Source organism: Pseudoalteromonas prydzensis, from assembly GCF_001661495.1.
Taxonomy (GTDB): Bacteria; Pseudomonadota; Gammaproteobacteria; order Enterobacterales; family Alteromonadaceae; genus Pseudoalteromonas; species Pseudoalteromonas prydzensis.
Genome location: NZ_BDDT01000004.1, coordinates 57,082 through 114,752 on the forward strand (window position 1 = coordinate 57,082; position 57,671 = coordinate 114,752).

Consider the following 57,671-nt stretch of genomic DNA (forward strand, 5'->3'; position numbering starts at 1 on the left):
GATAGCCAAGTCACCTATTTTGAACCTCAGTCTGAGCCTTATTCAATTGATACTGATTCTATTGCAGGCCCAATCCCAGAAGTATTGTTTAAAGATATTGAAAGGTTAAGCCAGCATTATGATTTTGTCTTAGGTGGCAAAGGTCGTATCGCAGGGCGAGCTGCACAACTTGTTCGTATCGAATCAAAAGACGAATATAAATTTAATTACTGGCTATGGCTAGATGCGGAATCATCACTATTACTTAAATCCGCATATGTTAATCAAGCCGGTGAGATGCTAGAGCAGTTACAACTTACTCATATTAGTGTTACTGAAGAGCCTGCCGCATTGTTACTTGAAATGCTTAATCGTGAATTTCCAACGCCATTACCGGCAGCGGCGACTTCTCAAAGTGAAGCAAATACAAGTAGCAATAATTGGCAAATCGGCTGGTTACCGAGTGGTTTTAGCCTGTTAAAATCAGACCGACATAAACTAGATTTGAACAATGAGCTTACTGATTATTACCTTTATTCAGACGGCTTTGTAGAAGTCTCTATTTTTGTACAACGTCCATTGCCAGGTCGTAGACCTAGTGGTGCTTTGTCATCAGGTGCGACGACAGTGTATGTGCATAATAGTGGTAGTTTTGATGTGTCGGTAGTCGGGAATATCCCTGCAACGACAGCGAAAGCGATTGCTGAATCGGTTGCAAGACCTTTGTAATATAAGCTAATAATGATAGAACAAACTCTTACAGTGGTGTCAATTGAAGGCGCCACTGCGCATTTAGAAGCCCAACAAAAACAAGCTTGTGCAGGTTGTAATGGTCGTTGTGGTTCACAAGTTTTTAGCAAGCTATTCGGCACGGCTAAAAAAACTTTCCCCTATCGATTTGAAGTTCCTGTGGTTATAGGGCAAAAAGTGACCTTGTCGCTTGATGACAGTCATATGGTTAAGCATGCTTTTGCTGTGTATATGTTGCCTCTGGTGTTAAGTTTAGCCTTTGCGTTAACGGCTGCGGAGGTTTTTTCTGCGCCCGAGTGGTTGCAAATCATTGTCGCTATAGGCGGTGGTTTTGCTGGCTTCGCGATTGCTAAGAGCCGAGTAAAAAGCCTTCGGCATGATGTAAAAGTAATAAAAATTCACCCAATTAGCCTTCCTTTAACTCAAATAGATGGTGATTGAAGCCAATTAAATGTAAAATTGCGGCTTTATACACTTAGTCCATTAAAATAGAAGTTTAGAATCCAGTTTATGAAGCATATCCGTAATTTTTCGATCATCGCCCATATTGACCACGGTAAATCGACCCTTTCAGATCGTTTGATCCAAGTTTGTGGTGGTTTAACCGACCGCGAAATGCAAAAGCAAGTATTGGATTCAATGGATATTGAGCGTGAGCGTGGTATCACCATTAAAGCGCAAAGTGTAACCCTAAATTATAAAGCTAACGATGGTGAAACCTACCAACTAAACTTTATCGACACACCAGGACACGTTGACTTTACCTATGAAGTTTCGCGTTCATTAGCAGCTTGTGAAGGTGCTTTATTAGTAGTTGATGCAGGCCAAGGTGTTGAAGCGCAGACATTAGCAAACTGCTACACCGCAATTGAAATGGATTTAGAAGTTATCCCGGTACTGAATAAAATCGATTTACCGCAAGCAGATCCACTTCGTGTAGCCGAAGAAATCGAAGACATTATTGGTATTGATGCCTTAGATGCAGTGCAATGTAGTGCTAAAACTGGTGTCGGTATTGCAGAAGTGCTGGAAATGATTGTTAAGGACGTGCCACCACCGGTAGGTGAGAAAGACCAGCCTCTACAAGCATTGATAATTGATTCGTGGTTTGACCCGTATCAAGGCGTTGTATCACTTGTGCGCATTAAGCACGGTGAACTTCGCTCTGGCGATAAAATAAAAATTATGTCGAACGAGCATATTCACACTGCTGATCAGGTGGGTATTTTCACGCCAAAACAAACCAACACTGGTATCTTAAGAACCGGTGAAGTAGGGTTTGTGATTGCTGGTATTAAAGAAATCCATGGTGCTCCAGTAGGAGACACTATCACCCATCAGAAAAACTCAGCACCAGAGCGCTTACCAGGCTTTCAAAAAATTAAGCCACAGGTTTATGCGGGTATGTTCCCAATCGCCTCGGATGAGTATGAATCATTCCGTGATGCACTGAATAAATTAAGCCTAAACGATGCGTCGTTATTCTTTGAGCCAGAGAATTCAACAGCGCTAGGTTTTGGTTTCCGTTGTGGTTTCTTAGGCATGCTACACATGGAAATCATTCAAGAACGTTTAGAGCGTGAATACGATATCGACTTAATTACCACCGCACCAACGGTAATTTACGAAGTAGTGACTAAAGCGGGCACGACACAAATTGATAACCCGTCTGATTTACCGCCAGTAAACGATATTCTAGAAATTCGTGAGCCTGTTGTAGAAGCTAATATTCTTGTGCCACAAGAGTATTTGGGCAGTGTTATTACTTTGTGCATTGAAAAACGTGGCATGCAAACCAAAATGAGTTACCACGGTAAGCAAGTCGCAGTGACTTACGAACTACCGATGGCTGAAGTGGTAATGGATTTCTTTGATAAGTTAAAATCAACTAGTCGTGGTTTTGCATCACTTGATTATAACTTTAAGCACTTCCAAACATCTGACATGGTTCGCGTAGACATTTTAATTAATGGTGAACGTGTTGATGCACTTGCGATTATTGTTCACAGAGACAGTGCGCAATCACGTGGTCGTCAATTAGCCGATGCATTGAAGGAATTAATTCCTCGTCAAATGTTCGATATTGCGATTCAAGCTGCAATTGGCCAGCATGTTATTGCCCGTACGACAGTAAAACAGCTACGTAAAAACGTAATCGCTAAGTGTTACGGTGGTGATGTGAGTCGTAAGAAAAAGCTTCTTCAAAAGCAAAAAGATGGTAAAAAACGAATGAAACAACTCGGAAACGTTGAAGTGCCTCAAGAAGCATTTTTAGCAATTCTTAAAGTTGGTAAATAAATTTCGTAATCCAATTACGTAAGATAAAGGATGTAATGCATGGCAGGTTATTTTTCAATATTTTTAGTGTTGCTAACGCTTGGCTCAGGCTTAATTTGGTTAATTGACCATTTTATGTTTGCGCCAAAAAGGCAGCAACGCTTAGCACTGGCGCAGAGTTCTGCAGGCGGTGAGCTAGATGAAGAAACTGCTGCATTGATCGCACCTGAGCCGGCTATCACGGAAACGGCTAAATCTATTTTTCCGATGATAGCGGCGATTACTATTTTTAGATCGTTTTTATTTGAACCGTTTCAGATCCCGTCAGGTTCAATGATGCCGACTTTATTAGTAGGTGACTTTATCTTAGTACAAAAATATTCGTACGGTGTCAAAGACCCCGTTTGGCGCTCACAATTAATCGATGTTGCAGAGCCTGAGCGTGGCGATATTGTGGTATTTAAATACCCTTTAGACGAGCGAGTAGATTACATTAAGCGTGCTATCGGTTTACCTGGTGATAAAATTGTTTACCGTGACAAGCGTTTATATATCCAACCAAATTGTGCAGAAGGAGAAGCACAACAAGGTGATTTACTATGTAATGAATTTAATAAAATTGATATGGAGATCATCAATCGTGATGAATTTAAACAAGGCTCTATGGATTTAGTGCGTTTAAATGAAAATTTAACTACGCTAAAGCATGATATTTTAATAAACCCAGAAGCGCTGGAAATGAAAGGGCGTTACTATCAACAACCGGGTACACGTTCTGATGAATGGGTAGTACCGGCTGATCATTATTTTATGATGGGTGACAACCGCGATAACAGCCAAGATAGTCGCGTATGGGGCTTTGTGCCAAAAGAAAACTTGGTGGGTAAAGCTGTCTTTATATGGATGAGTTTTGAATTTGAGAATGGCCCAGATGACATTTTACCAGGCTGGGTTCCAACTGGTGTTCGTTTTGAACGCCTAGGTAATATTCAGTAACAATGAAAAAGAATGTAACAGAGTTATATAGCAAAATAGGGTATACCTTTACTGATCAAGTATTGCTTGAGCAGGCGATGACGCATCGCAGTCATAAAGGCCAACACAATGAGCGCTTAGAGTTTTTAGGTGATTCAATTTTAAGTTTCGTGATAGCGAATGCTTTATACAGCAAATTCCCTAAAGCGCGTGAAGGTGATTTGAGCCGGATGCGCTCTACACTTGTGCGTGGGCAGACCTTAGCTGAGTTTGGCTTGGAATTTGGTTTAGGTGATTACTTGCGCTTAGGGCCAGGTGAGCTTAAAAGTGGTGGTTTCAGACGTGAGTCAACTTTAGCTGATGCAGTTGAAGCAATCATAGGTGCCGTATTTTTAGATGCAGGTATCGATGTGTGTGGAGAGTTAATTTTAGCTTGGTATGAAACGCGTTTAGACGCCATTTCACCTGGGCTGAATCAAAAAGATCCTAAAACACTATTGCAAGAGTATCTACAAGCCCGCAAATTACCTTTGCCAGGTTATACTGTAGTAGATACCAAAGGTCAGGCGCACAATCAAACGTTCACGGTAGAATGTATTGTTGAAGGTATGGATAGCATTATCTCAGTGGGCAGCTCTCGTCGTAAAGCTGAACAAAAAGCTGCTGAAAAAGCATTAAAGATACTTAAAAATGAATCTTGATACATTGATCCAACCTCACAACGGTGATGTTGATACCTTTTGCGGCATGATCGCTATTGTTGGCCGCCCAAATGTTGGTAAATCTACTCTGCTTAATGAAATTATTGAGCAGAAAGTTAGTATTACTTCACGTAAGCCACAAACAACGCGGCACCGTATTATGGGTATTCATACGGTCGGCAAACATCAAGCAGTATATGTTGATACTCCTGGTTTGCATGTTGAAGAAAAGCGCGCCATTAACCGTTTAATGAACCGTGCAGCGTCTAGTTCATTGGGTGATGTTGAGCTGGTTATTTTTGTCGTTGAAGGCACTCACTGGAATGCCGATGATGAAATGGTGCTCAATAAAGTAAAGCAAAATGGTAAGCCCGTTTTATTAGTGATCAATAAAATTGATCAAGTAAAAGACCGTGATTTAGTATTGCCACATATGAAGTGGTTAGGCGAGAAGTTTGACTTTGTGGGTATTATGCCAGTCTCGGCTACACAAGGTAAAAATATCGATCTTATCAAAGATGAAGTGACAAAACGCTTACCACCGTGTGAGTTTTACTTCCCTGAAGACTATGTTACTGACCGTTCAATGCGCTTTATGGCGGCTGAAGTTATTCGTGAAAAGCTAATGCGCTTTATGGGTGAAGAGCTACCATATTCTGTAACTGTTGAAATTGAGCAGTTCAAATGGCAAGACAATGGGATTTGGCATATCAATGGCCTGATTTTAGTTGAGCGCGAAACGCAAAAACGCATGGTGATTGGTAACAAAGGCGAAAAGCTTAAAGTGATAGGCCGAGAAGCCCGTAAAGATCTCGAAGAAATGCTTGATAACAAAGTATTCTTAGAGCTTTGGGTGAAGGTTAAATCTGGTTGGGCTGACGACGAGCGAGCACTACGCAGCTTAGGCTATGGTGAAGATTAATAGCTTAAGCAATATTTATGGATAGCGACTTCTACACAGCATATTTATTACACCGACGTCCTTTTAGTGACTCACAAGTAATGCTTGATATGCTAGTAGAGGGCGTTGGCCAGTTACGTATGTTAGCCCGCATTAGTGGCCGTCAAGCAACTAAGCATAAAGCCCAGTTACAACCTTTCCAAACGCTACTGGTTAATTACACCGGTAAGCATGATCTTAAATACATTCAGCGTTTTGAACTGCATGGTACACAATCGCCTTTAGTGGGAGATCAGCTTTATTGTGGCTTTTATCTCAATGAGCTAACCAATCGTATCGTGCCAATCAATGAGCCGATTGATCATGCTTATCAATTGTATAAAACTCATCTGCAACAACTTAACCAGCACCCTAATTTACAAGCTGTATTACGCTCATATGAATTTCAATTATTGGAACTATTAGGTTACGGCGTTGATTTTAGTTTTGATGCCGCAGGCGATCCAATTGTCCAACAGCAAACCTACAGCTATTTTGCTGAATATGGTTTTGTTGCTCAGGAGCAAATCGGTAGTGGTTTTTCTGGTGCCCAGTTAAATGCAATTGCAGCCCATGACTTTAGCGCGCCGGATGTGTTATATATGGCAAAACAATTAAGTCGTCATTTAATGAAGCCTTTACTAGGCAAAAAAGCATTAAAAAGTCGCGAGCTTTTTATATCCAAATAGTTTGGATATTCCCCCTAACTTTAGTGCGGTTTCAAACCGTTATTTTATAGGTAAAAAAATGAAAGATATTCTTTTGGGTATAAATGTTGATCATATTGCCACGCTTCGCCAAGCTCGTGGCACCAGCTACCCAGATCCAGCACATGCAGCAAGCGTTGCCGAGCATGCTGGTGCTGATGGCATCACCATTCATTTACGCGAAGATCGTCGTCATATTCAAGATCGTGATGTGTATGTGATGGCTAAAACAATCCAAACACGGATGAACCTTGAAATAGCTGTTACTGATGAAATGATTGATATTGCATTAGATGTAAAGCCTGCTTACGTTTGTTTAGTACCAGAAAAACGTGAAGAGTTGACCACCGAAGGCGGTTTAGATGTGGTAGGTAATCTAGATAAGATCAAAGCCGCGACAGCAAAATTAACTGACGCCGGGATTAAAGTGTCGTTATTTATCGATGCAGACAAAGCACAACTCGATGCGGCAAAAGCCTGTAATGCCCCTTATGTTGAAATACACACTGGCGCGTATGCTGACGCAGAAACCGATGCCGAACTTGAAAAACAACTTGAGCATATCCGTCAAGGTGTAAAGTATGCAGCCAGCTTAGGTTTAATAGTAAACGCAGGGCACGGTCTGCATTATCATAATGTTAAACCGATTGCGGCGATGGAAGAGATTTATGAACTTAATATTGGCCACGCAATTATAGCGCGCGCTGCGATTGATGGTTTAGATAAAGCCGTACGTGACATGAAGCGCTTAATGCTTGAAGCCAGAGCATAGGCCGTAGTAGTAATAGAAAAACGACTCAATCGAGTCGTTTTTTATTACTGGAAATATAAATATTAACAGTTAGTTTCTTCAGCGTTCACGCCTTCTTTAACTTCTTCACAGGCGTCTTCTACTTTGTTTTGCACATCAGTCACTGCTTCATCAATGCGTTCGCCTGCTTCTTCTGCGTGATTGTCTTCACAACCCATGATAAAAAAACTAGCGAAAAGGGCGATAACGGCTGTTTTTACTGTAGTCGATTTCATAATGTAATTCCTTGTAAAATGTAATGTTTTATTAATTTTGTTAGACCTTAATTAGGATCACTTAGGGACGTTGCCACGCAATGCGCCTGAAATAAGTGAAATAACTAACAATACTATAAAGATAAAAAAGATAATCTTAGCAATTCCTGCTGCGGCACCTGCGATGCCACCAAAACCTAACACTGCAGCAATAAGTGCAATAACTAAAAATGTAATTGTCCAGCGTAACATTGTCGTCTCCTTGGTTTTTCAAATTGTTCGAAGTAAGTAATGCCAGTTGCGTGCCAGAACATTAATTTCATTAATATCAGTGTGTTAGGTTTTTCGTGAGTGTTTCTCTTTTTTAGGTGTGGGAATTTTTTACTGCTTTACATGTAAGTTATTCCTGCCACTATAAAAATCAACATTGAGCAATTAAATTCTTGGTAAGACCATTTTAACCTTTGTCGTTCGAAGGCCAGCAAAATGATGGATAGCTGCTTATAATAAGTAGCTATTACCTAGTTTAGTAAACCTGTACTTATAATCTATAGCTATATTCACTATTTTTATCGTCTATATCTCGTAAAATTATAGCAAAATGTAGTGTGTTAACTTTGCTGAGGGTATGTTAGATTTATATTAATTGGTTTTACCAATTTACAAGGTGTTGGACTTGGTCTGTTTCTTTGTTATGATTGGTGCATAATTATTTAAATAAAGTGGTTTTTTACCTAGCAATGAGGTTGGGTAAAGAGAATCAAGGGGAGCAGCATGGATATAGGTCAGTTACTCGCTACAGCAGCAAACTTAATGATCACCGGTATGGTAGGCGTTTTCGTTTTTCTTTCGTTGTTGATATCAGCAATTACCATCATGTCTAAATTAGCGAGCCGTTTTGAACAGCCGGTTATAGCGCCTGCGCGCACACCGTCAATCAAAGCACCAGGTGTGCCAAGTGCGCACATTGCGGCGATCAGTGCAGCTATCGCTCAGTACAAAAATAAACAAAAACTATAAGGGGTGACTTGTGGCTAAATTAAAATTAACCGAATTAGTACTTAGAGACGCGCATCAATCATTATTAGCAACGCGTATGCGTTTAGATGACATGCTACCAATTGCCGAAAAACTAGATGAGGCAGGCTACTGGTCAATTGAGTCATGGGGTGGAGCGACGTTTGATTCATGTATTCGTTATTTAGGTGAAGATCCTTGGGAGCGTATTCGCGCTCTTAAAAAAGCCATGCCAAATACTAAACAACAAATGCTACTGCGTGGTCAAAACTTACTAGGCTATCGTCATTATGCTGATGACGTGGTGGAAAAATTTGTTGAGCGTGCCCATAAAAACGGTGTTGATGTATTTCGTATTTTTGATGCGATGAATGATGTTCGCAATCTTGAAACTGCCATTAAAGCGGCAATTAAAGTGGGCGCACACGCGCAAGGAACAATTTCATATACAGTAAGCCCAGTGCATACACTTGATATGTGGTTAACGCTTGCTAAACAACTTGAACAACTAGGTTGCCACTCCATTTGTATCAAGGACATGGCCGGTTTATTAAAACCCTATGATGCAGAAGAATTGATCAAGGCATTAAAAGAAACTGTCTCTATTCCAATTGCGATGCAGTGCCATGCAACTACAGGTTTAAGCACCGCGACATATCAAAAAGCAATTGACGCGGGCATTGATATGCTTGATACCGCAATTTCATCAATGAGTATGACGTATGGGCACAGTGCCACGGAAACAATTGTCTCGATTGTTGAAGGTACAGAGCGTGATACCGAACTTGATTTAAATCAGCTTGAAGAAATTGCTGCATATTTTCGTGATGTTCGTAAAAAATATGCCGCTTTTGAAGGCAGCCTAAAAGGTGTTGATGGCCGTATTTTATTAGCGCAAGTGCCTGGTGGCATGCTAACAAATATGGAAAACCAGCTAAAAGAGCAAGGCGCTGCGGATAAGTTGAATGAAGTACTGCTTGAGATCCCACGTGTTCGTGAAGACCTAGGCTTTCTACCTTTAGTTACACCAACATCACAAATTGTCGGCACTCAGGCTGTACTTAATGTATTAACTGGAGAACGCTATAAAACAATAACTAAAGAAACAGCTGGCGTACTAAAAGGCGAATATGGCCTAACACCAGCGCCAATGAACAAAGAATTGCAAGAACGAGTACTTGACGGCGCAGAGGTGATCACTTGTCGTCCTGCCGATCTATTAAAACCAGAACTTGAATCGTTACAAGCTGAGTTGTTAAAAGAAGCGCAAGAGCAAGGTCTAGAGCTTGCTGACGAACAAATTGATGATGTTTTAACCTATGCGCTATTCCCACAAATAGGTTTGAAGTTCATTAAAAACCGTAATAATCCGGATGCTTTCGAAGCTGCACCAAGTACCGAGTCAGCTAAGAAAGAGCAGCCTGTTAGCAATAAGCCAAGTAACAACAAAACTGTTAAAGCAGAGCAATACAGCGTAAAAGTTGACGGTAAAGTTTATGACGTTGTTGTAGCACAAGGGGGAGAGCTTAAAGAAGTAACACTTAAAGATAGCGAACTTATTCCGCAATCTGCGTCGGTTGCATCGGGTGAAACCCTCAACGCCCCACTTGCAGGTAACATCTTTAAAATTAAGGTCAAAGCAGGGCAAACTGTCAATGAAGGCGATGTTGTGATCATCATGGAAGCGATGAAAATGGAAACTGAAATCCGCGCCACTCACACAGGTTCCATCGCTGAAATCCTGGTTGCTGAAGGTGATTCAGTGGCAACGGGTGACGCTATGATTGCAATAGCTTAGGAGAGCAGAGGATGGATGCATTATTAAACCTCTGGCAAGCAACGGGTATTGCTAATTTTACATTTCCTGCGCTCATTATGATCGCAGTGGGCTGTTTATTGTTATATCTCGCAATTGCGCGTAGCTTTGAGCCATTATTATTATTACCGATTGGCTTTGGTGCAATCTTAACTAATATCCCCGTAGCGGGCTTATCAGACCCTGGTGGTTTGCTGTATTACGTTTATCATATCGGTATCGATACTGGAGTGTTTCCGCTGCTGATATTTATGGGCGTTGGTGCACTCACAGATTTTAGCGCCTTAATAGCAAACCCTCGGATGTTATTATTGGGTGCGGCGGCGCAATTTGGTATTTTTGCAACCTTGTTTGGCGCAATTTTACTCAACTATGTACCTGGTTTTGAATTTACCCTGCAAGACGCGTCAGCAATTGCGATTATAGGTGGGGCAGATGGCCCAACAGCAATATTCTTAGCATCTAAACTAGCCCCTGATTTATTGGGTGCCATCGCCGTAGCTGCATACTCATACATGGCGTTGGTGCCAATTATTCAACCACCGATCATGCGTGCGTTAACCACACCAGAAGAACGTAAAATTCAAATGCCACAGTTACGTACAGTATCTAAAAAGGAAAAAATCATTTTCCCGCTAATGGTACTTACATTAACGATGCTATTTTTACCCGCAGCGACACCGTTAGTAGGCATGTTTTGCTTAGGCAACTTAATGCGTGAATCGGGAGTGGTTGATCGCTTAAGTAACAGTGCGCAAAACGAGATCATTAATATCACCACTATCTTTTTAGGACTTGCTGTTGGCTCAAAGCTGGCTGCTGATAAGTTCTTAACGGTAGAGACGCTTGGTATTTTGGTACTCGGGGCTTTGGCTTTTGCAATCGGTACGGCTTCAGGCGTATTTATGGCAAAAGGTATGAACAAGTTCTCTAAATCCCCTATCAACCCGTTAGTAGGTGCTGCAGGTGTATCAGCTGTACCAATGGCTGCACGAGTAGTTAACAAAGTGGGTCTTGAAAGTAACCCGCATAACTTCTTGCTAATGCATGCAATGGGACCAAACGTTGCAGGTGTACTTGGTAGCGCTGTTGCTGCGGGTATTTTGTTAGCACTAGTAGGGTAAGCAAAGCATAAAACCATAATCAACGAGCTTGGGTATGGCGAGGTAACTTTTTACTTCCAACCGATTGGCGCAGTATTTACTGCGCTTTTTTTTGCCCGCTTTTTAGGTATACTCGCTAGATATTCAACAAATAAGGAATGGTATGAATATCTTCGTGATTTTAATTTCATTGTTTGTCGCACTTATAATTCTGGTGCCATTACTTGAAAAGTACCAGTCAAAAATGGGCTTAGACGGCGCAACAAAATACGCCAAATACATCTGGCCGCTGGTGATGATTTCATTGGTTGTGCAATTGATTTATGTGTTGGTGCGTTAGAGTATAGCCGTCAGCCGTCAGCCGTCAGCCGTCAGTTTTAAGGTTCAGGGCAGCTAGAAGCGGTAAGCTGTAAGTTTTAAGCTGCTCGGCGTTAAAATGGGCTGCGTAGGTTGTGGTTGAACACCGCGAAACCCAACGAAAAAGTACCCTCTCAGTCTACATCGATATAAAGTTCTTACTCCTTTGGTTTATTTGTATAAATGGCTTACAGATCCACAAAAAAACCGTTGCTATTTGCATAGCAACGGTTTTATATTTTCTGACCGCTGACCGCTGACCGCTGACCGCTGACCGCTGACCGCTGACCGCTGACCGCTGACCGCTGACCGCTGACCGCTTTATTTAAGCGCTAGCTGTAGTTCTCGATTACGCTCTAGCTGGGCTAAGAAGTTATCTGCGATTGGTTTAAACTTAGCAAGCTCATCGCGTGGTAACGGCTCAGATTTGGGTAGCTTAACGGTTTTCGGGTTACGGTGAACGCCGTTAACCAAAAACTCATAGTGTAAGTGAGCACCAGTTACTCGGCCTGTAGCGCCTACAGTACCAATCTTTTGGCCTTGTTTAACTTTTTGACCAGTTTTAACCGCACGTTTATTTAAGTGTAGGTACTTAGTTACGTACTGAGTGCCATGGCTAATAAATACGTAGTTACCGTTATACTTACTGTAACCTGATTTAATTACTTTACCATTACCCGATGCAACAACAGGCGTACCTGTGCGTGCAGCATAATCAATACCGTTATGTGGTTTTACAGTTTTAGTTACTGGGTGCAAGCGACGTGGGTTAAAGCTTGAGCTAATATATTTAAAGTTAACCGGAGCACGCAAGAATGCTTTTTTCATACTACGGCCTTCAGGGGTATAAAAGGTATCGTCGCTGTGGCGTATTGCCGCATAACGCTGGCCCTGATTTATAAACTCTGCAGCAATAATTTTACCTGTGCCAATAAATTCACCATCAACATAGTGTGACTCGTAAATTAAGCCAAACTGATCGCCTTTACGAATATCATTAGCAAAATCCACATCCCAACCAAAAATATCAGCAAAGTTCATTATTTGGCGTTCGCTTAAGCCTGCGGCAATACCTGAGGTCCAAAAGCTATTGGTGATTTCACCACCGGTTGATTTGGTGAGGGTTTCGATTTCTTTGCTATCGATTGATGTATCGTAGTTACCTTCGTCATTTAAGGTTACAAATAAGGTATCTGTTTTTGAGATCACATAACGTAATTGCGCCAAAGAGCCATCTTCAGCGGTAGCGAAACTAAGTACTTCACCAGGGTGAATTTTAGTTAGTTTACGGGTTTCTGCATTGGTGTTAAGTAGTTTATGAACGGTTTGCGCGTCAAAACCTGCGCGCTTGAAGATAAGTGCTAAATTGTCACCATTCTTTACTTCAAAATCGACGAGATCGTATTCTGGTAATTTTGCTGCATCTTCTTGCGAATTCAATTCAGTTAATTTCTCAACGTCATCAACTTTAATTTGCAATTCGTAGCGTTTGCCAATTTCTAGTGCATCGGCACTATTGTCTTTAGAGGCCGTTGCTTTTTCTGAAGGGATGAGTGTTAAAGCAGCAATAGCAGAAACCAAGCCTAGAATAAGCAATTTGTGTTTTTTCGGGAGTTTGTGCACAACGCGGACCATAACGTGCCTTTTCCTGCTGTCAAGATAATTAATCACTAATATTGCAGGATATACCTAATAAAGCGTTAATACCAGTGTTTTGTAGATTTAAACTGGCGCTGATTTACGCTAGAATCACCAGATTGACTGAATTTTTTGGAGTAATACACAGTGGATTTACAAACCGCTCTAGCAGAGATAAAACGCGGTGCCGAAGAAATACTAATTGAAGACGAGTTAGTTGAGAAACTAAAGTCTGGTAAAAAGCTAAAGATCAAGGCTGGTTTTGATCCAACTGCGCCGGATTTACACTTAGGCCATACAGTGTTAATTAATAAAATGAAAACCTTCCAAGACTTAGGTCATGAAGTGATTTTCTTAATTGGTGATTTCACAGGCATGATAGGTGACCCAACGGGCAAAAATGTAACCCGTAAACCACTAACTCGTGATGATGTATTAGCTAACGCTGAAACATATAAAGAACAAGTATTTAAAATTCTTGATCCGGCTAAAACTACCGTTGCCTTTAATTCTACGTGGATGGAAAATTTAGGTGCTGCAGGGATGATCAAGCTAGCAGCACGACAAACTGTTGCTCGTATGCTAGAACGTGATGATTTTAAAAAGCGTTATGCTGGCGGACAATCAATTGCGATTCATGAATTTTTGTATCCGTTAGTGCAAGGTTGGGACTCAGTGGCGCTTGAGGCAGACGTTGAGCTCGGTGGTACTGATCAACGTTTTAACCTATTAATGGGTCGTGAGCTGCAAAAAGACGAAGGACAAAAACCACAAACCGTATTAATGATGCCTTTATTAGAAGGTACAGACGGTGTGCAAAAAATGTCTAAGTCATTAGGTAACTACATTGGTATTACTGATGCACCGAACGATATGTTTGGCAAAATCATGTCGATTAGTGATGAATTAATGTGGCGTTATTATGATTTGCTAAGTAGCTTATCAATTGACGAAATTGCTGCGCTGAAAGATAAAGTAGCACAAGGTACTAACCCGCGTGATATTAAAATCGATTTAGCAAAAGAAATGATTGCTCGTTTTCACAGCGATGAAGCGGCGGCGGGTGCGCATGAAGATTTTATTAAACGTTTTCAAAAAAATGCCTTACCTGATGATATTCCAGATATGACAGTAACGATTGATGAAGATACCGTATTTATTACTAACTTGCTTAAAGAAGCAGGGTTAGTGGCAAGTACTTCAGAAGCGATGCGAATGATCAAACAAGGCGCAGTTAAAATCAATGGCGAAGAAAAGGTCACTGATACTAAGCTTGAAATTGCAAAGGGCACGACGGCTATTTATCAAGTCGGTAAGCGTAAGTTTGCAAATATTACCTGTGCTTAATAGGTAAAGAATGAAAATTCAGTTAGGTAGTTAAGTAATAAAAACCAGCTTCGGCTGGTTTTTTTTTATCTGTGATTCAGACAATTATTTTAACCAGCTCAACCCCCAAGATCACTAATAACCAAAAGCCACGGGCTTGATTGAGGCGATTTAGCAACACCGGTATATCATCAGCCTGCGGCAAACGCTCAGTGCCAATACGCATTTTATCAAAACGTATGCCTTGATACATGGCAGGGCCACCTAGTTGCACGCCAATAGAAGCTGAGCAGCAACTGAGTAACCAACCGCTGTTGGTTTGATAAAAATGTCGACCATAATGCTTGATGTAATGGATGCTTAACTTACTTGCTTTACTCGCTGCAATAGTCAGTGCTAACAGTCGGGTGGGCAGCCACTCAATAAAAAATAACACCCAACGAAGTGATTTTAAAAATGGGCTATTAGGCAACCTATCTCTGCGCCATGCTTGGTGGATCAAAGTCAGTAAGCGATAAGCTAGGGCGACCATTGGGCCAAAGAGTAGATAAAAGAAAATAACGCTAAAGTAATGACGGGCAACTCTGAGGATCAGCGTTTCCATAACAGCTTTGCAAATCCCAGGGCTGGATAAGTTATCAACTTGGCGAGCAAGTAGCGGTTTTAATAACTCTCGGGCTGTAGACTTTTGATTTTGTTTAACGAGTCGTGCAATGCGCTGTGCTTTGCTTTCTACACTTCGCCATTCAAGGCTTAAATAGAGGATTAATCCGGCTAACAGTTCTGGGTAATAGGCAAATTCAAGCAGTAAAATCACTAAGGTCATGATCACTAAAATGACTAAGCTGAAACACAGCGAAGAGGATAAATAGTGGTAACTGGCAGGTTCACTCTTGCGAAAAACGCGTTTGCCAAGTGCGCTAAATACCGCAGTTAAAAATGTATTTGGGTGATACCAGCTTACCAAAGGCAAAAAGCGCTCAGCAAAGAGCGCTAATATAAATACAATAAAGTCCACATGTTGCTGAACTAAATTGGGTAACACCTTATAATGTTACCGTTGTCAGCTTTTCTAGTAATGCGACCACCATTTTTGATGAATTAACTGAGGCGGTTTCTAGGTATTCTTCAAACGACTGTGGTGATTCTTTACCTGCAATATCAGACATTGAGCGGATCACTACAAACGGTGTCTCTAAAGTAAAGCAAGCTTGTGCAATCGCCGCGCCTTCCATTTCTACCGCTAACATAGTGGGAAAGTCAGCACGGGCTTTATCAATACGCACTGGGTCACACATAAATGAATCACCGGTACAAATTAAACCGACTAAGGTTTTAACATCGCCGATTTGGGCAATACTTTGTTCTGCGGCGTCAATTAATTTAGGGTGCGCAACAAAACCTGCAGGCATTTGTGGAACCTGGCCAATCTCATAACCAAATGCAGTTACATCAACATCGTGATGACGTACTTCTGATGAAATAACGACGTCACCAACGTTTAGTGATGGATCAAAACCACCTGCAGAGCCTGTGTTGATCACGCAATCAGGCTGAAAGTTATCAATTAGTAAAGTGGTAGCAATACTCGATGCTACTTTACCGATACCTGACTGCACTAAAGTCACTGTGTTACCAGCCAATTCACCCGTATAAAAAGTGAAACCAGCTTTAGTTAGAATTTGTGGATTTTGCATTGCTTCACGCAAAATTTTAACTTCTGGCTCCATAGCGCCAATAATACCAACATTCATAATTTTAAATTCCTCGAATTAGATGTTTAGATTATACGTGAAGTTAGCGATAAAAAACAAAAAATGCGAGCCTATAAAGCTCGCATTTTATCGTTTAAGAAAACTTATATTTCAGCTAAGGCTGTGGAATGTGCTTTAGCTTGAGAAGGTGACAGTACTGCCGGTTTTGTAACTCGGTTGCGGGTAGGGCGAATACTTGCCGCCGCAGGTTTACCAAGTTTAAACATAATCGCATCACGTACTTCTGATGGACGATAACCTGACTTCACTTTCATACGGATATGCGGGATGCCAGCAGCTTCTAATGCGCCATTAACAAACCAATCACGTTGTGCTTTATGGCCATCTTTGTTGGCGTTATTAACTAAATCAACGGCTGCCACAATGGTCATTTTTTCTTTGTCGATTAATACATAATCAAGCTGTTTGTTTTTGGCTTTTGCGATTGCTGCGCGTTTCGCTTTAGGAGATAAACCTTTTTTACAATCAATGACATCGATTAATTTCACGCGGCTAACAATTTTATACTGGTCGCCTACAGCACGCTCTAAAAGATTAAGGAAAGAACTTTCAACTTGCGTAAAAACACTGCTTTTACGCGTGAATGGGTAAGGATTTCCGCCATCGTCGGTAAACTTTGACGCAACAACAGATGCCCCAACTACTAATACTAAAATTGATAATAAAGCGAATTCCATACGGTAACTCCACAACAACAAATTGACACTTTAAATTAGATAGCAATTTACGTGCCCAGTTTTTGTGGAGTTACACTTTATTTAAGGCTGGTATCCGTCGTCAATTCCTTTAACGGCAATCGCCACGGCATCATGGGCATGCAGTGATTCATAATGGTTTATTTGCAACCAGTAATCAGCGTATTGAGCTTTTTCTAAGATGGCTTTGATTTTACGCGCCGCGTCTTCGCAGAACATTAAGTTTTGGCCATTTAAACGCGCAAATTCTTGCTCATCTTCGCGCTTAACCGCAGCTTGAACTGGGGTTTTAAGCTCGTTTTCCAATGTGTCGATCAAACTTAAAATATCAAATTCGTTGATATTACTCTCGAGCTTAACTTTTACATTAGCGATAGAGCGTTGTGAGTGAGGAGTCGCAACAATACCATCAGTGCTGCCAAGCCAGTTGAGTACTTGTTCATGATTAAGTGCTTGCTCATTAAACTTTTCAACAAAGGCTTGTTGAATAAGCTGACGGGCTAAAGCCGCTGAGCAAGGGCAAGTCGATGAATAAGTCACATCAAGGCTTAATTCAAAACTCAGTACACCGCGGTCAATTTTTGCCTCTATCGTTAACGGATAGCTTTTCCATCCTGCTTTGCCGCTTAAAAGTGACTTCCTACGCAGTGGTAACTCAAATTTGAACTCTATTTTAGCTTGATCAGATAATCCTTCATGACTGGAAATAAAAGTGTCTAGCGCTTGGGCAATCGTTTGCGGGTTAACTTGCTGCTCGGTTGATAAGGTATCGAGCGCTAAAAATAACCGTGACATATGAATGCCCTTGGCGTCTTCTTTATGTAAGTTCACAAAAGCACGGGCTTTAGCATTGACATGAATAGGTGCAAGATCACGAGATTCGAATATAAAAGGCAGTTCAATATCAGCCATACCAACCCAGTCTAATTTACCTGTTTGTAAGGCGGGAGCTGTATCTGCTATATCGGGCATGTTGCTTTGCATGAAAAATCTCGTAATTGGCAATTGTAAAGCGCGGTATTTTACACGAAATAATTTAAAAATACGTGGTAGATGAAAATTTTCTGTTTTCGTCGCGGAACATGAAAATAGTTAATACAAAAATGCTAAAATCATAGCACTAGTCGTTTTTTTGTAGCTGTGACATCAGCTGATTTTTTATATACTTAAATGTATCGTTAAGAGACAGATTTATATATGGTCGATTCCTCTTTGAGTCCGTGGGCTCGAATACTTTCTAGTTTAATTACTCGATTCGGTGAATTTAAAACCGCAACTATTTGTTATGCATTACTATTAGTGCTGGCATTGATATTATCATGCATGTTTTATTATGTTGCTGTGGGCACAGTGACGCTTGTAGATGTGCTTGCCGTGATGTTTTTTACTGCGGTTGTGTCACCTATCATTATCAGCGTACTGATCAACTCAATACGTCAACTAGATGCTTCCTACGCCTATTTAGATAGCGCCACCAAGCAAGAAAAGCTATTAAACCAAACATTAAAAGATAATATCAATCGATTAAATGTTGAAATTGATGAACGTAAAATGGCTTTTCATGCCAAACATCGTGCAATTGAAGAACTCAGACGAGAAATTGTTGAGCGTAAGAAAACCCAACAAGAACTCGCACAACAAGGTATGTTACTGCGCTCGATTGTCGATTCATCCCCTGATTTATTTTATTACCGTGATAATAACGGCGTATTTGCCGGTTGTAATAAAATGTTTGAAGAAGTCATTGGTAAGCCAAGTAGTGAGTTAATCGGTAAAACTGCAGAAGAAATTTATCCAACGCAATACTTACCAGAAGTGTTGTTAACGGATAACAAGGTCGAAAAAACTCATGCAGCATTAACACTTGATGTTGAATACCCGGTGGGTAATGAAAACCGTTGGTTTGAAATGCGTAAACTGCCGTTTATTAATGATGATGGCGAATACATTGGTTTACTGGCGTTTGGCCGTGATATTACTAGTCGTAAAGAAGCAGCCCAAGCACTTGAAACCGCCTATAAAGATAAAGGGAAATTTATTGCCACCTTGAGTCATGAATTACGCACTCCACTAAACGGTATCGTTGGTTTAACCCGAATGCTACTTGATACCGATCTTGATAAGCAGCAACGCAGCTGGTGTAACACTGTGTTCTCCAGTGCCGAGACATTAGGCAATATATTTAACGATATAATCGACTTAGATAAAATTGACCGTGAACAACTTGATATAGTCACTGACTCAATCAATGTATCTGACTTTATAAATGATGTGGTTAACTTTGCCGGATTGATTGCTGAACAAAAAGGCTTAGAGTTTGAAATTAAACGTAATGGTATGCTGGATATTTACGCACAATTAGATCCAACACGATTACGTCAAGTGGTATGGAATTTAATTAACAATGCCGTTAAATTTACCCAACAAGGCAAAGTGCAATTAGCATGTCGTCGCGAAAACCGGGCGGATGGTGCGTGGTTAGTTATGAAAGTTACCGATACCGGTCAGGGCATTCCACAAGAGCAATTACACCGTATTTTTGACATGTATTATAAAGCCCCCGATTTAAACGGCACTAACGCTATTGGCTCTGGTATTGGTTTAGCCGTTACAAAAGCGTTGGTCACTGCCATGAAAGGGCAATTACATGTCAGTAGTACAGAAGGTGAAGGCAGTTGTTTTGTGGTGGAAATACCGCTGGCGCTTTGTATTGCACCAGCTGAGCACAGCTATGTTGGCCGTAGTTTAAATATTTTGCTGGTTGAAGATGTGCCGCTAAATGCTGAAATCGCGACAAACTTACTTGAACAGCGTGGTCACGAAGTTATCTGGGCTGAAACCGGTGAAGATGCGTTGTCGTTTGTTGAAACTGAAGATGATCTAGACCTTGTATTACTTGATATGCAATTGCCAGATATTAATGGTGATGAAGTTGCGCGTCAGATCCGTGCAGATAGTCATTTCGACAAGTTACCTATTGTTGCACTGACGGCCAATGTGCGTAGCGCTGAAGAAGAACTGCAAGGGATCTCAATTCAAGGAGCGTTAGCTAAGCCAATTAATACCACTAAGCTTGATAAAATGTTGGCAGAACTGTTTGATATTAAGCAGCAACAACAATGCGATGAAACTCGTTTGACAGTTAGTAAAGAAGCCAGTGAAAATATCAATGTAGGGTTATTGGATGTTGAAACCATAGAAGATTTTGTCAACTCGATGGGTATCGTAATATTTAAACGCAGTAGCAGTTTATTTGAAAAACTTAACCCGCAATACCAACAAGAATTGGCGACTTCATTAGCGGATGGCGATCGTGAAGAATATAAATCAGTGGCGCACAAGCTTAAAGGGGCAGCAGGATCTGTTGGTTTAAATGATGTGCAGTTACATGCGAAAAAGATGGAGCATGGTGCGCTTGAAGAAAGTGATGAGGAACTACAGAACTGGTTAACAATATTGGCAGATAAAATAAATGAAGGGCAACAGGCCCTTCATTTATTCTTACAGCAATTAGCACGTTAATGCTGCAGGTGTTTGATAAAAAAGATATTAACTATCAATCTTACCAATGAAACGATAACCTTCACCATGGATGGTGCTGATAAGCTCAGATGTACTGTTATCACTTTCAAAATGCTTTCTAATACGACGGATCGTTACGTCAACAGTACGGTCATTTGCACGAAGTTCACGACCAGTCATGTGCTTGATCAGTTGCTCACGGCTGAAAATACGGCCCGGAGAGTCAAGCATTAAACGTAGTGCTCTGTATTCACCTTTCGGTAAACGTTTAGCATCACCATTTGGTGAAGTTAAACAGCGGCTATTTTCGTCAAGTTCCCAGCCATTGAATGTGATCACACCATTTGTTTCAAGGCTTGTTTCTTCACCGCCGAGAGCAGTGCGAGAAAGCAAGTTACGAGCACGAATAGTTAATTCACGAGGGTTGAACGGTTTAGTAATATAATCGTCCGCACCAATTTCTAGGCCTAAAATACGGTCTACATCATTATCACGACCGGTTAGGAAAATAAGTCCAACGTTACGCTTTTGACGTAATTCACGCGCTAAAATTAGCCCGTTTTTGCCTGGTAGGTTGATGTCCATAACTACAAGGTTCACATCATCATTATTTGTAAGCTTGTCATGCATGTCATCGCCATCAATGGCTTCAATAACTTTGTAACCTTCAGCTTCAAATAAACTAACGAGGTTTAGTCGAGTTACGTCTTCATCCTCTACAATCAGAATGACTGGCGTTTGCATTATTAATTAACCTTTTTCGGAATATTTTATTTACAATTAATTCGGTATTGTATTATAAAACCGAATACTAGTGATTATAGGAGTATATCCAATTGTTAACAAGTAAAATCAATTCGGATGAAATTTAGAAACAGCTAATAACCGAGATTGCACTTTAAAACTACAGCGCAACAACTGCTGCCTATTGATATACAGTCGGATTTTATTCCCTTCTTGGATCAAAGAAACAACGCCACCTTTTTCTAAAAAATTAATACTCTCACCAACTGTTAAGGTATTTAATGAAATGGTATCGATCCAAAGTGGAATTATATCATCTTCCATTGTTTCATCAATGTATGTGATATCACAAATGCGAGAAAGTTCAGAAATTTGCTGATTTTTATCAATTAACACAGTTTCAATCGGCATATTGTTAATTTCAAGGCTCGAATTATCCTTCAGTAACTCACCAATTCCATGTTCAATGTCATAAAAACAAAAAGTCACGGCCTGATCATTGTTAGCCTGAGGGAATTCGATGAACTTTGCAATCTGAAATAAAAATGCTGACTTAACTTGTTGCGGTGACTTAGCCTGTAAAACCCCAGGAAAAATGATTATCAGAGTAAACAATAAACTACTTAGCTTCATGGTTTACTTGCCTCTGTCAGCGGCAAGGTAATAATAAAACGCGTACCTATTGAATTTTGATCGTCAAAATAAACACTACCACCTAAGGCTTGTGTAACTAAGTTGTAAACTAAATGCATGCCCAAGCCACTGCCACCTTCGCCACGTTTAGTGGTAACGAAGGGATCAAAAATACGTTTTTTAATACTTTTATCAACGCCAATACCGTTATCATAGTAGGTCATGATCACGCTACTCTCGTTTCGCTCAACTGTGATTTCGATTTCATTATTTTGATTATTACTAAAGCCATGAATGACAGAGTTGCTCAATAATTGCTGCAGTACTTGCTGTAGCGGACCCACTTTAGTTTCAAACATCAATTGAGGTGAACAATGAATAACAACGTTAGGAGCTTTGACAAGTAAATCAGCACGCATTGATAACATTACATTGGTGATCAGTTCATGCATATTAACCAGTGAGTTTAGTTCACCATCTTGGTTAACTGCTACTCTCTTAAAACTGGAAACCAGCTCAGCAGCGCGATTTAAATTTCGATAGATAAGGTCTAAATTTTCTATGCCATTATCGATAAAGCGTTTCAGTTGACTTGAGGTCAAGGTTTTTTGCTCAAATCCTTGGCTTATTTCTGCCAGTTTATCGCGCAGTAGGGTAGAGCCGGTGATCCCTAAACCTATCGGTGTATTTACCTCATGCGCAACACCTGCAACCATTTGCCCTAACGAGGCCATTTTTTCACTTTCAACAATTTGGTTTTGGTATTGATGCATTCGTTCCAGTGTTGTTAGTAATTCTTGGTTGGCTTCTCTAAGTGCGATAGTACGTTGATTTACTTTTTCTTCTAAACTTTGGTTTAGCTGTTTAATTTCTTGCTTATCATTTTTATGTCGCTCGATTTGATTTTGCGTGCGTGTCAGCATGATGTTTAAACTATTGGCAAGCATATTTATTTCGGTGATACTTGTTTTTTCGGCTCGGGCGTTGTAATTGTGATTTTTTGAGACATCTTGCAGTAAAGTACTTAATTGGTCGATTGGATCGGCAATACGTTTTTGAATGCGCTTTGCCACAAAATAAACCAGTACTAAAACGAATAACGTTAAAAGAATATCGATAAGAATTTTTTTGTTTATATAAGCGTTTAGGCGCTCTAATCCGCCACGAATATAGACATAGCCTTTCACATTACCTTCATACATGATTGGCTTGATTAATTCTATGTAATCTTCAGTGATCCTAGGTTGTTTTAGTTGCTCTATACTATCCACGCGCAGTGGCACTGGTGGGGTTTTTTTTGCATTAAAACTGGTAAAAAATACGGGCTTATTAGATATTTCATCAATGGCGTAAATATGGATGTTTTTAACTAGCGGAATACCCTCGAACGATTTAAGTCGTTGCTCTTCGGTTTTTCTATCATCAAACAGTACAGTTACCTGTGCATTAAACGCTATGATTTCTGCGAGAATATTGAGTTTATCGACTATTAGATGCTTTTGCTCTTTAACATCAAGGTATGTAGATATAGAAATAGATAATGATAAACACAAGGCCGTAACAAACATTACTGCGCTGATCAGAGCTTTACGAATACTTGTTTGCGACGTTGATTTAGGCATTATTGTGATGAAGGCCGAATATATAATTTTGATAGAATTACCGTAAGTCTAGCAAAGACCTATCAAAGTAACTAAAAAATATCCTAAGTTTGTTGAAAAGCCGCCTATTTTATTTTTTGGCAGCTTTATTGAAGTGTTACAGTATCGAATTGGGGTCGCAGTTAGCTGCTATATACCGAAAACTTATTGGTTTTATGAACTGTTTGGTAAGTGCCAAACTGGGCCTCTAAAATAGGTGGGTATTTTAAGAAACAGTTTGCAACAATGGTTAATTTACCTTGCTTGGTTAAGTGCTGTTTAGCGCCACTTAAAAATTGTTCGGCAACAGTGTAATCAGTAGCAATACCAGTATGAAACGGTGGATTTGAAATAATTAATTCAAATTTACCTGTTACATTTGCTAATCCATCACTTAATAAGGCTTTACCGCTGACATTGTTAAGCGCGAGAGTTTGCTCGGTTGCATAGGCGGCAAGGGCACTTACATCTGTGCAAGTAAAGTTCAGTGCTGGGTTTTTTAAGCCTAAAAAAGTTGCAATTAAGCCCGCACCACAGCCAAAATCGAGCACATTCCCAGATTTAATTATAGGCGCATTCTCAAGCAGTATTTTAGTACCGCCATCAAGTTCACCATGATTAAAGACCCCAGGTACGCTGATCGCGCTAAAACTCATACCTGCTACATCTACACTAAATTGTTTGTGGTAGCGAGTGATAACAAACTCAGAGAGTTTAGCTATTTCTGTAAATAAATACAGAGCACAATGGCGGGCACTGTCAATTTTATTACTGTATTCGCAGTGACTGCTAAATTGCTTTTCAATTGATTTTACGCCGCTTTTATTTTCACCGACTACCAATAGTTCTGCATCTGGATTAATAACTGCACGGATATTATCTAGCGTCATTAGCGCTTCAGGCTTGGCTTTAGGATAATAATAGATAACTAAATCAAAATGTTTTGCAGTTATTTCGTGGCTTACGCAAACATCAATACCTTGGATGTTTTTGGCAAATTCGCCATTCGCATGGTTGTAGCTAAAAGCGCTAATTTTGCTGTTTGGATTTAGCTGTTGCAACTGTGACAAAAAGCCATCTTGGACAAAATTAACCACCAAAATAGAGTCTGCCTTGAGGTTTTCGCTATTACGAAGTAATAACGAACTAGGATTGGTTAATGCGCTCATAAATGGCTTGCCTTTGATTAATTAATTTAATTAGCTAATGCGTTCAAACATTAAATCCCAAACACCGTGACCTAAACGATGGCCGCGTTGTTCAAATTTAGTCAACGGACGTAAGTCAGGGCGTGGAACATAATCGTTCGTTTGTGATTGGTTAGTAAAATGCTTGGCAGTTTGCATTACTTCAAGCATATGCTCTGCGTAGTTTTCCCAATCAGTGGCCATATGAAACACACCACCAATTTTTAACTTACTGCGTAGACTTTCAACAAATGCTGGTTGCACAATACGGCGTTTATGATGACGCTTTTTATGCCACGGATCAGGGAAGAATAATTGCACCGTGGTAATGCTACCTTCGGCTATACAGTCAGCAAATACCTCAACAGCGTCATGTTCAAAAATACGTAAATTGGTGATGCCTGCTTCGTCGGCATCCATTAAACATGCGCCAACACCTGGGCGGTGAACTTCAATACCAATAAAGTTTAGGTGTGGAGCGTTTTTAGCCATTTCAACTAATGACTTACCCATACCAAAACCAATTTCTAATACAACATCGTTGTCATTGCCAAATACTTGCGCTAAATCAAGCATGCCATTTTTGTGCTCAAGGCCCATTGTTGGCCAGCATTTTTCAATTGCTGCAGCTTGTCCTTTGGTTAAACGACCTTCGCGTTTAACAAAGCTGCGAATTGTACGAATATATTTACCTTCTTGCTTTGCTTGCTCAAGGTTATCGTTACTTGAATCACTCATATATTTTGGCCTGATGAAAACAACATGTCTTAAAATGGTGGCGTATTATCCCTGACCAAGGCGTTGATCACAAGTACTTGACCTTTTTATTAACTGCAATAGACTGAGCGCCATCAAGGGTCGAGTCATAAAAGTAGTAATTTTGAAGTTAAATAACAGTGAAGCAAACTGGTTTTCTCAGCAAGTTGTCGATTGGTATCACCTACATGGACGTAAAACGTTACCTTGGCAGCTAAATAAAACACCATACAAAGTCTGGGTATCAGAAGTCATGTTGCAACAAACTCAAGTTGTGACTGTTATTCCATATTTTGAAAAGTTTATGGCAAGTTTTCCAGATATTATTGCTTTAGCAAATGCAGATGAAGATCAGGTACTGCATCATTGGACTGGGCTGGGTTATTACGCGCGTGCACGAAATTTACATAAAACAGCAAAAATTATTCGTGATAAATACAACGGGGTCTTTCCCACAACACTCGATGAAGTCGTTGCACTACCTGGAATAGGGCGCTCAACTGCTGGCGCTGTATTATCGTTATCACTTGGGCAACATCACCCAATCTTAGACGGTAATGTAAAGCGGGTATTGGCACGCTATTTTATGGTTGAGGGTTGGTATGGGGTTAAAAAAGTTGAAAACCAACTGTGGCAATTAACTGAGCAACTCACCCCAAAAGAGAATGTTACTGAGTTTAATCAAGCGATGATGGATTTAGGCGCAAGCCTGTGTTCACGAAGTAAATTTGACTGCCAAGCTTGCCCATTAAACGCGCGTTGCGAGGCATTTAATAGCGATCTGGTGAAACAGTTTCCTCACTCGAAACCTAAAAAAACAGTACCCAAAAAGGTGTGCCATCAATTGATAGTGCAATGTGATGAGCAAGTTTTGATGGAAAAAAGGCCTAACTCAGGTATTTGGGGTGGATTATTTAGCTTTTTTGAGTTTGAGCAAAAAGCCCAGTTAGATACATTTTTGGCTCAACAAGGTCTTGCACTGACAACTGATGCTCTGGAGCCTTTCACTCATGTATTTTCGCATTTTGAATTAACGATTAATCCTCATGTGTTAAAGCTAGCTAAAATACCAGATGTAGTTAATGAGCGGCAGCTGGTTTGGTACCCACTAGATCAGTCAATAGAAGTCGGTTTAGCCGCACCAACTAAAAAGCTAGTTAAACAAATCGCTTCAATAGTTTACACTAGCTAATATCGATTTTAAGTGAATAAGAGGTCTATCATGGCACGTACAGTATTTTGTCAAAAGTTACAAAAAGAAGCAGAAGGGTTAGGATTTCAACTTTACCCAGGTGAGCTTGGTGAAAAGATCTTCAATAATATTTCTAAAGAAGCGTGGGGTCAGTGGCAACACAAGCAGACTATGCTAATTAATGAAAAGCATTTAAATATGATGGATCCTGAGCATCGCACTTTTTTAGAGCAGCAGATGGTCGGATTTCTATTTGAAGGTAAAGAGGTAGAAATCGAAGGCTATCGTCCACCAGAAAAATGATTTTCTATAGTAAAAAAGGGCTGTTAAAGCCCTTTTTTATTGCTTAAATTAAATCGTATCATCTTGCACTTGAGCATTACGTACTTGCTCTTTTAAATATTGCGCAACACGTGAATATTCAATTTCTAAATTATCACGCAGTTCAATCAACTGATCACTGGTTAAATCTTGCTCTTTGCACTGACTTTCAAAATCAGCGGCAAGCTCTGCTACTTTCTCTGCACCGATAGTTTTTGATATTGATTTTAATTGATGACACGCCGAGATGATTATTTCCTTATCTGCGGTCATTACGCCGGTATTTATTTCTTTAGTTAAAGTATGACTTTGCTCTAAATACATTTTAAAGAAGCGCAATTGCTTTGCTTCATCATTATTGATGTACTTGGCAAGCATCTCCAAGTTTATGGGCGTTGTAGGTTTAGTTGGTTTAGCGGCGATAGGCCCTTGCTTGCTTATATCACTCCATCTATTGAGGGTTGCCTCTAGCGTGTTTAATTCAACCGGTTTAGTAATGAAGTCATTAATACCCGCGTTTAAACAGCGCTCTTTTTCACCTTTAAGCGCATTTGCGGTTACTGCGATAATATAAGGTTGGGCGTTAATATCCTCAAGCTGTGAGGCTTCGTCACGGATTTTTTCAACCATGTCATAACCAGACATTTTAGGCATGTGCAAATCGGTTAAAATTAATGGGTAATGACCGCTTTGCCACATTTTTAAACCTTCTTCACCGTTTTCAGCAACCTCTACACCAAAGCCTAATAAGTGCAATTGATCGGTGAGCACTTGCTGATTCAAAATATTGTCCTCAACGAGTAATACCAATTTGTTCTCATCGCGAGCTTGCTCAACACTTAAATAATTATTAAGGGTTTTAACCGGCTTAACTTGTTTTGGTGTGTGCAGCCCAGCTGCAACTAATAACGACATCATAAAGTTTGACTTACACAACGGCGCTGCATTTAGGTAAAAAATGTTCTGATGATTGATTGCCGTTTCGTCTAATTTACTCAGTACCACGACTTGCTGGTTATTATCTTCAAGGGTGTACAATAAACGGCGTAATAAATAATTAATATTATCCATTGCATCAACACCATCAAGTACCCAGATAATACCGGGCGTATCTTGATGTTGTTCAACTTCTTCAACGGTTTGTACCGTAATTGTTTTAGCACCCATAAATGATAGGTAACGATTTAGGGTTTGCTTTCTGGTTGGGTGCTCTGTAACAAGCACAACACGGTGATCTTTTAATGCATTTTTATGCGCGTACTTAATACTGTTTTCGGTGCTAAATGGCAGCTCCACGACAAAGTCACTACCAATTCCTACATTACTAGTGACATTAATTGAGCCCAGCATTAGCTCAGTTAAACTTTTACAAATTGATAAACCTAAACCGGTTCCGCCGTATTCTCGGGTAATAGATCCCTCGGCTTGGATAAATGGATTAAATATTTCTCGAAGCTGGGCTGGGTTCATGCCTTTACCGTTATCACTTACGGTAAAGCGCAAAGTGAAATGATCAGTGGTGTTTTGTGCCACTTCTACCGAAATTCTCACATAGCCTACACGGTCGTCATTACTGCTGGTAAATTTAATCGCGTTACTACATAAGTTATACAGCACTTGGCGCACACGAACTGTATCACCAATTAAGTTTATTGGGATATCAGGCGCAATGGCAAGTTCCAACTCTAATTGGCGTTTTTTAGCCACGGATGACAATACTCTGGCCACTTCCTCTATGGTATCTGATACAGAGAAAGGGATAGTATCTATGTGGAGCTTACCGGCTTCAATTTTGGAGAAATCTAAAATATCATCCAAAATCCCAAGCAGTGAGAATGCAGATTCACGAATAATTGTACTTAGGCGATGCTGGGCGCCATTTAGCTCGGTTTGCCTTAATAAATCAATTGTGCCGATAACGCCATTCATTGGCGTACGTATTTCATGGCTCATAGTTGCTAAGAAGGTTGTTTTTGCTTCGCTTGCTTGCTCAGCTCTTTGGCTTGCTTTTTCAAGCGCTAAAGTACGGTTTTGCACTTCTGTTTCAAGGCTACTTTGCAGGTTCTGTAAATCTTGCTGGGCGATATCATTGTTACTGATTGCATTTTGAACTTGCAGTAATAGTTGGTTGATATTTTTAGCAACAACGCCAAGGCCAATATCAAGCTGTTCATTAACCTGTGTATTGTAACGATTAGATTTAGTGATACTTTGTAATTCATGAGCAAGGGTGTCACTGCTTTTACGGATCCGTGTATTAAGGTAGGCGTTAAAAAATAATGCAAGCAAAACTAGGCAAACAGTAGCAACTCCAGCAAACACTATCGCAAGTACTATTGAATGTTGCGGTAATAAAACTGTTGAATTAGATTTTTGCTTAATGATCAATTCACCAACGGGTTGATCATTTAACTTTAATTGATGATGAATAACACCTTGCTCAGCTAAATATTGGTCAAGTTTAATCGCTTCAATTGCAGGCCTATTACTTGCAAATACTAATTGTGCTGGCGCAGTTGGTGTATACCTATATAAGTAGTAATCATATTGAGCATTCAGTGCGAGAGTTAAATCGAGTAGTTTGTTAGCGTTATCTTGCCCTGGACGCGTTAATGCATTTACTAAAGGGGTATCTAACTGCTCAGCCAGTTGCGCTAAGCTTAGTGAATCTTGCTCTACTTTAGTATCTTGAGTAGGGTAAAAAGAATATGCAACTACAGCGAGTGCGGTTATGGCTAGGTTTATAATTATAAAAAGGGGCAATAGGCCTTTTACAGGAGAAGAAAATTTACTCTGCATTTATTATCCAACTTATCTATTATCAACCGCAATCTAAACAGTCGCTTGTGTACTGGGAATCAATCCTATCATTTACCAGAAATAATTCACTACGTTTTTAGGACTGTTGTACACAAAACAGTTAAAATACCTATCCGATAGATAAATTAAAGAGTACTTGCTGTAAAAAACAGCGTACTTTACATTTATTAATCGCTTTGTTGAAAAACTGTGCAAACAGTTATAAAGAATAAAAAAAAAGTTGACTTAAAAGGGCAAAACCAGTTTAATACGCCGCACGCCCAGATAGCTAAGTCAGTAGAGCTAAGTGGGAAGTGTATAGATTAAAACTGAAATGCCCAGATAGCTCAGTCGGTAGAGCAGAGGATTGAAAATCCTCGTGTCCGTGGTTCGATTCCGCGTCTGGGCACCATTAATTAAGTAATAGTGTTTAAATCACATGATTAAAACATTATCACGCGTGCCTTAGCACACAGTTTAGTGTGCCGACTTAGCTCAGCTGGTAGAGCAACTGACTTGTAATCAGTAGGTCAACCGTTCGACTCGGTTAGTCGGCACCATTTATTTTAGATAATTTGAAAGAGCAACTGACTTGTAATCAGTAATTCATTTAAGTTATCCGTTCGACTCGGTTAGTCGGCACCATTTATTTAAATTAAATGTTTTAAAAACATTTAATTAGCACTGTTTAAGTGCCTCGATAGCTCAGTCGGTAGAGCAGAGGATTGAAAATCCTCGTGTCCGTGGTTCGATTCCGCGTCGAGGCACCATTTATTGTTTGATACTAAGTTGTATGCGTCATCGAACTACGTTCGATTACAAAATACATCCATGTATTTTGCCCTGCGGGCCATCCTTCGGATGTTAAAAATTGTTCCTGACAATTTTTTACCGCCTCAGTGCACCATTTATTAAAAGTTATCAATCTTTAAAATTGAAACGTGCCTTAGCACACAGTTTAGTGTGCCGACTTAGCTCAGCTGGTAGAGCAACTGACTTGTAATCAGTAGGTCAACCGTTCGACTCGGTTAGTCGGCACCATTTATTAAAGTAAAATGTCGAGTTTATAGTACGTTTTACAGCACAGTTGATGTGCCTCGATAGCTCAGTCGGTAGAGCAGAGGATTGAAAATCCTCGTGTCCGTGGTTCGATTCCGCGTCGAGGCACCATTTATTCTAGCCTAGCGCTAATATCTGAAATGCCTTTTCCTACTAAATCATAGTTTCCCTACAAAAACACCTAGTTTTCGTCATAACAGACGGAGGCGACTTTGTGAACGCCAGAAACCGCGATAAAGAAACACCTATGAGTTAAAGGCAAGATTTAAATCAGAGGTGACTTTTATGGTCAGTTACTTTATCAGTGCTATAGTTATTTAAAGTAGTGTATTTGGCAGTTAAATTGATGGTGGCTTTAAATAATAGGTTAAATAAATATAAATATTTGCAGTCTTAAAGTAAAAATGGGAACATAAAGCTACAGAAATCAAGGAAGAAAAATTGCATGAATTTAAAGCATGATGTTGCTGAAAATAAATATCAACAATACAGAGATAGAGCCTTAGAGCAGGCACGTAGGAATTTACCAATACAGATAAGGGATAAGGTTAAATTCAGAAATATTGACAATGAAGCACTGCTAATAGCTAAGGTATGGGAATCTTCACCATTAAGAAAAGAGCTTCCCTGGTCATTTGCACAGGGCTTTAAAAAATGGGCGTTTAGACACCCAAATCGCTTGGATCTAGCTGTTTGGTATGAAAATAATTTATGTAGTTTATCAATTGGCTTTCCCACAAAAACAGGGAAGTCTATGAGACTGGATGTTATCGAGAAAAACCCTTGTAATTATCCTTTAGATAAAAGTATTTTTGCGATAAACATAGTTGCTTTTGAAGAGTTCGCAGACTTGATTGGAGCAGATAAAATTAAAATAATGCGTCCTTTAAATGACAGGTTAATCAATTTTTATCGTTCTTACGGATTTATTTATCAAAAAAGTAAGGGTAGTGAACCAGAACATCTGTGGAAATATCTTTAACTGACAGGAGGTGTTTATTATGACTTCTAAAGCTAAATTAGTTTACGTAAATAAATCTAAAGTTAGACCTCCAGAGGGGACTCCTGAGTTTGATGCCTGGATAGAGGCAAGGTCAAAAGCGCGTGCGAAGTTTTATTTTGATGAAAGCAGAGATGTACCAGATTTAGCTGAAAATACTCAGTTTCTATGTGGTTCTTGGGATTTTTTGTCTCAAACAGATGATGAAATAGATGCTGAGAATGAGGCAATGGAAAAAGCTGAAGAATTACGTAAACGTGAAAACTTAAAAGTAATTAAGTAGCGACTTAGTTATACCAGTAAATGAAAAGTCTTAAATTAGAGATAAAACCTATAATTTTTGAAATCACCTTCAATGGTGAGTGAGCATGTATTTTGTTGTGTGAGTGAAATTGACTTCGAGCGCTTTGGTACTGTTTTGGCGTGTGGGTTGAAAATCCTCGTGTCCGTGGTTCGATTACAAAATACGTCCCAGTATTTTGCCCTTCGGGCCATCCTTCGGATGTTAAAAATTGTTCCAGACAATTTTTTGCCGCCTCAGTGCACCATTTATATTAAAGCCCTGCATGAAAATGCGGGGCTTTTTTGTTTTAAGAGAAAATTAGCACAAGTTAAGCTTGCCATGTACTCGGTTGAATTTTCTAATTCACCTTTCACCTTTCACCTTTCACCTTTCACCTTTTACCTTTTACCTTTAATCCCACAAAACCTACGCTTCATCGCTGTTTCCCTTAAGCATGTGTAATGTTATGTAAAGTCAGTTGAGCTATTGCTGTGCTGGTGCTTGAATTACACTCATAAATAGCAGTAATTCAGGTTTTTATATGATTTGGCAACTTAAGCCGAGTTTAGTGGCGGTGAGTGTGTTGCTGCTCAGTGCATGCAGCAATCAGCTCAATCCTACTGAACGTGCGCAAGATATCGCAAATACCCCAGAGCTTTGGCAACAAGCGACTACGTCTGCATTAAAGGTTGAAGATAATTGGCTGCAGCAGCTAGAAAACCCACAAGTTTTTTTTCTTGTTGAACAGGCATTAGCAAATAACCAGCAAATTTTGCAGTCCGGTTATGATGTTGCTATTAAACAGCAGCAGCTAATTGCCACTGGCGCGGCGTTGTGGCCGAGCTTGGATTTATCTACGCGGACGAATCGCAGCAAAGATAATCGCCCAGTTAGTTACAATAATGCCAGTTCGGCAAATTTAACCCTCAGCTACGAAATTGATCTATGGGGTAAGTTATCTGATGCGCAGCGTCAAGCTAACCTTGAATTTTTAGCAGAGCAAGCCAATTTTGAGCAAAGTAAACAGCGCTTAGTAGGCGATGTAGTCAGCGGCTGGTTTAATGTCATCACTGCGCAAAAGCTATTGGCACTGTATCAACAGCGTGAAAAAAACGCTGAGCAAAATTTGGCAATTATTGAATCGGGTTATCGCCAAGGTTTAAATGCTGCGTTAGATGTGTATTTAACGCGTAATGAACTAAATACTGAACGTTCGCGCATTGCAGGACAAAAAGCGACATTAAATCAAGCTATTCGAACACTTGAACGGCTAACTGGAGATTATCCAAAAGGCGCCTTAACTGTCGAGGCCGAGCTACCATTATTAGATAAACCTATTCCATTAGGTTTACCGTCAGAATTGATCACCCGTAAACCAAGTTTAATGGCCAGTTGGTATCAACTGTTAAGTACCGATGCTAATTTGGCCTATGCCCATAAACAACGTTTTCCCAGCTTAGATTTATCAGCAACGTTAGGTGATAGCACGGATCGAGTAAGCGACTTGTTTTCTCCGTCGAGCCTGGCATGGTCGTTGGTTGGTAGCATTTCTATGCCGCTGTTCGATGCCGGTAGACTAAAAGCAAACGAGGAAGCTGCGCGGTTAGCAGTGCTAAGCCAAGAGCAAAATTATTTAGCGAGTTTGTATGATGCATTTAATGATGTTGAACAAGCTATTTCGCAAGAGCAGTCATTACAACAGCGCTACCAGGCTACGCTTAAAGCGCAAGAAAATGCTATTGCAGCAGAGCAATTATCATTTGAGCAATATCAAAGTGGTTTAGTCACTTACACCACCGTATTAGATGCACAAGACCGCTCTTTTGATGCACAAAGCTCTGTCATCGAAATTAAAAACCAACTTATTATTAACCGTATAAATCTTCATATTGCCCTTGGTGGCGATTTTTCACAGCCAACCAACGCATCAACAGAGCAATAACTATGAACTTAAAAACCAGAAAAATATTGATCCCAGCCGTAGTGATTGCAGCAACCGCAGCAATCGTTATGTTTATTCAAGGTAACCCGCCGCAAGCTAATCGTTTTGCAGCGCCACCTAAAGCACAAATTAGTGTGGCAGTGCAGTTACTAACACCGCAATCATACCAAGTGATGATTGATAGTTTTGGCACCGTAAAACCACGCACGCAAAGTGGCTTAGTTGCTCAAGCATCGGGGCAAATCATTGCGGTTAGTGAGCAGTTTCGCGAAGGGGGCTTTTTTGAAAAAGGGGATGTGTTACTGCAACTTGATGATAGGGATCACCGCGCTGAAGTAAAAGCCGCACAAGCAAACTTATTAACTGCGCAACAGGGCTTACAAGAAGAGCAAGCGCGTGGACGTCAAGCTTTGGTTGACTGGCAGCGTTTAGGTAATGGTGCACAAGCGAGTAACTTAGTGTTGCGCGAACCACAATTAGCTGCAGCGCAAGCACAAGTGTTGTCAGCTCAAGCGCAACTTGAAAAAGCTGAACTTGATTTAGAGCGTACTAAAATTACAGCTCCTTATGCCGGTCGTGTACTCAGTCGCAGTGTTGATCTAGGCCAAGTAGTGTCTAATAATACTCAGCTTGCAACGATTTATGCCATTGATAGTGTGGAAATTCGTCTGCCAATCAAAAATAAAGATTTGCCATTTATAAACTTACCAGAGCAATATCGTGATGGGCAAAAAAATGCACTCGGATCTGCGGTGCATTTCACTTCAGACTTAGTCGGCAAGCAAAGTTGGCTTGGGCAAATTTCGCGTACCGAAGGAGCTATTGATGAAAGCGCCCAACAACTGTACGTGGTGGCACAAATTAATGATCCATACAAAGCAACAGCGCAAAACCAATATCCAATTAAGATAGGGCAATATATTAAAGCGCAGATCAGCGGCAAACAGGTAAACGATGTATTGGTTATTCCTAACAGCACCATTTATCAAGGCAGCTATGTGTATGTTGTTGAGCAAGGCGTACTTAAGCGTAAAGAGATTCGCTTAGCATGGCAAAACGCGACGCAAGGAATTATTGCCAGTGGTTTAACGGCTGGTGAACAGTTGGTACTCACACCGCTTGGTCAGGTGAGCTCAGGTACGCGAGTTAAAGTAATGGGTGAACCTGCAACCTCGACAGAACCTGTGAAAAAACAGAGCCCAAGTCGTGAGCAGCTCGAAGAGATGGCTAAAAAACAAGGTATTACTGTTGAGCAGTTAGTTGAAAAACGCCGTGCAGCAAGATCGCAAGGAGATAAACCATGATAGCTTGGTTTACCAAAAATCATGTTGCAGCTAATTTATTGCTGATCAGCATTGTATTTGCGGGTTTATTTAGTTTAACCACGCAAATACCGCTTGAAGTATTTCCTTCATTTGAAACCGATCGCATTAGCGTTAGCGTATCATTACGTGGCTCAACACCTGAAGATGTGGAGCAAGGGGTGACCATCCGTATTGAAGAATCAGTGCAAGATTTAGAAGGGATCAAACAGATCTCAAGTCGCTCCTCTGAAGGCTCCGCCTCGGTTAGTATTGAAGTTGAAAGTGGCTATGATCCGCGAGAGTTATTAGCTGATATAAAAAGCCGGGTCGATGCTATCAATACTTTTCCAGTTGATGCCGAAAAGCCCGTTGTAGCCCTTGCAGAGCGCAAGCGTGAAGTCATCGCGGTCACCGTTGCTAGTGATTATGGTGAAAAAGAAACCCGTGAATACGCCGAACAAGTTCGAGACCAATTACTGCGTTTACCAAGTGTTACGCAGGTTGAGTTAAGTGGCGTGCGCGATTACGAATTAGCCATTGAAGTCAGCCAAGATACGTTACGCCAATATAGTTTAAGTTTAAGTGATATTTCGCGGGCCATTAGCAATTCTAGCTCTGACATCTCCGCAGGGAATTTAAAAACCGAAGGCGGCGACGTACTCATTCGCTCTAAAGGGCAAGCTTATCGCAAAGACGAATTTGCCCAAGTAGTGGTAAAGCATCAAAGCGATGGCACTATTATTCGTTTAGGCGATATTGCTAAAATCAGCGATGACTTTGAAGAAACGCCAGTGCGTACCCGCTTTAACGGTAAGCAAGCTGCGTTTATTGACGTATACCGAATTGGCCCGCAAAGCGCTATTACTGTGGCAGATGAAGTTAAAGAGTTCATTGAAAACCAGCAAACAAATCTGCCGATGGGGTTTGAGCTGAGTTACTGGGATGATGATTCAGAACTGGTTAAAAGTCGTATTGCCACGCTTACCACTAATGCCTTACAAGGCGGCATTTTAGTGTTGGCTTTACTGACGTTATTTTTACGACCGGCCATCGCATTCTGGGTGTTCATTGGTATTCCAGTATCGTTTATGGGCGCTTTTTTAGCCATGCCATTGTTTGGTGTAACACTGAACATTATGAGTTTATTTGGTTTTATTTTAGTTCTGGGAATTGTTGTTGATGATGCCATTGTTACTGGTGAAAATGTTTATACCCATTTAAAAACGGCGGAATCAGGTGAACAAGCGGCTATTCGCGGTACTCAAGAAGTGGCAACGCCGGTAACGTTTGGCGTATTAACGACAGTTGCGGCCTTTTTACCTTTGGCGTTTATTGAAGGTGGCCGTGGCGCGTTATTTGCGCAAATTCCAGTGGTGGTGATCCCCGTGCTATTATTCTCGTTAATTGAGTCTAAGTTCGTGTTACCCGCGCATTTAAAATACATAAAATTACGTCATCAAAAAGGCGAGCCCTCAAAATTTGATAAGTTCCAACAACGTTTTGCCGATGGTTTTGAGCATGCAATCTTAAAATACTATCAGCCCATTTTAAACCTCGCTTTACGCCATAAACTTGCAACGGTGAGTTTGTTTGTTGGTATTTTCTTGATCATTTTAACTATGATCACCAGTGGCTGGACTAAGTTTATTTTCTTCCCACGTATTCCAAGTGAAACAGTGCGGGTTAACTTAACCTTACCAACGGGTACGCCGTTTGAAGTGACTAATAAATATGTCATTGATATGTCGGATAAAGCTCGCCAATTACAAGATAAGTACCGCGATGAAGAGACGGGTGAAAGTGTTATTTTAAATATACTTGCTACTACCGGCGGGCGCGGTGGTGCGTCTAACTCTGGCAGTGTTCGTTTTGAAATAACACCCGCTGAAAGCCGCGACTCAGATATTGGCTCGCGCGAGCTTGCCAGCGAATGGCGCGATTTAATTGGTATTATACCTGGCGCTGAAAGCTTAACTTTTAGAGCCGAAATTGGCCGTAGTTCCGATCCGATTGACGTACAGTTAACGGCAACCTCACTGACAACATTGCAAGAAGTGGCTGATCATGTCAAAGCGCGGTTAGCGACATACCCAACGGTATTTGATATTGCTGATAGTATGTCTGATGGCAAAGAAGAGCTACAAATAGAGCTAACAGAGCAAGGCCTAGCACTGGGGTTGAATCGTGTTGATGTATCGCAACAAGTGCGTAATTCATTTTTTGGAGCGCAAGCTCAGCGTATTCAACGTGGCCGCGATGATGTGCGAGTAATGGTGCGTTTACCAATCGAAGAGCGCCGCTCAGTGGCGGATCTAAAAGATATTTTAATCAATCTACCCGATGGCGGCACTGTGCCTTTATCGCATGTAGCTAAGCTGGTGCCAGGGCAAAGTCCTTCGTCGATAAATCGCATTGATCGCTACCGTACTTTGAATGTTACCGCTGATATTGAAAAACAAAACACCAATATGACGGTACTCCAAGCTGACTTAAAAATTTACCTAGATGAGCTTGTACAACAATACCCTGGTGTAAGTCACTCACTCGAAGGCGAAGCTAAAGAGCAGCGAGAGTCATTTGGTTCACTTGCATGGGCATTGGTTTTTGTGTTTTTTATTATCTACGGCTTATTAGCAATTCCATTTAAATCCTACTTGCAGCCATTAATCGTTATGAGTGTGATCCCATTTGGCATGATAGGCGCGGTAATAGGGCATTGGATCATGGGCATGGAACTGACCATTATGAGCTTACTTGGCATGCTAGCCTTAATTGGTGTAGTGGTGAACGATTCACTCGTTTTGGTTGATTTTATTAATAAAAAACGCAGTGAAGGGGGGGATTTACTGGAGGCGGTAAAAATGGCGGGCGCATCACGTTTTCGTCCTGTGATGCTAACCAGCTTAACGACCTTTATAGGCTTAATGCCGCTACTGTTTGAGAAGGCAACACAAGCGCAATTTTTGATCCCGATGGCGGTGAGTCTTGGTTTTGGAATTATTTTTGCGACCTTTATTACCTTGTTGCTAGTGCCAGTTAACTACTTGTTGATGGAGCGCCTGCAAGGCTGGTTTAAATAAAAAGTTATTCTCCACAATCTATTAGGTTGTGGGGAATACACGCAAAATTTCTCAAACTATTTTTTCAAGCTGAGGTAAACTAATCACAAAGTAGTTAAATTCAAAGGCTTCAACATGATTGAATACCCGATTGATCAACTCCCACAGCTTATCGATGAGCTTCTGCAATGCGATACCACAGAACGTAAAAACAAGCTGTTAGCCGACGCTAAAGAAATTCTCTCAACTGAGCATTTGTCGTTATTGTTTGAAGCATTGCCAAAAGAGCAACGTTTAGATATTTGGCAGTTGTTAGATGAAGACACCCAGCACGAAATATTTATTAATTTAGGCGCGGATAGCTGTCGTTGGTTATTACAATCACTAGATGAAGCGGATGGCTTTAAGCTACTTGATGAAGTGAGTGTTGAAGAGTTACTAGAACTCGAAGAGATAATTCCGGAGCGCTTTGTTGAATACGCGCGCCATCAATTGGATGAAGTACAAACTAAGCAGTACGAGCTTGCACAGCAATACAACCCAGAGCAATTAGGTCACTGGTTGGATTTTGACGCTATTAAAGTATCTGAAAAGCTAACCGTTGCAGGTGCTCGCAAAATCTTGCAAAAAGGTTTACCTCAGTACAGTGAAGTGATTTATTTAGTTAGCCGTAAAGGCACTTTAATTGGTGAAGTGCCAGTTAATGCATTATTTAAAGCTAACGACTCTGATACTTTGCTGAGTTTTGCAGTGCATGATGTTGCCTCTTTACATGCCGATGATGACTTATACGAAGCGGCTGAAGTGGTGATCCATAGCGAAAGAATGGCTATGCCAGTGGTCAATGCAGATAACAAGCTGTTAGGGCGTTTAAAAGTCACTTCAGCCTACGAGTTGCGCCAAGAGGTAACCGATGAAGCCGCAGCTAAAGCGGGTGGTTTACGAGAAGACGAAGACCTATTTGCCAGCGTTCGTAAAAGTGCTAAGAACCGTGGAATTTGGCTAGGAATTAATTTAGCGACCGCTTTTTTAGCGTCATGGTTTATTGGTTTGTTTGGCGCCACCATTGAGCAAGTTGTTGCATTGGCGGTATTGATGCCTGTGGTGGCTTCCATGGGCGGGATTGCCGGTAGTCAAACACTTACCGTTATCGTGCGGGGGTTAGCACTTGGTCAGGTAACAGATTCAAACCGCAAAGCACTACTCAAAAAAGAGCTTAGAGTTGGTGCTGTAAATGGTTGTGTATGGGCTATGGTTATAGGTGTGCTCACTTATGTGTGGTTTAGTGATGTGATGCTCAGTATAACTATCACCGTGGCTATTTTACTTAATTTGATAGCTGCGTCTTTATCGGGGGTGGTGATCCCATCGATTTTAGATAAAATGAAAATCGATCCTGCCTTATCAGGCTCAGTAATTTTAACCACAGTGACTGATATTGTTGGCTTTGTGACTTTCTTAGGATTAGGTAGTCTATTATTACTTTAATCAATTGGTTTATTTTAAATAAAGGGAAACAGGATGACTATAAAATTAACGGCAGGACTGATAGTAGTAATAGCAAGTTACAGCGCTGTAGCAAAGGATAATAAACTTTCTGAAGATCCCACCAAAGTAGTTACTCAGCTTGGGGCAAGTTATTCCGATGAAATTAAAGTCAGTGGTTCACTGAGCTTAGATGCAGTCAGAAAATTAAATGCAAGCATTAGCCTTGAAAGTGAAGAGTGGCGATTTGGTGGTTCTTGGCTGTTTGATATCGGTATCGTTAATTTTAATTTTGGTAAACAATCGTTCGATCGTGGAGCAGAAAAAACCAGTTATAGCGTAGGCACATTTATGCCGTTGAGCTATTTTGATATTGCTCCTATGGGCTGGCAAATTTTTGCTATGGGTGGTTACAGCCATACCGAGGGTGATATAGCCTGTGAGCTTGATAGTAACGCATGTCCAATTATTGATATGCCATCAACCGATGGCTGGGTGCTGGTACCAAATGCAACTAATGGCGGCTATTTAGGCGCGTTTGCCTTAAAGCCACTGGCTGGGGATTGGACACTGATCACCGCAGCTGCCTATTCCATGGGGTCAGATGATTACTCTGGTTACTTTGCTGCATTAGGTGCAAGTTATCAAATAGATAAACAACAAAAAGTTAAGCTGTTTGGTGCGACTCAAAATAGTGATTATGGCTCTGATCAAAATTTAGGCGTAGGCTATACTTATCAACTTAATTGATTGCAGTTTTATTTCTGTGTGATGAATTTTTGATGAAGAAGTGGTTGTGCGCTATTTTACAATAGTTTTTTGTAATACTGTGTTGTTCCACAAGACGTTATTATTTAAATTACAAGGAAACATCATGCCAAAGAAACCAGAAAAAGCAAAAAACAAAGAAGCAAAATCAATTAAAAAAGAAATTATCGTACGAAAAGAAAAAGTCGCTAAGCAGAAAACAAAAATTGCCAAGTTAAAAAAAGCATTAAAAAAGGCTGCCTAATTTAGACCCTCGTATATAAAACACCTCTTATTGCTCGGGCAATTATGATGCAAATTCATAATTGCCCAGTCCCACATTTTTACTAACCTAACCAAAACTTCGTTAACTTGGTAATACTTGTTAATATTTTTATGCAAATATGTTTTAATCTAGGCTTGTCTTTACTGCATTAAGTGTTTTCTTAGACTCTATGATCAAAATTTTTAGTGTACTCACTATTTTTATGTGGGCTTGTCCCGCTAGTGTATTTGCATCTGAGCACTTTAGTGATCACGAACAGTTTTGCCTGCAACAACCAGATAAGCAATGTTTAGCCTATATTAATGAACATATAGCGGATTCGGAGCTAAATTCAACACAGTGGTATAAGGGGCAGTCTTATTTATTTGATTATTACTATGATAAGAATGACTTTGAAACCTTGAAAGCGATTGTTGAGCCTTTTGCAGATCGTGATGATTTACCTAAAGTATTTAAAGTGCAAACTTACTTTTATTACGCCAAAGCGTTACGTTATTACAACAATGACAAGCAGGCAAAAATATACGCAACGAAGGCATTTGATAATATACAGCAAATGTATGAGTCATTTTCTGATCCAATGCGGATACTAGAGTTGGCAAATTTACAGTATGTATTTGGTAATAAAGAAACCGCATTTCAAATGCTTTTAAAAGCAGAGCGAAAGTTTGGTAAAAGTAAAGATCCCATTTTTAACTTTGAATTACATTCAAATAAAGCAAATGTTTATCATGGTCTTGGTGATCTAGAAAATGCGAAAACGAGCCGAAAGAAAGCACTCGACTGGATTTATCCAACCCAACATCAAAACAAAATTATTATTGCGCAAGGTAATTTAGCGCGCACTTATCAACTGCTCGCTGAGTATAAACAGGCTAATAAATACTACGTTGCAGCGTTAGGTAATATGGTGTCTCCTAGCGATGACTTACTTAAAGCAACCTATAAATTAAGATTGGCAGAAATTAGCTGGCAAGCCAAAAAACCACAGCAAGCAAGTGCATGGTTACAAAAAGTGGATGAAAGCCAATTATTATCAAACACCCATAAAGCGCTTTATGCACGATTAAAAGCCGCGCTGTAAATAAACGGTGAAAGCGTTGCCCTCACCGCTGCATTTTATTAAAAATTATAGGTTATATTACCATAGATAAAACGGCCATCTAGGCTATATGGTGTAAAGGAACTGTAGGTAAATATCTGATTAAAATCGCTATAACCTATGTTGCTCACGGTATCTTGCGGGTATTGGTCAAATAAGTTGTTAGCTCCTAAAGCCAGTTTCCATTGCTCAGTTGGACGATACGCCACTTCTAAATCAGTGATCCATTTAGCCGCAATCACTTCATCACCCTCTACTGTGCTAGCGGCATCAACCACTTCACCATAGCGAGTCGCACGTAGGGTAGTTTGAAATTTATCAATATCCCATGTTGCTGACAAATTCCACTTATCATTTGGTGTGCCTTTTTCAAAACGGGTGATTTCACGGCGCGCAAAATACTGGTAATCACCACCTAGCGCTTCAAGCTCTGGCGGGTTTTCTTTGACATTAGTAACTTCAGTGTCGTTAAAATTAACGGCAGCGCTTAAGCGTAAATCACCATAGCTTTGTAAGCCTAATGAATAGGTCGCAACGATATCGACACCTTGAGTACGAGAATCAATGGCATTGGTAAAGTAACGCACACTTTGGGTATTAAGCTCGCCAGCTTGAACTAAAATAGCCTCAACTTCGGGCCCTTGCAGGTTTTCAGATAATACAATGCGGTCATCAATTTCAATACGATAGGCATCAAGCGTTAGGCTAAAGTTACCTTCAGTAAAGATAAAGCCTGCCGTCATATTTACTGACTCTTCCGCATCAAGCTCACGAGCGCCCAACGCTTGTGCTGCAGGTTCATCCACAGGGAATAAGCCAACTTCACTAGGTACGCCGTTTTCAAATACTGTACTGACTGATTTATATGAAGTTTGCGCAAGCGAAGGGGCTCTAAAACCGCTGCTAATAGCGCCGCGTAACGATAATGACTCGTTAATACTCAAGCGAGACGCAAGTTTTGCGGTAAAAGTGCTGCCAAAGTCACTGTAATCTTCAAAACGCCCAGCAAGAACCACATTCCAATCTTCAGTTAAATACGTGTCAAACTCAGCAAATAACGCTACATTGTGGCGGCTTTTATCGGTCGCACTGTCCGGTGAAAATCCCGCTAATACTTGTGCGCCGCCTGCTGCAACAGGAACACCATTTTCATCAAGTACAGTGATGTAAGAAGCTTCTTCACCGGCTTTGATTTGATAGTTCTCATGGCGATATTCAGCGCCAACAGTCACAAACACATCATCAGGTAAGCCAAAGTCAAAACTGTTGCTTGCATCCATGTTTACTAGGTATTGTTCGTAAACGAGTGAACCGTTATCAAACTCAGTCGGGCTGTCTATACCCATAGAGGTGTTTAAGCTATTACTAACACCTAGACCAAAATCATTCAGCCCGTAGTTTGTGCTGATATCCCATGTCCAGTCGTTAGTTTCGCCATTGAGGCCAAGTGCAAACGAGTAGTCATCTACATCCGTGTCTATTTGTGGCAAAAAGCCATCGGGGTAAACTTCGGTTAAATTACGCGAATCTTTCGCACGACGATAAAAGCCGCCAGAGTTACCTTTACGATTTGAATAGCTGGCAAATGAGTAAAGTGCTAGCGTGTCATTAAAGTCATAACCTAGGTTATAAAACACTGCAATGTCTTCAATATCTGCTTTACCAAAGCGGTGATTGTAACGGTCAAAGTCAAACTCGCGTGAGTCTAACGCGCCATTCACATCGCGGTTATATTGTTCGCGTTCATCAATACCTGAGCGATTGGTTGGTTCATTATTACGTGATTCAATCGAAATATTTAAAAAGCCGTTATCAGCAAACGAAAAGCCGGCATTCGCGCTGGCTGTGCGTGAAATACCGTCGTTTAATTTACGGTCACTGCCTTTAGCAAAGCTTAGATTACCAGAGTCATCAGCTGTGGTGCTGAGTAATTGCGGCGAGCCGGCCATTTGTGTTTGGTACTCACCATAGGTGTAGCTAACTGTACCACCGTCATCGGCATCTTTAAGGATGATGTTGATCACTCCAGCAATAGCGTCAGAGCCATATTGTGCAGCTGCACCGTCACGCAGTACTTCAACACGTTTAATTGCAGAGGTAGGAATATTATTTAAATCAACGGCGGTAGAGCCGCGGCCCACTGTGCCGCCTAAATTTAATAATGCACCAGAGTGACGGCGCTTACCGTTTACCAGTACTAAGGTGTGATCGGGTGCTAGGCCTCTCAATACCGCAGGCTTAGCATGATCTGTTCCATCAGCAAGCGTGGCACTTGGGTAGTTAAAGCTGGGTAATTGCGCCGCAAGCACTTGGCTTATTTCAAGCTGGCCGGTGGTGGCTAAGTCGCGGCTTGTTAATAAATCAACAGGGACTGTGCTTTGGGCGATACTACGTAAACTGCGTCTGGTTCCGGTAACGGAAATTACTTCGATGTCTTTTGCTGTATTTACAGCATTTTGCTCAACAGCGATTGCAGTCACTGAGGTAGCCAATGTACTTGCGATAGCAAGTTGCAAGGGTAGTTTGTTAAATAGTTTCATTGTTGATCCCGTGTTGTTGTCATACGCTGCACAGTGTATAAAGCGTAATGGGAACAAACAAATAACATTAAAGTATAGTATATGTGTAATTAAAGGTATTTGTTAATATTGGTGGAGCCTTGTTAGTAAAGTGTTTATTTGTACTTATGCGCTTACACTGATTTTATTTCTGCCATCAGTTTTTGCTCTGTATAGTGCCGTATCAGCTGCGCATATAAGTGCTTCACAAGTACGATATTGATTATTAAATTCACAGGCAATACCTTGGCTAACACTAATCTTAACTTCTGGCGGTAAGCCAATATCTGTAAATGTCATGGCATTAATTTGTTGTTGAATATGTTTAGCAACAACGCTGGCACTGTCACGATTACAACGCGGTAATATAACCGCAAATTCTTCACCGCCATAGCGAGCGGCTAAACAATCTCTTGAGGGTATACATTGTAAAATCACTTTAGCTATTTTTTGCAAACATTTATCGCCTTTAATATGACCATAGGTATCATTAAACTTTTTAAAGTGATCAACATCAATGAGTATACTACTCAATGGCTGGTGGCTTTGAATGCTTTCTGACCAGTATTTATTTAATGATTCATCCAATGTGAAACGATTAGCAAGCCCAGTTAAATGATCTGTAGATGCTTGTACTTTTAATTTGTTATATGTCGCTTTGTGAATACTTAAATCATGCAGTATGCATACATAAAGTTTTTGTGCAGACGCAATACTTGCTGGCATATTAGAAATAGATAAATCGGCTTCCAGTATATTGCCATCCGCTTTATTTATTTTTACTTCATTAGGACCAAAGTTAAGGCGAGTATCTTTTATATCTAACCAGTTTAGTAGCGTATACATGTATTTGTCGCGATCAGCTTCGTGTAAAAACTGTAGCAAGCTTTGCCCAATCAATGACTGCTGAGAGTCACCTAAAAATTGTGCCGCCATCGGATTAACAAACTCAAACGTACCTTGTTCATCGATGATAAAAATACCTTCACTGGTGCCGTTGAATAATTCAATTAAAGCACCAAACTGTAAGTGAGAAAGGCAAGTTGAAAGGCTTTTACCAGTCGTTACTGACTGTTTAATGGCACTAAGTATTTGGTTATTGTTGGTTGTTTGCTTAGACACGATTATTCCTTTACGCTTTCGTATACGTTTTTGGTGTCTATAAATTTACTTAAAAAAGTGCAAATAAACCTTCTGGTAACCTTCTGGTTTTAAAGTGCTGATTTTTATTGTTTTATTTTTTAATTTACACAGGTTTTAACTAACCTGTGCAAAGTGTTCAGGCGTTCTTAGCCTGTTTTAGTGAGGTTTTTTGTTATTTTCAACTTGCAGGTCGGCGCTTAAGCCTAACTCACGCAGGTCAAACCTTGCTTGTTTTACTGTTGGCTGTTGCACTCGTTGCTGAAGATCATCAACGGCAGTTGTTACAACAATATCGCCTACGTGGTGTTTTAGCTGCAAGTCATAACGTGTTGCCAGGTTGGTAAAAGAAGTTCTTCCCTATATAACGTTATTTAGTAATGAGTGGCGTTAAGGTGTCTGGTTTATAAAAAATTGCACAGGAGTAAATTAGCCCTGTGCAATTTGGAAAGTAAAATCAAATGTTGTTAATAGTTATTTTTCTATATTTTTAATTTGCGGGTCGGCGCTTTCATAGGCTTTACCATTGCACTCAACATTAAATATTAAACACGCAGTGCCAAGGTTTTCATCGGTGTCTGTAACGGTGATTGATTGGCCATTATCATTGACTTCTGTTGTAAAATCGTTGGCACAGCTGCCTTCTTTGTCGGTGATAGTGGCTCCGGTGAATAAAAAACCTTTAGCAAGTGTTGCTTCATTTAAGCTATAAATACCTGCGGTTTCAGTTCTGACAACGCCACCGCCAGTAACTTCTTTGTTATCTCTAAAGTATGTAAAATTGGCGTTGTTGCTACTGTCTAGTTCAATATTGACAGTAAAGTTAATGTGCTCTTGGGTGTTATTCATATTATTTCCTTTGTATTTATGGTTATAGTTTAAAGTTTGTAATACCTAGTTTTACTAGGCTTGCTTTTATTTCTGGTATTTCGTTTGCTCGATTTAAGCAAGTGTACGCCTGTACCAGCGGGTACGTTATGTGGACGCTTTGGTTTATTTTTACTGTTTGAGTAATTGTTTTAAACGCATTTAAGCAAAACGGTTCTCGTTGTAAACTTGTTGCAGCTAATTTAGCTTTAAGTAGATTTATATTTGTTAGAGTTACGTAATCTCCAGTCTTCATTTGCTTAGCTATGTACTGTTTATAGTCGTCGTTATTATCGAGTGCCGTTAATAACTCATGCGCTTCGTTTGGTGACTGTCTATCAATAAAGTACTGTATAAGGCTCAATTGAGTATTAATTGTGAGGTTATTTATAAAGCCTTGAATTTGCAAAAAGTTGATAATATCCTTAACTCGGTTATCAATTTTTTTGTCTACTGAAAGTGTTAGCTGGTGGGCTAAAAAGCGATAATAAGCACGTTGAAATTCTTTACTTTTTGGATCTTGTAATTGAGCATTATTAATTGTGTTAGTCGCTTGTTTAGCATAATTGTAGGCGGTTTGTTTATTCGGTAGATAACTAAAAAGGTAGCTTTGCTGTATAAAAGTGTTTGCTAAATCAGATAATAAACTTGCATCAGCTGGGTATTCCAATAGCATATTTGACAATTCACTTGAGGCATTTGCATACATGTTTAGCGCGGCATTAAAGTTACCTAACCTTTCTTCGGTTTTTGCAAGCCAGCTAATTGTGTCTGCTTTATCACGTAATAAGTTTTTATTGCTGGGTTTAAGCTCAAGTGCTTTGTTTTTAAGAGTAAGCGACTCTGTGAAGTTTTGTTTCGCGGCAGTGTAGTTAAATTGCTTTAAATACAAAGACCCCAATGAGTTATGTGAATACGATAACTCCATAATAGAGTTAAAATCATTGGGTGCTAGGGAGTGCATTTTTTCGCTATAAGCGTGGTATTTTTTAAACATTGGCTCAGTGGCAGCGTAATCATTTTTATCATAACTTAGCTGGCCTAACCAAAAGGCATTGGCACCAGCAAGCGTTAGCAGCTCTAAATTATTAGGCTGTATTTTTAAAAGTGCCTCAAGGCGAGTGCGGGCGTTTTCAAACGCGGTATAGGCTTCACTGGTTTTGCCGCGGGAATAGGCCACTTCCCCCATAGCCTCAAGAGTTTGTGCGTACTGAAAGCGGTTGTTAAATTCGGCTTTTTGGTCTGTAAAGCTAAAGAGAGAGTTGCCCTCATCAGCTTGATTGGTAAAGTATTCCAGCGCTTTATTGCTTATGCCATCCAGCAAATCCATACGTTTAACGCTACGCAGTTTATCGGCAAATTCCCCCACCATAAAGCCAAGTAGGCTTTCGGCTTCGAGTCGTTTTTGCTGCGCGATTTGCTCGGCGTGGTAACTGCGCACGCCCATAAAACTGGCAATAAAACTGAGTAAGACAAGGGCAACCGCAGTGGCTTGTAACACGCGCTTTTTACGCTTTGCCCGGCGGTTTGATGCTTTAATTAAACTCAGCTCAGCAGCGCTTAAGCTAAACATCGGATTATTTACAAGGCTTTGCGCTTCTTGCAGTGGTTTACCTTGGGCTAATAAAAGGTCGCTGTGCTTTTGCTCGTTTAACCAACGTTCGGTGGCAATTTGCAAACGGCTTTTAATAGCTAAACTTTGTTGATGTTGGTTTATCCAGTTTATGGCGCGTTGCCAATGACGCAGCAGCGCCTCATGGGCCAAACTAAAACAGGCTTGCTCATTTTTAAGGTGCGATACAAATAAACGGCTTTCAACCATCGCTTGTGCCAGCTGTGTTTGTGCAGGGTCGGTGAGTTCATCCCAACGTGCTGCGCGGCTGGTGAGGGTTTCACCATCAGCGTGCAGGGTAATGAGCTTTGATAATACCAAGCTCAGCTGGGCTTGTTGTTGCTTGGGCAGTTGTGTAAATACTTGCTCAGCTTTTTGGCCAATCGCGCCTTCAATACCGCCCAATGCTTGATATTCAGAGACTAATAGCTCATCGTTTTCGCTGCGTTGTAAGTACAGTTGTTGCAAAGTGTATTGCAACATTGGCAGGGCATCGGGGTTATTGGCGGTGTCGTTACAGAGAATTTCATCCAGTGGGGTTTGATGCTCAGGATCAAGCTGCCAACTAAGCCCCGCGGCTAAGGCTGGTAAGCGGATCATTTGCTTTAATTCAGCGCGCGTTGGCGGCAATAAGTCAAAATGGGCGCCATTGGCTTTACCAGCCATTAAACTTGGTTGATTGACCACTTGCGGGTAAAAGTCATTACGACAGGCGCTAAAAATAATCATGCAATTACTGGTGGCCAATAATTCTATAATCGTTAAAAAGTGACTGCGCTCTTGCTCACTAAATACTGGCGATGAAAGTAATACTTCTAACCGGTCGATAAATAAAAATAAATACGGTTTAACGTGGCTGCTTTGCTGTTGGCTTAAAGCTGTTTGGCTGAACTCAATGACTTGCTCAGGCGCGTTTTGTAATAACTCGCTTAAGGTATCGGCACTCAGGTCGGTGAAAACAGGGGCGTCGTTGATTTCTAAATCAAGCAGGGTAGAGGCTAAATCGAGTAATAGCCGATTTTTACTTATATCAGCAAAATCAAGTTGGCAGTATGACTCGACCCGAAAGCCATCAAAGCCCGACTCACTCATTAATGCCGGCAATATACCTGCATTGATCAAGGATGACTTACCCGAGCCGCTAGAGCCAAGTAATAAGCTAAAAGCACGGCCATAATTTATTTGCGCCGATACTCGTTGTAGTAAGGTGTTTATTTGTTTGGTTCGGCCAAAAAATACATCTGCTTCATTGGGGGTGAACGCGCTTAAGCCAACAAAAGGTGAACTGCCTTGCCATTTTGTGTGGCTTGCTTTTTGTTCTTCATTTAATGGGAAATCTATCTTGGCAATAACGCGGTAGCCACGTTTGCGGATTGTCTCTATGTATTGCGGATCATTGGCTTTGTCATCAAAGACTTTACGTAATTGCGTAATGACTTTGTGTAAGGGGTTATCTCCCACTGCAACAGTGGGCCAGCAGTGATTAATGATCTCTTCACTGCTAACTAACTCTCCTTGTTTTTCGCATAATAACAATAAAACATCCATCGCTTTTGGCTCAAGTTGTTTGACTTGCGCGCCTCGTAGTAAGCTATTGGTGGCAGGTGTTACTTGCCATTCACCGACAAAGAAAACAGGTTTACTCATGCAGGGCTCATCATTGTTATTTTTAAAATTGAGATTACTTCAACAGGTTTTTTTATCCTACTGCAAGCAATAAATTAATACAATATTCTGAGTTAAATGTTAAAAAGCTTCATTAAACAGTTACAGTACGAGAGGTGTCTTATTTACGTTACTTTATGTAAAGTTTGCTTGACTTTGATGTGGGCCTCAATAATACTTAGTCAAGTTTACTTGACTAAAAAGGCGAGAGCATGAAACAACAAACAGGATTAACATTCAAACAACGCAATAAACTAAACACAGTGCATTTAGCAAAGTGGACTTTGGCATGGGTTTTAACTCTGGCGCTTGCGTCATTCGGGCCATTATTGCTGTGGGGCGAGCAGAATACGCTACTTAGTATAGTGGCGGTTATGATCAATATTAGTGCGGGTATCATGATGATTTTGGCAAATAAACGTCATTTAGCTGGCTTAGATGAATTGCTGCAACGGTTACATTTAAATGCAATGGCAATTACCTTAGGAGGGAGTTTAGTATTTGGTTTAGCATACTCGGTATTACAAACGAGCGGGGTAGTTTCGCTGCGACAAGGGATTTCTCATTTAATGATGTTTATGGGGATAACTTATTTAGTGTGTGTCGTAGTGATGAATAAACAACTTGGCGCTGAGGACGAAGAATGAAAAACCGCCTTAAAGTACTGCGCGCGGAGCATAACCTAACTCAGGCAAAATTAGCTGAGCTACTTGATGTATCAAGGCAAACGGTGAATGCCATTGAAAAAGGCAAGTTTGATCCTAGCTTACCTTTAGCGTTTAAAGCCGCTCGGTTATTTAAATTAAAAATTGAAGATATCTTTCAAGATGAAGAGCTATAAAGTCTATACTCTGCGTGCTTAAAGTACGCAGAGTATAGTGCTGTTTATGGGGCAACTAGTTGAGCTTTTTGTTTACCCATTTGCAATGCACTCAGTAACCACATAATAAATCCACCAGCAAATAAGATTGCGGCGACATAGCCGGTTTGATTCGGTTGCGCGCCTTGTGCAATCGCTAAGCCACCAACCCAAGGGCCTATTGCATTTGCAGTATTGAATGCGCATTGCACAAGTGCGCCAATCATTGCATGGCCATGTGGAGATACGTCCATCAACATAGTTTGGATAACGGTGCCAAGTCCGACACTAAAGCCGATAAAAAATATAACCGCATAAAGTAGCCAAATGTTATGGCTTGCCATTACATAAGTTGCAGCAAAAATCACTGCGCCAATAAGTGCTATACCCGTGGTTTTAAGCGGTGCATGATCGGCAGCTTTACCTAAAACGTAGTTTCCTAGCGTACAACCAATGCCGAACATAACCATCGCAATTGAGATGGTATAAGCCGGTGTGTGGGTGATCACTAAAATGGTATCGGCAATATAGGTATAAATACAAAACACGCCACCAAAGCCAACAATAATGATGCCTAAGATTGACCAAACCAGCTTATTTTTTAATACGCTTAATTCACTTAATAACGACGAGGTAGCTGCATTTTTTGTATTAGGGATATATTTCACAATGAGAATTAGTGCAACCAGTGCTAGCACTGCGGTGCCTGCTAAACAATAACGCCAACTAAAGTTTTGTCCTATTAAGGTGACCATAGGCACACCAACAATCGTTGCTATGGTAAGTCCCATAAATACTTTAGACATAAAGCTGGCGCGTTTATTGGCAGGTGCTATATCTGCAGCTAATAAAATGGCAACAGCAAAATAAGCGCCGTGGGGTAAACCACTTAAAAAGCGAAATAATATAAGCTGCTCTAACGAATTAGCAAAGGCGCTTAAGCCGTTAAATATAAACATCATCGACACAAATAATAGCAAAGCATTACGCTTGCGCATGTTTGCTGTGGTGATCATAAAAAACGGTGCACCGATCACCACGCCAATCGCATAGGCGCTAATGGTATAACCGCTTTGTGCTGGTGTTGAGGCAAATGTTTCGCTGAACAATGGCAGCATCGGCATCATCGAAAATTCCGATAATCCTAAAATAAAAGTACCCAGTGCAAGTACTAACAAAATAGCGGTAGTGCTTAGCGTATTGTTCACGACGCTAGGTTCAGGTGACATAGATAACCCTTGTAAAAAGACTGACGACAAAATATGAATGATTTATTTAATAAAAAGCAGGAAACTGCAATTTTGAAGAATGAATTAAACCGCAATTGTATGATAAAAATAAGTCAGCGTCTTGCACTAAAAGCAGTGTATTTAGGGCAGAAAATACAATTTTAGCTTGCAGCGTTTTTGGCTGAATAGGAACGTTCTAATTTTCAATGACTTGATATGAACACTTTGGTTATTAAGCGATATGCTGATGAAAAATAAATTTGCAGTGGTCGTGGCTATTTTGTGTTTTTAGTGTTTTAACAGCCTCTTAAAAGTTATAAGCGTATTTAAGATAAGGGCAATAAACATCGAGTAAGGGCTTGGGGTGCGACAATTTGTCGCGTGTTCAGTGCTGTCGTCAAGTTATATACTTTGCTCATCTTAAACCTGTTGTAATTAAAGAATAAAATGAGCAACCACAATTCAGTTATCAATTCACGTTATGCACTTTCTCCGTTAGCACTTTGCATAGCGAGTTTAGTCTCTCCTTATGTACTTGCTGATGATTCAATTGAAGTGATTGAAGTTCAAGGCCAAAACGTTAACAGTCATGCAAATTTAGGTTCTGCTGAACAGCTTTTAACTGAGTTGGGGGTCGATTTTTCTGCGGCAGGTGGCGTCTCTAGTTTACCTATATTAAATGGCATGATGGGCGATAGAGTTAAAGTACTGGTCGATGGTGCAGATATTACCGCGGCCTGTGGCAATCAGATGAATCCGCCTTTGTCGTATATTTCAGCTAATCAGGTATCCTCTTATCAAGTGGTTGCAGGAGTTTCACCAGTAAGCGCTGGTGGCGATAACATTGCAGGCGTCATTCAAGTAAATACTATTGCTCCGCAATATGGTGAAAATGATACGCTTAGCTGGCATTCAGGCTACCTATCAGCACAATATCGCAGTACCAATAATGCCCAAGCGGTAGGTGTTGGGGCGCGTTTAGCCAGTGATACGTTTAGCTTAAATTATCAAGGTTCATTTGAAGATGCGGATAGCTATGAAGATGGTAACGGTGATTTAGTGCTAGATACACTTTATCGCTTACAAAATCATGCACTAACGGCTGCACTGCGAGATGATAAACAGCAGCTAGTGGTTAAATTAACCCGTCAAAAAATACCGTTTCAGGGCTTTCCTAATCAATATATGGATATGACTGATAACACCAGTTACGGTTTGATCGCCCAATATAAACGCACAGTCGACAGTGGAGAGTTTCAAGCCCAAGTTAACTATAACGATGTAAAGCACGAAATGGGTTTTTTCACTGATGAAAAAACCGGCATGATGCCAATGAATACTGATGCACAAGATTTCAGTTATCAATTAAATTGGCGTTTAAATCTTGATGCTGACACGACATTACTGCTCGGCCAAGAATGCTATGGCTATCGTATTGATGACTGGTGGCCGGCTATCGAAGGCTCAATGATGATGGGGCCTAACGACTATGTAAATATTAATGACGGTGAACGCGACCGCTACACCGGTTTTGTTGAGCTGCAAAAGCAGCTAAATAAAAAGTGGTGGGTCTCTGCTGGTACGCGTATTGAATATGTGCAAACTAATGCAGGCGAAGTGCAGCCATATTCAGACATGACCATGGGCGATGGCATGAATAGCATGTCAGGTATGGGAAATATGCCAAGAATGAATATGGCCGATCCAAACCAAGATGCGGCAAAAGAATTTAATGTCATGGATCGCGCGCGCAGTAACACGCTGGTGGATGCTAGCCTATTGTTACGCTATCAAATTAGTAACGAAGATGAACTACAATTTGGCTTAGCACGTAAAAATCGCGCGCCTAATTTATATGAACGTTATAGCTGGGGTGTCAGCAGCATGTCGACCAGTATGATCGGTTGGTTTGGTGATGGTAACGGTTATATTGGTAATCCTGATTTAGACCCTGAAACCGCGCATACCCTCAGTACTACTTATACTAAATCAGCACAAGACGGTACATGGCAACTTACTGGCAATGCGTGGTACACAAAAGTAAATGATTATATTGATGTTACTGTTGTTGGCAGCACTAACCGCACAGATATGGTATTAACTAAGCGTAATACTCTGCAATTTACCAATTTAGATGCCACACTTTACGGTGCAAAACTTGAAGGTATTATGCGTGTTGTTGATAGTAAAACTGCAGGTACATGGGATTTAACCGCCGCGCTTACTAGCACCCGTGGTGAGCGTGATGACAGTGATGATCCGTTATATCAAATAATGCCACTGCACAGCAAAGTAGCTCTTGAGCAACAACTCGGTAAATGGCAAAACTCATTAAGTTGGCAGTGGGTCGATAGCAAAACGCGTGTTGATCCACGTCGTTTAGAAAACCAAACCGACAGTTATAGCTTAGTGAATTTAGCAACCAAGGCGACATGGGATAAGCTAACCATTAGGTTGGCAATTACTAACTTACTTGATCAGTACTATCAACAGCCGTTAGGCGGAGTCAGTATTGCTGATTTTAAAACAGATATGAGCCAAGGCTTCAGCCAATTAGCAGGACAAGGGCGATCGGTTAATGCCGGTATCAGCTATGCGTTTTAATAAATCTAGAAGCCATGACAAGTGAGCGTCATGGCTTTATTTTTATTTTAACGGCAAGTAAATGTCAGTTATTAAATCGCACTCATCCACTTCATGAATAAGATTTAAATAATGAAAAAAGCACGGAAAATCTCTGACTTCTTCAGTGCTACTTGGCAACCACTGACGGTATAGGTAATAAACCGTGTCGCTGATAGTGTCATGACTGCCAAAGTGTCTAACTACCGCGCAGCGACCTGCCGGGATCTCACCATTTTTTACGCCGTATTGGTTATCGCTAATTGGCTGTTTGACGCTGCCTGCGAAGTCAAAGCGAAAATCGTTGTCTTCGCAGGCAGCAGGATCACTATAAGGAATGCCATAAGTATTACTGGTTTTTACCGGTGATAGGCCTGACTCTTTTCGCCATTTAATAAACTGTGTGGCTGTTTCCATAAGCTTAGTGGCCGAACCGTTGTGGGTAAGCAACGCAACAGCTTGCGGTGCAAAGTGAACAATTTCTATTTTCATAGTACTTACCTTTAATTCAGGTATTTTAAAATCAAACTGAGCATGCCAATGCGGCCAGTCTGGCGAGCTTCTGAATTGGCTTGGGGATTGAGCAAAAACACGTTTGAAAGCACGACTAAAAGCTTCAGGACTTTCAAAGCTTGCCTCTAATGCAATATCAGTGATGCGTTTATGGTGTTCAAAAGCAAGCCGATAAGAGGCGCGCTTTAAGCGAGCAAATTGCGTGTATTTAGTAACGCTTATCCCCGTTATCGAGATAAATAAACGATGAAAATGAAATTTAGAACAACAGGCAACCGCACTTAAACTATCTAATGTAAGTGGTTCATCAATATGTTGGTTTATATACTTACAAACATGATGGATGCGTTGTAGGTGCATGTTTTTCATTGCGACTCGTTGCTTTATTCAGAAGTGGCGTTAGTGTGACAAAGTAAAAGGATGTCTGCCTGATTGAAATTGCTCAAGTTGCTTTTTATTTTATTGGCTAATAAATAAGAGCCCAAAGGGCTCTTATTTGAGGAGTTATTAACCAAAGTTTAGGTTAATAAGGGTTGTTGGGAGAGTAGAAGCTGTTGTTGTTACCATTAATACTCACGTCTAGTTGCACACCATTATGAGCGTGGCTAACAACGTTGTAGTAATCGCCAGAAAGGAGTTTTATTCTATTAACATTTTGATAGTTAACTGGGCTACCACATTGCAATGTTACTCTTTGTGTATTAGCCGTTTCTTTAAAGATGTAAACTTCATTACTGCCGTCGACAACACCTGCACCAGTGGCATCAATAAAGAGTGAAGTTGCCTCACTAGCTGCAATAGAAAAGTACTGATTGCTGTGATGGCCTAAAGACACGATGGCGCGGCCCATTCTGTCACGTTCTTGAAAGTGCGTATCAGTTAAGCTGTTATCTAATACAGGGATATTGATAAAGCGACCGCTGAAGTTAAGTGTTTCGTGGCAAAAATCAGTGACGACTTCATCGGATACTGCACCAGCAACACCATCCGGGTCGTACACGCTGTTAGCCATCAATGCCATGCCAGCAGACGTCCCACCAACGACACCGCCTTTATCAAAAACATGCTGCACAGCTGTTTGTACTTTTGTACCTTGCCATTGATTGAGGTAATCTGATTGGTCACCGCCTGCAATCCAGACGAATTCGGCACTACGGATAGCCCAATCAACATAGTCATCATTTGCTTTGTTGCGTGTATCAATGATCAGAGTTTCTACTGAATCAGCGTCCATTAAATTCAGTAAATAATCATTATAGGCATCAGTACCAGAGGTTCTAAGCACAACAACATCGGCGCCGTTGCCAACATGATTGGCTACGCGATTACTGAATGCTTGATCAACATCACTGCCGCCGCCCATTAGTAATACAGCACCTTGCTGTGGCGTTAATGTGCTACATGCATCATTATTGCTACCCAATAAATAGGCTTGCAGTGAGCCAGGCTTTGCAGGGCGAGAGTTATATCCACAATCACCACCTCCACCACCGGTGCTATTATCTTCGCCAAAATTGACACTTAAATCGTACCAACCAGTGCCCGAGTAACGGGTTACTTTTACATAATAAGTACCTGTTGACTGCGCGCTAAAACTGCCAGTTTCAGGCACGTTGCTAGTGGCCCCTTCGGCAACAGCTGCTCCTGTTGTTTGGTATAAAGCCCAGTCAAAATCGTCGCTAGAATTATGAGCAAGATTGATCTCGATAGGCCCGGTTTGAGTTACTTCAAAACGAAACCAATCGGTATCATTTCGACTTAACGAGCCTGCAACTGTGGTATTACTACAAAGTGGGGAGTTGGCATTACTTTCTGTATTGTTTGATTCAACTTCGCTTGTTAAACAAGCATGGCTTGCAAACGAAAAAAACATGCACGCGGCTAGTGATCCATTAAGAATTGAGAGTTTTCTTTTCATTATTGTTACCTGAATTTTAATTACATAGAAGCCTTCCTACTACAAGGCAATTATTACGTTAAATAAATCAGGATTTTTATTCGTCGAACCATTCACTTAAGTGATAGTTGACAGAACATTCTTGAGGAGCACTAGGAGTGGTAATAAATAGTTTGTTCATTTATGCCTCCTAAGTGTTTATTGATGTGTTTCAGCACTGTTGCTGAATATTCAATACTACACCTGAAAATCAACCTTGCAACTATTTATTAACTTTTTTGTTACTTAACCGTCGATGCATTGTTTTTTCATTGGGTTATCTCATCTGTTGAAGTGTCTGATTGCTTGTTCTCAGCAAGTAAAGCCAATCTTTCACGTTCAGCTTTAGACACATAAGCAGGCTTATTGCTTTTGTGTAATTTAGCGTTAGCGCGCTTATCTTTTTGATTAAATTTAGTAACAATCTTTTTTCTACGATTCATGATTAACCCCATTATTTGAAGGGGTGTATTATACTTCGTTGCATTCAAATATGACTAATCAATTTATAAAATGTTTTTTATGTGGGCAGTTTCAATGTTTTAAGG

51 protein-coding genes and 5 tRNA genes (1 of these 56 running past the window's edge) are annotated in these 57,671 nt (G+C 40.6%); 35 read left to right on the plus strand and 21 right to left on the minus strand.

Features of this window, described 5'->3' with window-relative positions; all coding sequences use genetic code 11:
• From A7968_RS09765 to pdxJ, 8 genes are all read left to right on the plus strand, one after another.
• Positions 1-708, plus strand: the 3' portion of a protein-coding gene (locus tag A7968_RS09765; protein ID WP_064666395.1) for a MucB/RseB C-terminal domain-containing protein. Its footprint begins 249 nt before the window's first position; only the last 708 of its 957 coding nucleotides appear in the window; the start codon falls outside the window, past its left edge; its stop codon occupies positions 706-708.
• Between the two features lie 12 nt (positions 709-720).
• Positions 721-1,170 (plus strand): SoxR reducing system RseC family protein, encoded by a 450-nt coding sequence (locus tag A7968_RS09770; RefSeq protein ID WP_064666396.1) that lies wholly within the window; start codon positions 721-723, stop codon positions 1,168-1,170.
• Positions 1,171-1,239: 69 nt separating this feature from the next.
• Positions 1,240-3,027, plus strand: a complete 1,788-nt coding sequence (gene lepA, locus A7968_RS09775; RefSeq protein ID WP_064666397.1) for a translation elongation factor 4 — start codon at positions 1,240-1,242, stop codon at positions 3,025-3,027.
• 39 nt (positions 3,028-3,066) lie between these two features.
• Positions 3,067-4,002 carry a signal peptidase I gene (gene lepB, locus A7968_RS09780; protein ID WP_064666398.1) on the plus strand — a complete coding sequence of 312 codons (936 nt, stop codon included), beginning with the start codon at positions 3,067-3,069 and terminating at the stop codon, positions 4,000-4,002.
• 2 nt (positions 4,003-4,004) lie between these two features.
• Entirely contained in the window at positions 4,005-4,682 is a 678-nt protein-coding gene (rnc, locus tag A7968_RS09785; protein ID WP_064666399.1) for a ribonuclease III, read from the plus strand.
• Entirely contained in the window at positions 4,672-5,604 is a 933-nt protein-coding gene (era, locus tag A7968_RS09790) for a GTPase Era (protein WP_064666400.1), read from the plus strand. The genes rnc and era overlap by 11 nt, the downstream gene beginning before the upstream one ends.
• A gap of 17 nt (positions 5,605-5,621) precedes the next feature.
• Positions 5,622-6,311 carry a DNA repair protein RecO gene (gene recO / locus A7968_RS09795; protein ID WP_064666401.1) on the plus strand — a complete coding sequence of 230 codons (690 nt, stop codon included), beginning with the start codon at positions 5,622-5,624 and terminating at the stop codon, positions 6,309-6,311.
• A gap of 58 nt (positions 6,312-6,369) precedes the next feature.
• Complete coding sequence (gene pdxJ, locus A7968_RS09800; RefSeq protein ID WP_064666402.1) at positions 6,370-7,101, plus strand: pyridoxine 5'-phosphate synthase; 732 nt, start codon at positions 6,370-6,372, stop codon at positions 7,099-7,101.
• 62 nt (positions 7,102-7,163) lie between these two features.
• Here the strand turns inward: pdxJ and A7968_RS09805 are convergent, their stop codons facing one another.
• Positions 7,164-7,355 (minus strand): hypothetical protein, encoded by a 192-nt coding sequence (locus A7968_RS09805; protein WP_064666403.1) that lies wholly within the window; start codon positions 7,353-7,355, stop codon positions 7,164-7,166.
• 57 nt (positions 7,356-7,412) lie between these two features.
• Positions 7,413-7,586 carry a DUF1328 family protein gene (locus A7968_RS09810; RefSeq protein ID WP_016709848.1) on the minus strand — a complete coding sequence of 58 codons (174 nt, stop codon included), beginning with the start codon at positions 7,584-7,586 and terminating at the stop codon, positions 7,413-7,415.
• 522 nt (positions 7,587-8,108) lie between these two features.
• Here A7968_RS09810 and A7968_RS09815 point away from each other — a divergent pair.
• From A7968_RS09815 to A7968_RS23335, 4 genes are all read left to right on the plus strand, one after another.
• Positions 8,109-8,354, plus strand: coding sequence for an OadG family protein (locus tag A7968_RS09815; protein WP_064666404.1), 246 nt, complete (start codon positions 8,109-8,111; stop codon positions 8,352-8,354).
• Between the two features lie 10 nt (positions 8,355-8,364).
• Positions 8,365-10,149 (plus strand): sodium-extruding oxaloacetate decarboxylase subunit alpha, encoded by a 1,785-nt coding sequence (oadA, locus tag A7968_RS09820; RefSeq protein WP_064666405.1) that lies wholly within the window; start codon positions 8,365-8,367, stop codon positions 10,147-10,149.
• Between the two features lie 11 nt (positions 10,150-10,160).
• Entirely contained in the window at positions 10,161-11,291 is a 1,131-nt protein-coding gene (locus A7968_RS09825; protein WP_064666406.1) for a sodium ion-translocating decarboxylase subunit beta, read from the plus strand.
• Positions 11,292-11,433: 142 nt separating this feature from the next.
• Positions 11,434-11,610, plus strand: a complete 177-nt coding sequence (locus tag A7968_RS23335) for a hypothetical protein (protein WP_167542971.1) — start codon at positions 11,434-11,436, stop codon at positions 11,608-11,610.
• 338 nt (positions 11,611-11,948) lie between these two features.
• Here the strand turns inward: A7968_RS23335 and A7968_RS09830 are convergent, their stop codons facing one another.
• Positions 11,949-13,262 carry a peptidoglycan DD-metalloendopeptidase family protein gene (locus tag A7968_RS09830; protein ID WP_064666407.1) on the minus strand — a complete coding sequence of 438 codons (1,314 nt, stop codon included), beginning with the start codon at positions 13,260-13,262 and terminating at the stop codon, positions 11,949-11,951.
• 150 nt (positions 13,263-13,412) lie between these two features.
• Here A7968_RS09830 and tyrS point away from each other — a divergent pair, with 150 nt between their 5' ends.
• Positions 13,413-14,612: a tyrosine--tRNA ligase gene (gene tyrS / locus A7968_RS09835; RefSeq protein ID WP_064666408.1), complete on the plus strand. Its 1,200-nt coding sequence runs from the start codon at positions 13,413-13,415 to the stop codon at positions 14,610-14,612.
• A gap of 76 nt (positions 14,613-14,688) precedes the next feature.
• Here tyrS and A7968_RS09840 read toward each other — a convergent pair whose 3' ends face one another.
• The 4 genes from A7968_RS09840 to folE2 form a co-directional block, all read right to left on the minus strand.
• Positions 14,689-15,636, minus strand: coding sequence for a cobalamin biosynthesis protein CobD/CbiB (locus tag A7968_RS09840; RefSeq protein WP_064666409.1), 948 nt, complete (start codon positions 15,634-15,636; stop codon positions 14,689-14,691).
• A 1-nt stretch (position 15,637) separates the two neighbouring features.
• Entirely contained in the window at positions 15,638-16,345 is a 708-nt protein-coding gene (gene mtnN / locus A7968_RS09845; protein WP_064666410.1) for a 5'-methylthioadenosine/S-adenosylhomocysteine nucleosidase, read from the minus strand.
• A gap of 104 nt (positions 16,346-16,449) precedes the next feature.
• Positions 16,450-17,043 (minus strand): DUF2726 domain-containing protein, encoded by a 594-nt coding sequence (locus A7968_RS09850; RefSeq protein WP_064666411.1) that lies wholly within the window; start codon positions 17,041-17,043, stop codon positions 16,450-16,452.
• Between the two features lie 81 nt (positions 17,044-17,124).
• On the minus strand, positions 17,125-18,045 hold the full coding sequence (gene folE2, locus A7968_RS09855; protein ID WP_064666412.1) for a GTP cyclohydrolase FolE2: 921 nt from the start codon (positions 18,043-18,045) through the stop codon (positions 17,125-17,127).
• 213 nt (positions 18,046-18,258) lie between these two features.
• Between folE2 and arcB the strand changes: the two genes are divergently transcribed.
• Positions 18,259-20,583, plus strand: a complete 2,325-nt coding sequence (gene arcB / locus A7968_RS09860) for an aerobic respiration two-component sensor histidine kinase ArcB (RefSeq protein ID WP_064666413.1) — start codon at positions 18,259-18,261, stop codon at positions 20,581-20,583.
• 27 nt (positions 20,584-20,610) lie between these two features.
• On the opposite strand, the gene arcA is transcribed toward arcB, so the two are convergent.
• The 5 genes from arcA to trmB all read right to left on the minus strand — a co-directional run bounded on the left by arcA (position 20,611) and on the right by trmB (position 25,525).
• Positions 20,611-21,327: a two-component system response regulator ArcA gene (gene arcA, locus A7968_RS09865; protein ID WP_064666414.1), complete on the minus strand. Its 717-nt coding sequence runs from the start codon at positions 21,325-21,327 to the stop codon at positions 20,611-20,613.
• Between the two features lie 108 nt (positions 21,328-21,435).
• Entirely contained in the window at positions 21,436-21,960 is a 525-nt protein-coding gene (locus A7968_RS09870) for a YfiR family protein (RefSeq protein WP_064666415.1), read from the minus strand.
• Complete coding sequence (locus tag A7968_RS09875) at positions 21,957-23,582, minus strand: sensor histidine kinase (RefSeq protein WP_064666416.1); 1,626 nt, start codon at positions 23,580-23,582, stop codon at positions 21,957-21,959. Before A7968_RS09875 ends, A7968_RS09870 begins: the two co-directional genes overlap by 4 nt.
• 161 nt (positions 23,583-23,743) lie before the next feature.
• Entirely contained in the window at positions 23,744-24,769 is a 1,026-nt protein-coding gene (gene rsmC / locus A7968_RS09880) for a 16S rRNA (guanine(1207)-N(2))-methyltransferase RsmC (protein ID WP_064666417.1), read from the minus strand.
• Positions 24,770-24,799: 30 nt separating this feature from the next.
• Positions 24,800-25,525: a tRNA (guanosine(46)-N7)-methyltransferase TrmB gene (gene trmB / locus A7968_RS09885; protein ID WP_064666418.1), complete on the minus strand. Its 726-nt coding sequence runs from the start codon at positions 25,523-25,525 to the stop codon at positions 24,800-24,802.
• A gap of 142 nt (positions 25,526-25,667) precedes the next feature.
• Between trmB and mutY the strand changes: the two genes are divergently transcribed.
• Positions 25,668-26,735 (plus strand): A/G-specific adenine glycosylase, encoded by a 1,068-nt coding sequence (gene mutY / locus A7968_RS09890; protein WP_371850147.1) that lies wholly within the window; start codon positions 25,668-25,670, stop codon positions 26,733-26,735.
• A gap of 30 nt (positions 26,736-26,765) precedes the next feature.
• Positions 26,766-27,038, plus strand: a complete 273-nt coding sequence (locus A7968_RS09895) for an oxidative damage protection protein (protein WP_064666420.1) — start codon at positions 26,766-26,768, stop codon at positions 27,036-27,038.
• A 48-nt stretch (positions 27,039-27,086) separates the two neighbouring features.
• On the opposite strand, the gene A7968_RS09900 is transcribed toward A7968_RS09895, so the two are convergent.
• Positions 27,087-29,855, minus strand: coding sequence for an ATP-binding protein (locus tag A7968_RS09900; RefSeq protein ID WP_064666421.1), 2,769 nt, complete (start codon positions 29,853-29,855; stop codon positions 27,087-27,089).
• Positions 29,856-30,191: 336 nt separating this feature from the next.
• Between A7968_RS09900 and A7968_RS09905 the strand changes: the two genes are divergently transcribed.
• The 15 genes from A7968_RS09905 to A7968_RS09965 all read left to right on the plus strand — a co-directional run bounded on the left by A7968_RS09905 (position 30,192) and on the right by A7968_RS09965 (position 42,104).
• Positions 30,192-30,267 (plus strand) — tRNA-Phe (locus A7968_RS09905).
• 72 nt (positions 30,268-30,339) lie between these two features.
• Positions 30,340-30,415: transfer RNA gene (locus A7968_RS09910), tRNA-Thr, on the plus strand.
• Between the two features lie 134 nt (positions 30,416-30,549).
• Positions 30,550-30,625 (plus strand) — tRNA-Phe (locus A7968_RS09915).
• Positions 30,626-30,820: 195 nt separating this feature from the next.
• Positions 30,821-30,896: transfer RNA gene (locus A7968_RS09920), tRNA-Thr, on the plus strand.
• 53 nt (positions 30,897-30,949) lie between these two features.
• Positions 30,950-31,025: transfer RNA gene (locus A7968_RS09925), tRNA-Phe, on the plus strand.
• Between the two features lie 334 nt (positions 31,026-31,359).
• Positions 31,360-31,896, plus strand: a complete 537-nt coding sequence (locus A7968_RS09930) for a hypothetical protein (RefSeq protein ID WP_064666422.1) — start codon at positions 31,360-31,362, stop codon at positions 31,894-31,896.
• A gap of 19 nt (positions 31,897-31,915) precedes the next feature.
• Entirely contained in the window at positions 31,916-32,197 is a 282-nt protein-coding gene (locus A7968_RS09935; RefSeq protein WP_064666423.1) for a hypothetical protein, read from the plus strand.
• Positions 32,198-32,296: 99 nt separating this feature from the next.
• Complete coding sequence (locus tag A7968_RS23145) at positions 32,297-32,659, plus strand: hypothetical protein (RefSeq protein ID WP_157586712.1); 363 nt, start codon at positions 32,297-32,299, stop codon at positions 32,657-32,659.
• Between the two features lie 79 nt (positions 32,660-32,738).
• The gene (locus tag A7968_RS09940; protein WP_064666424.1) at positions 32,739-34,139 is read left to right on the plus strand and encodes a TolC family protein; all 1,401 of its coding nucleotides are present in this window, start codon (positions 32,739-32,741) and stop codon (positions 34,137-34,139) included.
• Between the two features lie 2 nt (positions 34,140-34,141).
• Positions 34,142-35,443, plus strand: a complete 1,302-nt coding sequence (locus A7968_RS09945) for an efflux RND transporter periplasmic adaptor subunit (RefSeq protein WP_064666425.1) — start codon at positions 34,142-34,144, stop codon at positions 35,441-35,443.
• Positions 35,440-38,523 (plus strand): efflux RND transporter permease subunit, encoded by a 3,084-nt coding sequence (locus A7968_RS09950; RefSeq protein WP_064666426.1) that lies wholly within the window; start codon positions 35,440-35,442, stop codon positions 38,521-38,523. Before A7968_RS09945 ends, A7968_RS09950 begins: the two co-directional genes overlap by 4 nt.
• A gap of 114 nt (positions 38,524-38,637) precedes the next feature.
• The gene (locus A7968_RS09955) at positions 38,638-39,990 is read left to right on the plus strand and encodes a magnesium transporter (protein WP_064666427.1); all 1,353 of its coding nucleotides are present in this window, start codon (positions 38,638-38,640) and stop codon (positions 39,988-39,990) included.
• Positions 39,991-40,023: 33 nt separating this feature from the next.
• Positions 40,024-40,737 carry a hypothetical protein gene (locus tag A7968_RS09960; RefSeq protein WP_064666428.1) on the plus strand — a complete coding sequence of 238 codons (714 nt, stop codon included), beginning with the start codon at positions 40,024-40,026 and terminating at the stop codon, positions 40,735-40,737.
• 124 nt (positions 40,738-40,861) lie between these two features.
• Positions 40,862-40,999: a hypothetical protein gene (locus A7968_RS23340; RefSeq protein WP_167542972.1), complete on the plus strand. Its 138-nt coding sequence runs from the start codon at positions 40,862-40,864 to the stop codon at positions 40,997-40,999.
• A gap of 190 nt (positions 41,000-41,189) precedes the next feature.
• A complete protein-coding gene (locus A7968_RS09965) occupies positions 41,190-42,104 on the plus strand; it encodes a tetratricopeptide repeat protein (protein ID WP_064666429.1) in 915 nt (304 codons plus the stop codon).
• Between the two features lie 38 nt (positions 42,105-42,142).
• On the opposite strand, the gene A7968_RS09970 is transcribed toward A7968_RS09965, so the two are convergent.
• Both A7968_RS09970 and A7968_RS09975 read right to left on the minus strand, forming a co-directional pair.
• Positions 42,143-44,662 carry a TonB-dependent receptor plug domain-containing protein gene (locus A7968_RS09970; RefSeq protein ID WP_064666430.1) on the minus strand — a complete coding sequence of 840 codons (2,520 nt, stop codon included), beginning with the start codon at positions 44,660-44,662 and terminating at the stop codon, positions 42,143-42,145.
• A 144-nt stretch (positions 44,663-44,806) separates the two neighbouring features.
• On the minus strand, positions 44,807-45,802 hold the full coding sequence (locus tag A7968_RS09975; protein ID WP_064666431.1) for a GGDEF domain-containing protein: 996 nt from the start codon (positions 45,800-45,802) through the stop codon (positions 44,807-44,809).
• Positions 45,803-45,948: 146 nt separating this feature from the next.
• On the opposite strand from A7968_RS09975, the gene A7968_RS23150 reads away from it, so the two are divergent.
• On the plus strand, positions 45,949-46,167 hold the full coding sequence (locus A7968_RS23150; RefSeq protein ID WP_157586714.1) for a hypothetical protein: 219 nt from the start codon (positions 45,949-45,951) through the stop codon (positions 46,165-46,167).
• Positions 46,168-46,294: 127 nt separating this feature from the next.
• On the opposite strand, the gene A7968_RS09980 is transcribed toward A7968_RS23150, so the two are convergent.
• The gene (locus tag A7968_RS09980; protein ID WP_064666432.1) at positions 46,295-46,669 is read right to left on the minus strand and encodes a DP-EP family protein; all 375 of its coding nucleotides are present in this window, start codon (positions 46,667-46,669) and stop codon (positions 46,295-46,297) included.
• Between the two features lie 22 nt (positions 46,670-46,691).
• Positions 46,692-49,946, minus strand: coding sequence for a winged helix-turn-helix domain-containing protein (locus tag A7968_RS09985; RefSeq protein ID WP_064666433.1), 3,255 nt, complete (start codon positions 49,944-49,946; stop codon positions 46,692-46,694).
• Between the two features lie 230 nt (positions 49,947-50,176).
• On the opposite strand from A7968_RS09985, the gene A7968_RS09990 reads away from it, so the two are divergent.
• Both A7968_RS09990 and A7968_RS09995 read left to right on the plus strand, forming a co-directional pair.
• Positions 50,177-50,611 carry a hypothetical protein gene (locus A7968_RS09990; protein WP_064666434.1) on the plus strand — a complete coding sequence of 145 codons (435 nt, stop codon included), beginning with the start codon at positions 50,177-50,179 and terminating at the stop codon, positions 50,609-50,611.
• Positions 50,608-50,805 (plus strand): helix-turn-helix transcriptional regulator, encoded by a 198-nt coding sequence (locus tag A7968_RS09995; protein WP_064666435.1) that lies wholly within the window; start codon positions 50,608-50,610, stop codon positions 50,803-50,805. The genes A7968_RS09990 and A7968_RS09995 overlap by 4 nt, the downstream gene beginning before the upstream one ends.
• 44 nt (positions 50,806-50,849) lie before the next feature.
• Here A7968_RS09995 and A7968_RS10000 read toward each other — a convergent pair whose 3' ends face one another.
• Complete coding sequence (locus A7968_RS10000) at positions 50,850-52,052, minus strand: MFS transporter (RefSeq protein WP_064666436.1); 1,203 nt, start codon at positions 52,050-52,052, stop codon at positions 50,850-50,852.
• Between the two features lie 447 nt (positions 52,053-52,499).
• On the opposite strand from A7968_RS10000, the gene A7968_RS10005 reads away from it, so the two are divergent.
• Positions 52,500-54,656 (plus strand): TonB-dependent receptor, encoded by a 2,157-nt coding sequence (locus A7968_RS10005; RefSeq protein ID WP_064666437.1) that lies wholly within the window; start codon positions 52,500-52,502, stop codon positions 54,654-54,656.
• 42 nt (positions 54,657-54,698) lie between these two features.
• Here the strand turns inward: A7968_RS10005 and A7968_RS10010 are convergent, their stop codons facing one another.
• The 3 genes from A7968_RS10010 to A7968_RS10020 all read right to left on the minus strand — a co-directional run bounded on the left by A7968_RS10010 (position 54,699) and on the right by A7968_RS10020 (position 57,566).
• Positions 54,699-55,556 (minus strand): AraC family transcriptional regulator, encoded by an 858-nt coding sequence (locus A7968_RS10010; RefSeq protein WP_064666438.1) that lies wholly within the window; start codon positions 55,554-55,556, stop codon positions 54,699-54,701.
• 154 nt (positions 55,557-55,710) lie between these two features.
• Positions 55,711-57,105, minus strand: a complete 1,395-nt coding sequence (locus A7968_RS10015) for a pre-peptidase C-terminal domain-containing protein (protein WP_064666439.1) — start codon at positions 57,103-57,105, stop codon at positions 55,711-55,713.
• Positions 57,106-57,392: 287 nt separating this feature from the next.
• Positions 57,393-57,566: a DUF2986 domain-containing protein gene (locus tag A7968_RS10020; RefSeq protein ID WP_064666440.1), complete on the minus strand. Its 174-nt coding sequence runs from the start codon at positions 57,564-57,566 to the stop codon at positions 57,393-57,395.
• Positions 57,567-57,671: the final 105 nt, after the last annotated feature.

Excerpts from the sequence above, each read along its gene's own strand:
- A7968_RS09770 (WP_064666396.1), top strand. The coding sequence starts at position 721 with ATGATAGAACAAACTCTTACAGTGGTGTCAATTGAAGGCGCCACTGCG.
- lepA (WP_064666397.1), top strand. The coding sequence starts at position 1,240 with ATGAAGCATATCCGTAATTTTTCGATCATCGCCCATATTGACCACGGT.
- lepB (WP_064666398.1), top strand. The coding sequence starts at position 3,067 with ATGGCAGGTTATTTTTCAATATTTTTAGTGTTGCTAACGCTTGGCTCA.
- rnc (WP_064666399.1), top strand. The coding sequence starts at position 4,005 with ATGAAAAAGAATGTAACAGAGTTATATAGCAAAATAGGGTATACCTTT.
- era (WP_064666400.1), top strand. The coding sequence starts at position 4,672 with ATGAATCTTGATACATTGATCCAACCTCACAACGGTGATGTTGATACC.
- recO (WP_064666401.1), top strand. The coding sequence starts at position 5,622 with ATGGATAGCGACTTCTACACAGCATATTTATTACACCGACGTCCTTTT.
- pdxJ (WP_064666402.1), top strand. The coding sequence starts at position 6,370 with ATGAAAGATATTCTTTTGGGTATAAATGTTGATCATATTGCCACGCTT.
- A7968_RS09805 (WP_064666403.1), bottom strand. The coding sequence starts at position 7,355 with ATGAAATCGACTACAGTAAAAACAGCCGTTATCGCCCTTTTCGCTAGT.
- A7968_RS09810 (WP_016709848.1), bottom strand. The coding sequence starts at position 7,586 with ATGTTACGCTGGACAATTACATTTTTAGTTATTGCACTTATTGCTGCA.
- A7968_RS09815 (WP_064666404.1), top strand. The coding sequence starts at position 8,109 with ATGGATATAGGTCAGTTACTCGCTACAGCAGCAAACTTAATGATCACC.
- A7968_RS09825 (WP_064666406.1), top strand. The coding sequence starts at position 10,161 with ATGGATGCATTATTAAACCTCTGGCAAGCAACGGGTATTGCTAATTTT.
- A7968_RS23335 (WP_167542971.1), top strand. The coding sequence starts at position 11,434 with ATGAATATCTTCGTGATTTTAATTTCATTGTTTGTCGCACTTATAATT.
- A7968_RS09830 (WP_064666407.1), bottom strand. The coding sequence starts at position 13,262 with ATGGTCCGCGTTGTGCACAAACTCCCGAAAAAACACAAATTGCTTATT.
- mtnN (WP_064666410.1), bottom strand. The coding sequence starts at position 16,345 with ATGAATGTTGGTATTATTGGCGCTATGGAGCCAGAAGTTAAAATTTTG.
- A7968_RS09850 (WP_064666411.1), bottom strand. The coding sequence starts at position 17,043 with ATGGAATTCGCTTTATTATCAATTTTAGTATTAGTAGTTGGGGCATCT.
- folE2 (WP_064666412.1), bottom strand. The coding sequence starts at position 18,045 with ATGCAAAGCAACATGCCCGATATAGCAGATACAGCTCCCGCCTTACAA.
- arcB (WP_064666413.1), top strand. The coding sequence starts at position 18,259 with ATGGTCGATTCCTCTTTGAGTCCGTGGGCTCGAATACTTTCTAGTTTA.
- arcA (WP_064666414.1), bottom strand. The coding sequence starts at position 21,327 with ATGCAAACGCCAGTCATTCTGATTGTAGAGGATGAAGACGTAACTCGA.
- A7968_RS09870 (WP_064666415.1), bottom strand. The coding sequence starts at position 21,960 with ATGAAGCTAAGTAGTTTATTGTTTACTCTGATAATCATTTTTCCTGGG.
- A7968_RS09875 (WP_064666416.1), bottom strand. The coding sequence starts at position 23,582 with ATGCCTAAATCAACGTCGCAAACAAGTATTCGTAAAGCTCTGATCAGC.
- rsmC (WP_064666417.1), bottom strand. The coding sequence starts at position 24,769 with ATGAGCGCATTAACCAATCCTAGTTCGTTATTACTTCGTAATAGCGAA.
- trmB (WP_064666418.1), bottom strand. The coding sequence starts at position 25,525 with ATGAGTGATTCAAGTAACGATAACCTTGAGCAAGCAAAGCAAGAAGGT.
- A7968_RS09895 (WP_064666420.1), top strand. The coding sequence starts at position 26,766 with ATGGCACGTACAGTATTTTGTCAAAAGTTACAAAAAGAAGCAGAAGGG.
- A7968_RS09900 (WP_064666421.1), bottom strand. The coding sequence starts at position 29,855 with ATGCAGAGTAAATTTTCTTCTCCTGTAAAAGGCCTATTGCCCCTTTTT.
- A7968_RS09930 (WP_064666422.1), top strand. The coding sequence starts at position 31,360 with ATGAATTTAAAGCATGATGTTGCTGAAAATAAATATCAACAATACAGA.
- A7968_RS09935 (WP_064666423.1), top strand. The coding sequence starts at position 31,916 with ATGACTTCTAAAGCTAAATTAGTTTACGTAAATAAATCTAAAGTTAGA.
- A7968_RS09940 (WP_064666424.1), top strand. The coding sequence starts at position 32,739 with ATGATTTGGCAACTTAAGCCGAGTTTAGTGGCGGTGAGTGTGTTGCTG.
- A7968_RS09945 (WP_064666425.1), top strand. The coding sequence starts at position 34,142 with ATGAACTTAAAAACCAGAAAAATATTGATCCCAGCCGTAGTGATTGCA.
- A7968_RS09950 (WP_064666426.1), top strand. The coding sequence starts at position 35,440 with ATGATAGCTTGGTTTACCAAAAATCATGTTGCAGCTAATTTATTGCTG.
- A7968_RS09955 (WP_064666427.1), top strand. The coding sequence starts at position 38,638 with ATGATTGAATACCCGATTGATCAACTCCCACAGCTTATCGATGAGCTT.
- A7968_RS09960 (WP_064666428.1), top strand. The coding sequence starts at position 40,024 with ATGACTATAAAATTAACGGCAGGACTGATAGTAGTAATAGCAAGTTAC.
- A7968_RS23340 (WP_167542972.1), top strand. The coding sequence starts at position 40,862 with ATGCCAAAGAAACCAGAAAAAGCAAAAAACAAAGAAGCAAAATCAATT.
- A7968_RS09965 (WP_064666429.1), top strand. The coding sequence starts at position 41,190 with ATGATCAAAATTTTTAGTGTACTCACTATTTTTATGTGGGCTTGTCCC.
- A7968_RS09970 (WP_064666430.1), bottom strand. The coding sequence starts at position 44,662 with ATGAAACTATTTAACAAACTACCCTTGCAACTTGCTATCGCAAGTACA.
- A7968_RS09980 (WP_064666432.1), bottom strand. The coding sequence starts at position 46,669 with ATGAATAACACCCAAGAGCACATTAACTTTACTGTCAATATTGAACTA.
- A7968_RS09985 (WP_064666433.1), bottom strand. The coding sequence starts at position 49,946 with ATGAGTAAACCTGTTTTCTTTGTCGGTGAATGGCAAGTAACACCTGCC.
- A7968_RS09990 (WP_064666434.1), top strand. The coding sequence starts at position 50,177 with ATGAAACAACAAACAGGATTAACATTCAAACAACGCAATAAACTAAAC.
- A7968_RS09995 (WP_064666435.1), top strand. The coding sequence starts at position 50,608 with ATGAAAAACCGCCTTAAAGTACTGCGCGCGGAGCATAACCTAACTCAG.
- A7968_RS10000 (WP_064666436.1), bottom strand. The coding sequence starts at position 52,052 with ATGTCACCTGAACCTAGCGTCGTGAACAATACGCTAAGCACTACCGCT.
- A7968_RS10005 (WP_064666437.1), top strand. The coding sequence starts at position 52,500 with ATGAGCAACCACAATTCAGTTATCAATTCACGTTATGCACTTTCTCCG.
- A7968_RS10010 (WP_064666438.1), bottom strand. The coding sequence starts at position 55,556 with ATGAAAAACATGCACCTACAACGCATCCATCATGTTTGTAAGTATATA.
- A7968_RS10015 (WP_064666439.1), bottom strand. The coding sequence starts at position 57,105 with ATGAAAAGAAAACTCTCAATTCTTAATGGATCACTAGCCGCGTGCATG.
- A7968_RS10020 (WP_064666440.1), bottom strand. The coding sequence starts at position 57,566 with ATGAATCGTAGAAAAAAGATTGTTACTAAATTTAATCAAAAAGATAAG.